The 57,457-nt window shown below is 62.8% G+C and carries 54 protein-coding genes and 1 pseudogene (2 of these 55 cut by a window edge); 26 read left to right on the plus strand and 29 right to left on the minus strand.

Features of this window, described 5'->3' with window-relative positions; genetic code table 11:
* Positions 1-573, minus strand: the 5' portion of a protein-coding gene (locus ACVZUB_RS07445; RefSeq protein ID WP_202426378.1) for an N-acetylglutamate synthase, CG3035 family. It extends 369 nt beyond the left edge of the window; the window shows 573 of its 942 coding nt (coding positions 1-573); the start codon lies at positions 571-573; its stop codon lies beyond the left edge, outside the window.
* 10 nt (positions 574-583) lie between these two features.
* Positions 584-1,183 (minus strand): peptide deformylase, encoded by a 600-nt coding sequence (locus tag ACVZUB_RS07450; RefSeq protein WP_003945053.1) that lies wholly within the window; start codon positions 1,181-1,183, stop codon positions 584-586.
* A gap of 244 nt (positions 1,184-1,427) precedes the next feature.
* On the opposite strand from ACVZUB_RS07450, the gene ACVZUB_RS07455 reads away from it, so the two are divergent.
* From ACVZUB_RS07455 to ACVZUB_RS07475, 5 genes are all read left to right on the plus strand, one after another.
* A complete protein-coding gene (locus ACVZUB_RS07455; protein WP_007730120.1) occupies positions 1,428-1,778 on the plus strand; it encodes a nucleoid-associated protein NapA in 351 nt (116 codons plus the stop codon).
* A gap of 53 nt (positions 1,779-1,831) precedes the next feature.
* Positions 1,832-2,422: a LytR C-terminal domain-containing protein gene (locus tag ACVZUB_RS07460; RefSeq protein WP_054827817.1), complete on the plus strand. Its 591-nt coding sequence runs from the start codon at positions 1,832-1,834 to the stop codon at positions 2,420-2,422.
* 95 nt (positions 2,423-2,517) lie between these two features.
* A complete protein-coding gene (gene sodC / locus ACVZUB_RS07465; protein ID WP_007730117.1) occupies positions 2,518-3,219 on the plus strand; it encodes a superoxide dismutase[Cu-Zn] in 702 nt (233 codons plus the stop codon).
* A gap of 90 nt (positions 3,220-3,309) precedes the next feature.
* Complete coding sequence (locus tag ACVZUB_RS07470) at positions 3,310-4,434, plus strand: glutamate--cysteine ligase (protein WP_003945034.1); 1,125 nt, start codon at positions 3,310-3,312, stop codon at positions 4,432-4,434.
* Positions 4,435-4,541: 107 nt separating this feature from the next.
* A complete protein-coding gene (locus tag ACVZUB_RS07475) occupies positions 4,542-5,909 on the plus strand; it encodes a phosphatase PAP2 family protein (protein WP_042926204.1) in 1,368 nt (455 codons plus the stop codon).
* Here the strand turns inward: ACVZUB_RS07475 and mnhG are convergent.
* Genes mnhG through ACVZUB_RS07505 form a run of 6 tightly spaced genes read right to left on the minus strand, consistent with a single transcriptional unit; the run spans position 5,875 to position 12,214 of the window.
* The gene (gene mnhG, locus ACVZUB_RS07480) at positions 5,875-6,219 is read right to left on the minus strand and encodes a monovalent cation/H(+) antiporter subunit G (RefSeq protein WP_003945045.1); all 345 of its coding nucleotides are present in this window, start codon (positions 6,217-6,219) and stop codon (positions 5,875-5,877) included. The two genes, ACVZUB_RS07475 and mnhG, sit on opposite strands and share 35 nt — an antisense overlap.
* The gene (locus ACVZUB_RS07485) at positions 6,216-6,485 is read right to left on the minus strand and encodes a monovalent cation/H+ antiporter complex subunit F (protein WP_003945061.1); all 270 of its coding nucleotides are present in this window, start codon (positions 6,483-6,485) and stop codon (positions 6,216-6,218) included. The genes mnhG and ACVZUB_RS07485 overlap by 4 nt, the downstream gene beginning before the upstream one ends.
* Positions 6,482-7,054, minus strand: coding sequence for a Na+/H+ antiporter subunit E (locus ACVZUB_RS07490; RefSeq protein WP_003945063.1), 573 nt, complete (start codon positions 7,052-7,054; stop codon positions 6,482-6,484). Before ACVZUB_RS07490 ends, ACVZUB_RS07485 begins: the two co-directional genes overlap by 4 nt.
* Entirely contained in the window at positions 7,051-8,751 is a 1,701-nt protein-coding gene (locus tag ACVZUB_RS07495; protein ID WP_003945059.1) for a Na+/H+ antiporter subunit D, read from the minus strand. Before ACVZUB_RS07495 ends, ACVZUB_RS07490 begins: the two co-directional genes overlap by 4 nt.
* Positions 8,748-9,380, minus strand: a complete 633-nt coding sequence (locus ACVZUB_RS07500) for a Na(+)/H(+) antiporter subunit C (protein ID WP_003945054.1) — start codon at positions 9,378-9,380, stop codon at positions 8,748-8,750. Before ACVZUB_RS07500 ends, ACVZUB_RS07495 begins: the two co-directional genes overlap by 4 nt.
* Positions 9,377-12,214, minus strand: coding sequence for a Na+/H+ antiporter subunit A (locus ACVZUB_RS07505; RefSeq protein WP_047268846.1), 2,838 nt, complete (start codon positions 12,212-12,214; stop codon positions 9,377-9,379). Before ACVZUB_RS07505 ends, ACVZUB_RS07500 begins: the two co-directional genes overlap by 4 nt.
* A gap of 190 nt (positions 12,215-12,404) precedes the next feature.
* On the opposite strand from ACVZUB_RS07505, the gene ACVZUB_RS07510 reads away from it, so the two are divergent.
* Positions 12,405-12,830 (plus strand): NUDIX hydrolase, encoded by a 426-nt coding sequence (locus tag ACVZUB_RS07510; protein WP_482628269.1) that lies wholly within the window; start codon positions 12,405-12,407, stop codon positions 12,828-12,830.
* Here the strand turns inward: ACVZUB_RS07510 and ACVZUB_RS07515 are convergent.
* The 3 genes from ACVZUB_RS07515 to ACVZUB_RS07525 all read right to left on the minus strand — a co-directional run bounded on the left by ACVZUB_RS07515 (position 12,787) and on the right by ACVZUB_RS07525 (position 16,306).
* The gene (locus ACVZUB_RS07515) at positions 12,787-14,166 is read right to left on the minus strand and encodes a hypothetical protein (protein ID WP_482628270.1); all 1,380 of its coding nucleotides are present in this window, start codon (positions 14,164-14,166) and stop codon (positions 12,787-12,789) included. The genes ACVZUB_RS07510 and ACVZUB_RS07515 overlap by 44 nt on opposite strands.
* A 67-nt stretch (positions 14,167-14,233) precedes the next feature.
* Positions 14,234-15,661: a hypothetical protein gene (locus tag ACVZUB_RS07520; protein ID WP_482628271.1), complete on the minus strand. Its 1,428-nt coding sequence runs from the start codon at positions 15,659-15,661 to the stop codon at positions 14,234-14,236.
* Positions 15,662-15,670: 9 nt separating this feature from the next.
* The gene (locus ACVZUB_RS07525) at positions 15,671-16,306 is read right to left on the minus strand and encodes a TetR/AcrR family transcriptional regulator (protein WP_042926208.1); all 636 of its coding nucleotides are present in this window, start codon (positions 16,304-16,306) and stop codon (positions 15,671-15,673) included.
* A gap of 128 nt (positions 16,307-16,434) precedes the next feature.
* On the opposite strand from ACVZUB_RS07525, the gene ACVZUB_RS07530 reads away from it, so the two are divergent.
* From ACVZUB_RS07530 to ACVZUB_RS07540, 3 genes are read left to right on the plus strand one after another with little or no spacing between them, the layout of a single operon-like run.
* Positions 16,435-17,703: a cytochrome P450 gene (locus ACVZUB_RS07530; protein WP_063314802.1), complete on the plus strand. Its 1,269-nt coding sequence runs from the start codon at positions 16,435-16,437 to the stop codon at positions 17,701-17,703.
* Positions 17,704-17,749: 46 nt separating this feature from the next.
* On the plus strand, positions 17,750-18,502 hold the full coding sequence (locus tag ACVZUB_RS07535) for an isocitrate lyase/PEP mutase family protein (protein ID WP_007730096.1): 753 nt from the start codon (positions 17,750-17,752) through the stop codon (positions 18,500-18,502).
* 2 nt (positions 18,503-18,504) lie between these two features.
* A complete protein-coding gene (locus tag ACVZUB_RS07540; protein WP_003945035.1) occupies positions 18,505-19,524 on the plus strand; it encodes a DUF2804 domain-containing protein in 1,020 nt (339 codons plus the stop codon).
* 88 nt (positions 19,525-19,612) lie between these two features.
* Here the strand turns inward: ACVZUB_RS07540 and ACVZUB_RS07545 are convergent, their stop codons facing one another.
* Positions 19,613-20,851 carry an HNH endonuclease signature motif containing protein gene (locus ACVZUB_RS07545; RefSeq protein ID WP_047268845.1) on the minus strand — a complete coding sequence of 413 codons (1,239 nt, stop codon included), beginning with the start codon at positions 20,849-20,851 and terminating at the stop codon, positions 19,613-19,615.
* 250 nt (positions 20,852-21,101) lie between these two features.
* On the opposite strand from ACVZUB_RS07545, the pseudogene ACVZUB_RS07550 reads away from it, so the two are divergent.
* Positions 21,102-21,935, plus strand: a pseudogene (locus tag ACVZUB_RS07550) (aminoglycoside phosphotransferase family protein).
* Positions 21,936-22,025: 90 nt separating this feature from the next.
* Here ACVZUB_RS07550 and ACVZUB_RS07555 read toward each other — a convergent pair.
* From ACVZUB_RS07555 to ACVZUB_RS07585, 7 genes are all read right to left on the minus strand, one after another.
* Positions 22,026-23,648: an amidohydrolase gene (locus ACVZUB_RS07555; protein WP_083058907.1), complete on the minus strand. Its 1,623-nt coding sequence runs from the start codon at positions 23,646-23,648 to the stop codon at positions 22,026-22,028.
* 9 nt (positions 23,649-23,657) lie between these two features.
* On the minus strand, positions 23,658-25,835 hold the full coding sequence (locus ACVZUB_RS07560; RefSeq protein ID WP_482628272.1) for an AAA family ATPase: 2,178 nt from the start codon (positions 25,833-25,835) through the stop codon (positions 23,658-23,660).
* A 21-nt stretch (positions 25,836-25,856) separates the two neighbouring features.
* On the minus strand, positions 25,857-26,687 hold the full coding sequence (locus ACVZUB_RS07565; protein WP_029254795.1) for a CDP-alcohol phosphatidyltransferase family protein: 831 nt from the start codon (positions 26,685-26,687) through the stop codon (positions 25,857-25,859).
* Between the two features lie 59 nt (positions 26,688-26,746).
* Positions 26,747-27,460, minus strand: coding sequence for a phosphatidylserine decarboxylase (locus ACVZUB_RS07570; RefSeq protein ID WP_003941540.1), 714 nt, complete (start codon positions 27,458-27,460; stop codon positions 26,747-26,749).
* A 72-nt stretch (positions 27,461-27,532) separates the two neighbouring features.
* Positions 27,533-28,552 (minus strand): DNA polymerase III subunit beta family protein, encoded by a 1,020-nt coding sequence (locus ACVZUB_RS07575; RefSeq protein WP_063314800.1) that lies wholly within the window; start codon positions 28,550-28,552, stop codon positions 27,533-27,535.
* Positions 28,542-28,994 (minus strand): hypothetical protein, encoded by a 453-nt coding sequence (locus tag ACVZUB_RS07580; RefSeq protein WP_007733713.1) that lies wholly within the window; start codon positions 28,992-28,994, stop codon positions 28,542-28,544. Before ACVZUB_RS07580 ends, ACVZUB_RS07575 begins: the two co-directional genes overlap by 11 nt.
* 34 nt (positions 28,995-29,028) lie before the next feature.
* Positions 29,029-29,499, minus strand: a complete 471-nt coding sequence (locus ACVZUB_RS07585; RefSeq protein WP_003941500.1) for an SRPBCC family protein — start codon at positions 29,497-29,499, stop codon at positions 29,029-29,031.
* Positions 29,500-29,688: 189 nt separating this feature from the next.
* On the opposite strand from ACVZUB_RS07585, the gene ACVZUB_RS07590 reads away from it, so the two are divergent.
* Complete coding sequence (locus ACVZUB_RS07590; RefSeq protein ID WP_021333985.1) at positions 29,689-31,080, plus strand: amino acid permease; 1,392 nt, start codon at positions 29,689-29,691, stop codon at positions 31,078-31,080.
* On the opposite strand, the gene ACVZUB_RS07595 is transcribed toward ACVZUB_RS07590, so the two are convergent.
* Positions 31,052-32,305, minus strand: coding sequence for an NAD(P)/FAD-dependent oxidoreductase (locus ACVZUB_RS07595; RefSeq protein ID WP_042926583.1), 1,254 nt, complete (start codon positions 32,303-32,305; stop codon positions 31,052-31,054). The two genes, ACVZUB_RS07590 and ACVZUB_RS07595, sit on opposite strands and share 29 nt — an antisense overlap.
* Before the next feature lie 156 nt (positions 32,306-32,461).
* Positions 32,462-33,607 (minus strand): PucR family transcriptional regulator, encoded by a 1,146-nt coding sequence (locus ACVZUB_RS07600; RefSeq protein WP_003941492.1) that lies wholly within the window; start codon positions 33,605-33,607, stop codon positions 32,462-32,464.
* A gap of 82 nt (positions 33,608-33,689) precedes the next feature.
* On the opposite strand from ACVZUB_RS07600, the gene ACVZUB_RS07605 reads away from it, so the two are divergent.
* From ACVZUB_RS07605 to groL, 3 genes are all read left to right on the plus strand, one after another.
* A complete protein-coding gene (locus tag ACVZUB_RS07605; protein WP_020906711.1) occupies positions 33,690-34,475 on the plus strand; it encodes an HAD-IIA family hydrolase in 786 nt (261 codons plus the stop codon).
* Positions 34,476-34,556: 81 nt separating this feature from the next.
* Complete coding sequence (locus ACVZUB_RS07610) at positions 34,557-35,114, plus strand: DUF6764 family protein (protein ID WP_019744475.1); 558 nt, start codon at positions 34,557-34,559, stop codon at positions 35,112-35,114.
* 273 nt (positions 35,115-35,387) lie between these two features.
* The gene (gene groL / locus ACVZUB_RS07615) at positions 35,388-37,013 is read left to right on the plus strand and encodes a chaperonin GroEL (RefSeq protein WP_003941476.1); all 1,626 of its coding nucleotides are present in this window, start codon (positions 35,388-35,390) and stop codon (positions 37,011-37,013) included.
* A 154-nt stretch (positions 37,014-37,167) separates the two neighbouring features.
* Here groL and ACVZUB_RS07620 read toward each other — a convergent pair whose 3' ends face one another.
* Positions 37,168-38,004, minus strand: coding sequence for a DUF559 domain-containing protein (locus tag ACVZUB_RS07620; protein ID WP_054781533.1), 837 nt, complete (start codon positions 38,002-38,004; stop codon positions 37,168-37,170).
* Positions 38,005-38,569: 565 nt separating this feature from the next.
* Between ACVZUB_RS07620 and ACVZUB_RS07625 the strand changes: the two genes are divergently transcribed.
* The 5 genes from ACVZUB_RS07625 to ACVZUB_RS07645 all read left to right on the plus strand — a co-directional run bounded on the left by ACVZUB_RS07625 (position 38,570) and on the right by ACVZUB_RS07645 (position 42,654).
* The gene (locus ACVZUB_RS07625; protein ID WP_153212751.1) at positions 38,570-38,713 is read left to right on the plus strand and encodes a hypothetical protein; all 144 of its coding nucleotides are present in this window, start codon (positions 38,570-38,572) and stop codon (positions 38,711-38,713) included.
* Positions 38,714-38,759: 46 nt separating this feature from the next.
* Positions 38,760-38,894 (plus strand): hypothetical protein, encoded by a 135-nt coding sequence (locus tag ACVZUB_RS07630; protein ID WP_257232983.1) that lies wholly within the window; start codon positions 38,760-38,762, stop codon positions 38,892-38,894.
* 55 nt (positions 38,895-38,949) lie between these two features.
* Positions 38,950-39,144 (plus strand): hypothetical protein, encoded by a 195-nt coding sequence (locus ACVZUB_RS07635; RefSeq protein WP_031331808.1) that lies wholly within the window; start codon positions 38,950-38,952, stop codon positions 39,142-39,144.
* A 467-nt stretch (positions 39,145-39,611) separates the two neighbouring features.
* Entirely contained in the window at positions 39,612-41,072 is a 1,461-nt protein-coding gene (locus ACVZUB_RS07640) for a wax ester/triacylglycerol synthase domain-containing protein (RefSeq protein WP_311094539.1), read from the plus strand.
* Positions 41,073-41,208: 136 nt separating this feature from the next.
* Complete coding sequence (locus ACVZUB_RS07645; protein WP_482628273.1) at positions 41,209-42,654, plus strand: wax ester/triacylglycerol synthase domain-containing protein; 1,446 nt, start codon at positions 41,209-41,211, stop codon at positions 42,652-42,654.
* A gap of 271 nt (positions 42,655-42,925) precedes the next feature.
* Here the strand turns inward: ACVZUB_RS07645 and ACVZUB_RS07650 are convergent, their stop codons facing one another.
* Entirely contained in the window at positions 42,926-43,129 is a 204-nt protein-coding gene (locus ACVZUB_RS07650; protein ID WP_003941534.1) for a PspC domain-containing protein, read from the minus strand.
* A gap of 145 nt (positions 43,130-43,274) precedes the next feature.
* Here ACVZUB_RS07650 and ppk2 point away from each other — a divergent pair, with 145 nt between their 5' ends.
* Positions 43,275-44,189 carry a polyphosphate kinase 2 gene (ppk2, locus tag ACVZUB_RS07655; protein WP_482628274.1) on the plus strand — a complete coding sequence of 305 codons (915 nt, stop codon included), beginning with the start codon at positions 43,275-43,277 and terminating at the stop codon, positions 44,187-44,189.
* A gap of 51 nt (positions 44,190-44,240) precedes the next feature.
* The gene (locus tag ACVZUB_RS07660; RefSeq protein ID WP_020906717.1) at positions 44,241-45,074 is read left to right on the plus strand and encodes an alpha/beta hydrolase family protein; all 834 of its coding nucleotides are present in this window, start codon (positions 44,241-44,243) and stop codon (positions 45,072-45,074) included.
* A 4-nt stretch (positions 45,075-45,078) separates the two neighbouring features.
* Here ACVZUB_RS07660 and ACVZUB_RS07665 read toward each other — a convergent pair whose 3' ends face one another.
* The 3 genes from ACVZUB_RS07665 to ACVZUB_RS07675 form a co-directional block, all read right to left on the minus strand.
* Positions 45,079-47,130, minus strand: coding sequence for a prolyl oligopeptidase family serine peptidase (locus tag ACVZUB_RS07665; protein ID WP_482628275.1), 2,052 nt, complete (start codon positions 47,128-47,130; stop codon positions 45,079-45,081).
* A gap of 84 nt (positions 47,131-47,214) precedes the next feature.
* On the minus strand, positions 47,215-48,231 hold the full coding sequence (locus tag ACVZUB_RS07670; RefSeq protein ID WP_003941485.1) for an alpha/beta hydrolase: 1,017 nt from the start codon (positions 48,229-48,231) through the stop codon (positions 47,215-47,217).
* A 255-nt stretch (positions 48,232-48,486) separates the two neighbouring features.
* Positions 48,487-49,536, minus strand: coding sequence for an alpha/beta hydrolase (locus ACVZUB_RS07675; protein WP_021343370.1), 1,050 nt, complete (start codon positions 49,534-49,536; stop codon positions 48,487-48,489).
* Between the two features lie 233 nt (positions 49,537-49,769).
* Between ACVZUB_RS07675 and ACVZUB_RS07680 the strand changes: the two genes are divergently transcribed.
* The 3 genes from ACVZUB_RS07680 (at position 49,770) to ACVZUB_RS07690 (ending at position 53,385) form a co-directional block, all read left to right on the plus strand.
* Entirely contained in the window at positions 49,770-50,756 is a 987-nt protein-coding gene (locus ACVZUB_RS07680; RefSeq protein WP_058038501.1) for a dipeptidase, read from the plus strand.
* Positions 50,757-50,805: 49 nt separating this feature from the next.
* Entirely contained in the window at positions 50,806-52,209 is a 1,404-nt protein-coding gene (gene lpdA, locus ACVZUB_RS07685; RefSeq protein WP_003941477.1) for a dihydrolipoyl dehydrogenase, read from the plus strand.
* A 183-nt stretch (positions 52,210-52,392) separates the two neighbouring features.
* Positions 52,393-53,385, plus strand: a complete 993-nt coding sequence (locus ACVZUB_RS07690; protein ID WP_063314797.1) for an iron-siderophore ABC transporter substrate-binding protein — start codon at positions 52,393-52,395, stop codon at positions 53,383-53,385.
* On the opposite strand, the gene ACVZUB_RS07695 is transcribed toward ACVZUB_RS07690, so the two are convergent.
* A complete protein-coding gene (locus ACVZUB_RS07695; RefSeq protein WP_007735410.1) occupies positions 53,361-53,810 on the minus strand; it encodes a winged helix-turn-helix transcriptional regulator in 450 nt (149 codons plus the stop codon). The two genes, ACVZUB_RS07690 and ACVZUB_RS07695, sit on opposite strands and share 25 nt — an antisense overlap.
* A gap of 118 nt (positions 53,811-53,928) precedes the next feature.
* Here ACVZUB_RS07695 and ACVZUB_RS07700 point away from each other — a divergent pair, with 118 nt between their 5' ends.
* Positions 53,929-54,780, plus strand: a complete 852-nt coding sequence (locus tag ACVZUB_RS07700) for an SDR family oxidoreductase (RefSeq protein WP_063314796.1) — start codon at positions 53,929-53,931, stop codon at positions 54,778-54,780.
* 51 nt (positions 54,781-54,831) lie between these two features.
* Here the strand turns inward: ACVZUB_RS07700 and ACVZUB_RS07705 are convergent, their stop codons facing one another.
* Entirely contained in the window at positions 54,832-56,433 is a 1,602-nt protein-coding gene (locus ACVZUB_RS07705; RefSeq protein WP_003941517.1) for an MFS transporter, read from the minus strand.
* 68 nt (positions 56,434-56,501) lie between these two features.
* On the opposite strand from ACVZUB_RS07705, the gene ACVZUB_RS07710 reads away from it, so the two are divergent.
* Positions 56,502-57,077, plus strand: coding sequence for a TetR family transcriptional regulator (locus tag ACVZUB_RS07710; RefSeq protein WP_063314795.1), 576 nt, complete (start codon positions 56,502-56,504; stop codon positions 57,075-57,077).
* 3 nt (positions 57,078-57,080) lie between these two features.
* Here ACVZUB_RS07710 and atzF read toward each other — a convergent pair whose 3' ends face one another.
* Positions 57,081-57,457, minus strand: the 3' end of a protein-coding gene (atzF, locus tag ACVZUB_RS07715; protein WP_063314794.1) for an allophanate hydrolase. 1,333 nt of this gene lie beyond the right edge of the window; the window shows 377 of its 1,710 coding nt (coding positions 1,334-1,710); the start codon falls outside the window, past its right edge — the gene reads right to left on this strand; its stop codon occupies positions 57,081-57,083.

The following is a 57,457-nucleotide window of genomic DNA, read 5'->3' on the forward strand; positions in this document are numbered from 1 at the left end:
CGACAGCCAGTTGTGGTCGGGGCGGTCGGCGAACGAGGTGACCGGAGGACCGAGCGGCAGCGTGACATTGCCCAGATCGGCGGCCATCACGATGGTTTCCTTCTCGCTGCTCCACCCGTCCGGAGCGGTGCCGAGTCGATCGGGGAGGAGCAGCAGGGTCGGCAGTCCGCGGTCACCGAACCACTGGCGTATCCGCTCGATGGTGCTCGCGTCGAAGCCGGCAACCGCCCCCGCACCACCGAGCGGCAAAGCCGAATTGGCGCGGCCGGTGACACCGTGACCGGCGCGCAGCAACCAACCGTCGATCCACGCCTGCTCGACCCCCGGCCACGCCGCCGCAGCAGCCGTTTCGAGGTTTCGAATCTCGCCGATGCGAATCGGGCGGGCCGAGAGACTCTTGAGCGCGATCACCTGATCGGCGGAGACCTGGACCAGCCGACCGTCGCCGGCGCGAACGGCGATGGGATCGGCGCCCTCGAGGATGCCGATGACGTCGGTCATGGGATGCGAATAGCCGGGTGGGAGCTTGTATCGCAAAACCACCCGGCTACCGATCGAAATGTTGCCGTTCAGAGCAGAATTCTCAGTCTTCGTAATCGTCGTCGTCGTGACCGAACGGATCGTCGACGGTCCCCGGCGTCCAGGTCAGACCGGGCTTGCCCCAACCGGAACGCTTGATGATCTTCTTGGCAGCGCGCGCGTTGCGGCCGATCAGTACGTCCGTGTAGAGGAAACCGTCGAGATGCCCGGTCTCGTGCTGGAGCATCCGTGCGAAGAATCCGGTGCCCTCGACCTCGATCGGGTTGCCGTCGGCGTCGGTGCCGGTGACCTTCGCCCAATCGGCGCGACCCGTCGGGAACTGCTCGCCGGGAACGGACAGGCAACCCTCGAAGTCTTCGTCCGGGTCGGGCATCGTCTGGGGGATTTCGGACGTCTCGAGTACCGGGTTCACGACGACGCCGCGTCGACGCTCGCTGCTGCGGTCGTCACCGGGGCAGTCGTAGACGAAGACTCGCAGTGGAACACCGACCTGATTGGCCGCCAGACCGACGCCGTTGGCAGCGTCCATCGTCTCGTACATGTCTGCGATCAGTTCGGCGATCTCGGCCGGGGACTGAGTGACCGGCTCTGTCGCCTTGTGCAGTACCGGGTCGCCGACGATTCGGATGGGGAGGATAGCCATGCGGACAAGGATAGTGCGGCGCGCCCGCGTAGTTATCACGGCCCGCACACTCGATCATGGTTCAATGGTTGCTGAAGAACAGCGATGTAATTCGTTGCTCGGTCGGAACGTGGGCCGCGGGGGAAATTGTGAGTTACCTTCGGGCCAGGGGACCGGGAAACTCACGGCCGCGAGAATTCGGTCGGAAAAAGAACACCGGGCATACGAGTCTCGCTGACGCCGAGCACAGCAGTCGAGGAGTGACATGGACGGCGCAACCGCGCGTAGTCGGAACCAGTCCGAAGGCACTGGCGCCGACGATTCGGTAGTAGATACAGCAGGCATGCACGAGGTCGGCGAAGACGGCCTCACCCGCCGGGAGCACGACATCCTCTCTTTCGAGCGTCAGTGGTGGAAGTACGCCGGTGCGAAGGAAGAAGCCATCAAGGAGTTGTTCGACATGTCGGCAACCCGCTACTACCAGGTTCTCAACGCCTTGGTCGATCGCCCCGAATCCTTGGCGGCTGATCCCATGCTGGTCAAGCGCCTGCGTCGTCTGCGTGCCAGCCGTCAGAAGGCCAGGGCCGCGCGTCGCCTCGGCTTCGAGGTCACCTGAATCACGCGTACATATGATCGGGCTGTCCACGCACTGGCGATAAGGTCGACATCGTGAGTACCCCGAAAGAGCAGCCGTCCGGACCTCCGCTTCGCGCAATCGCCATGGTGTTGATCGCGTTGGCGATCGTGTTCATCGGTCTCGGAGCAGCCTCACTGGGTGGATCGAGCGACGGTGGATCGGGCGACGAGAACACCGCAGCACAGCAGACCGAATCCTCGGCGTCTGCCACGACGAGCGCCCCCGCGCCTGCCACCACCAAGCCTGCAGCGACGACGCAACCCGCTTCGGGCGATACCACCACCACGTCGCGTCCCTCGGGAACTGCGACGACCACGACTTCCAGCTCCGCGAGCGGCGCCGACACGTCGAATGTCAGCGTTCGAGTTCTCAACAACAGCACCGTCTCCGGTCTGGCAGCAGGCACCGCCGAGGAATTGACGGCAGCAGGTTGGAACGTCGAGGAGACGGGTAACTACAGCGAGGGCACCGTCAGTACGACGACGGTGTATTACGGATCGTCCGCGGCGGAGAAGGCAGCGGCGCAGAAGATCGCGGCTGAACTCGGAGTCTCCGCAGAGCCTCGATTCGCCGGCATCGCGAACGCGTCACCTGGCGTGATCGTGATCGTGACCTCCAACTGACCGGTCGTGAAGGTGGAACTGACCCGTCGGTTCCAGCTACTACACGCGCCGTTATGATCAGAAGCACTTTCTCGCCACCTCAAAGGAGCGGTTCGATGGCCCCCAGCAGCACCCGGCGTATGTCCTGGCGCGTCGTTGCCCCTGTAGTCGCGATTGCCGCTTTCGGCTTGACCGCTTGCAGTAACAGCGAAGAGCCCAGCAGCGTCCCCGGCACGACTCCTCCGGTGTGGACCGGTGCAGCCGATCCCAGCGCGCACGAAAGCGCGGGCGGCCACGGTTCCGAGACGGCTCACGCCGGCGCTTCTGCCGAAACGGTCACCGCAACGCTGAACGGCACCGACGGCGCCAAGGTCGGAACGGTCACGTTCGCGCAGGAAGGTAGCGACGTCAAGGTCACCCTCGACGCCAAGGGCCTCACCCCCGGCTTCCACGGATTCCACGTCCACCAGGTCGCCAAGTGCGAGACCAATTCCGTTGCCCCCAGCGGCGGAGAGCCGGGTAACTTCCTCTCGGCAGGCGGACACTTCCAGGCCGAGGGTCACACGGGCCACCCGGCGAGCGGCGACCTCACTTCGGTTCAGGTCCTCGAAGACGGCACCGCCACACTGGTCACCACGACCGATGCATTCACCGTCGACGAACTGGTCGCAAACGGTGGAACATCCGTCATGATCCACGCCGGAGCGGACAACTTCGGCAACATCCCGACGCGTTACGCGCCGGCACCGGATCAGCAGACCCTCGACACCGGTGACGCCGGCGGACGCGTTGCTTGCGGTGTCATCACCAAGAGCTGACAAACTCACCTGAGTTTTGCATCACTTCCGGCGACTACCACGCAGTAGCCAGCACGGTGTTTTTACCGACACTGTGATTGGATTCTCTGCGTGGTAGTTCCATTTCCAGGTTCGCCGCGCCCGACGCTGGGCGTGGAGTGGGAGATCGCGCTGGTCGATCGCAAGACCAGAGATCTCTCCAACACAGCAGCCGAGGTGTTTTCGGCGGTCGAAGAGCTTGCCGGCTCCGAAACCCCGCACATCACCAAGGAACTACTGCGAAATACCGTCGAACTCGTCACGGGTATTCATTCGACGGTCGGCGAGGCGATGAGTGATCTCGACAGGTCACTGGATCTGCTTCGCCGCGCTGCGAATCCGCTCGGCGTCGACCTCATCAGCGCGGGCACGCACCCGTTCGCGCAATGGTCGACGCAGCTGGTCACCCGGACACCCGACTACGACGAACTCATCGAACGCACGCAGTGGTGGGGTCGGCAGATGCTGATCTGGGGCGTGCACGTTCATGTGGGTGTCTCGTCCGCGGATCGCGTTTTCCCCATCATCAACGCACTGCTGCAGCGCTATCCGCACCTGTTGGCGCTGTCGGCGTCCTCGCCGATGTGGGCCGGTGTGGACACCGGCTATGCGTCCAATCGCGCGTTGATGTTCCAGCAGCTCCCCACCGCGGGCCTTCCGTACCAGTTCGAGAACTGGGCCGAATACGAGTCGTTCATCGACGACCAGATGAAGACCGGTGTGATCACCAAGATCGGTGGCATGCACTGGGACATCCGTCCCGCGCCGAAGTGGGGAACCATCGAGGTCCGGGTGTTCGACGGCGTCTCGACACGCGCTGAACTGGGTGCTCTCGTTGCTCTGGTCCACTGCCTCATCGTCGATCTGGACCGCAGACTGAGTGCCGGTGAGACTCTGCCGAACATGCAGCCGTGGCACGTCAAGGAAAACAAGTGGCGCGCAGCGAGATACGGACTGGACGCCGAGATCATCCTCGACTCCGACGCAAACGAGTGCCTCGTCACTGACGATCTGGATCGCCTGCTCGACGACTTGGCGCCGATTGCGGTCTCACTCGGCTGCGCGGACGAGTTGGCGTCGGTGGCGGACATTCCCCGTCGCGGCGCGTCCTACCAGCGGCAACGTCGTGTCGCGGAAGCGACGGGCGGCGATCTGGTTGCGGTCGTCGACGCCTTGGTCGCAGAGTTGGGCACCTAGCAGGTTCACAGTGCGAAGGACTGTTTCGCGGACTGGAAATCCGGGCATACCAACCGTTTGTCCAGTGGGTGTCCATATTCAGTTCACACGCCGTTTACTATTGTCCGGTGTTGATAGACAGTTGGTCCCAACGAGGGGGCGCACCCGGACAGTCGGACCGTTCGTGGTCGAGTTCTCACCGACTCCTTCTGATCGGCACAGCAGCATTGACCGTGCTGGTCCTGGGCGTGCAGGCGTTCGCGTCGTACAAGGGCTATCTCGGTCCGGTGGAAAGCCTGTTCGGTGACTACTTCCTCGTTCCCCGCTCCGCGACCATGCCTTGGGTGGGCCTCGCTCTCGCGCTCGTCGGACTGAACAACAAAGAACGCATCTACGCGGTATCCGCGGCCGTCGTGATCGACGTGGTCGTCGGCGCGATCCGCTGGTTCTCGGGTGGACCGCTGACGATGGGCACCGGCGGCACCTGGGTGCTGACGGCCATCGCGGTGTACGCGGTGTGGAAGTTGTCCGGTGAGCGTCGACTCAGCGTTCTGCACGGCGTCGCTCTCGGCGCGTTGCTCATCATCGCGGCCAAGGTTGCCGAGACGTGGCTGGAGATCACCATTCTCGTCGGCACCGACGTGTGGGACGAGTACGTGTTCCTCGCCGACCAGGCTCTCGGGAATCCGTCGTGGGTGATGGGCCAGATCGTCGACGCCATGGGCCCCGTCGGTGCAGCAGCCCTCGACTGGATCTACGTCGAACTGCCGGTCGCGGTGATCGTGGTTGCTCTCTATCAAGTACGTAAGGGATGGCCGTCGCATCACCTGCTGCGCACGTTCCTGCTTATCGGGCTGATCGGCCCGATCTTCTACGTCCTGTTCCCGGTGGTCGGCCCGGTGTTCGCCTTCGGTCCGCGTGGGTTCGGATTCCAGATCGGTGACTACTGGCCGAACATCGTGCCCAACTTCGACTTCGCATCACCGTCGTCGCTGCCGTTCGACGACGCCGCACCGCGAAACTGCATGCCGAGCCTGCACACCGCGTGGGCAGTCGCGCTGTTCATCCACTCGCGCAGCGGACCGTGGTGGATTCGCAGCCTGGGATCGTTCTGGCTCGTTGCGACCCTGACCGCGACGCTCGGCTTCGGATTCCACTACGGCGTCGACCTCATTGCCGGTGCCGTCCTGTGCTTGACCCTCGATGCGGCGCTACGGGATCCGGAGCGCGGCTGGGGGTGGTTCCGAGTGCGTCTGTTGATCGGTGGCTCGGCACTCCTGGCGGGATTGTTGCTCTCGTACCGGTTCGCTGCGGTGCAGATGGCCGAGTACCCGGCGATCTTCGGGCCGCTGCTGATGGCTGTCCTGGTTCTCATGTCGGTGGCGTACTTCGCCACCTTCTTCGCCCGCCCCGGCACTGCTCTTGCGGTGTGGGGCGAGCGCGACGGCGAGTGGGATGCCGCTACAGCAGAGAGTCCGGGTCTTCCAGCTCGTTGATCTTCATGAGGTCGTCCTCTTCGCGCTGTTCGCGGTAGGCGACTCGGCCGACGCTGTGCGCGATCACGGGCGCCGTCAGCAGCGTGAAGATGCCCACCAGGACCAACATCCAGATGTCGACGCTCCCACGAAGCAGGAACACGGCGCCCATCAGGACCAAGATCAGTCCGACCACCTGAGGTTTCGTGGCCGCGTGCATACGACGCAGAGTGTCGGGGAAGCGAACGATTCCCACCGCGGCGGTCAGCGCGAGCAGCGCGCCGAGGAAGATGGAGATGGCCCCGATCGTGTCGAGGATGTTGCCGATCACTGGTCACTCACCCGGAAGCGCGCGACGGACACGGAACCGATGAAGCCGACCAGCGCCAGCGCGACGATCGCGGGAACGATGGTCGTGTCTTTGCTGTACGCGGCCCAGACCGCGAGTCCACACATCGAGACCGCGATGATCGTGTCCAGGGCGACGAGGCGGTCGAGTGAGCTCGGACCGTCGAGCAATCGGAACGTGGTCAGTACGGCGGCGATCAGCAGAATCACTCCGGAAATGATCAAGATCGTGGTGATGAACCCGTTCATGGTTGGTCCTCCTGCCGGGGTGCATCGAATTCGTAGTCGCGCTGGTGCCATGGGCTGGGTTGCCAGTCCGAATCACGTTCGAACGACGCGATGAACAACCGCTCGAGGTCCTCCACCGAGCGGTAGAACGCGCTGACGGCTTTCTGCGAGCCGACGTCGAGCACGTGGACGTAGACGATGCGTCGGTTCTGGTCGATCTCGAGAACCATCGTGCCGGGGATCAGGTTGAGAACGTCGATGCACAGCGTGAGAACCAGGTCGGACTTGATCCCGAGTTGGTACCGCAGAACTCCGGTGACCGGCGGCGGCGACGGACGGATCGCCAGCCACGCGACCTGGATACTCGACTGGATCGCGTAGTACACGATCATCCACAACAGACGCAGAATCGACAGCAGATGTACCCGACCCTCGACCGGTACGCGGGGGAGGGGAAGCAGGACCATGATGATCAGGCCGACGGCGAGTCCGCCGAAGATGTTGCCGAAACTGATGTTGCCCCACAACAGGATCCATACGACCATCAGCCACAGCAGGATCCCGACGCGGAGTACCTGTTCGCGTTTCATCGCGGAGCCTCCTCGGTATTCGGGACGTCGGTGTTCGGGGCCTCGGTATTCGGAACGGCTGCGGGGTCGTCTGCAGCGACGGGAGCTTCGTCGACCGGCACGGGCCGGTGGTTGCCGAGAACCGCGTCGATGTAGATGGACCGGTCCTGCAGATCCTTCGCCGCTCTGTCGCTGATGTCGATGATCCGGCCCGCGAACACCGTCAGTGCCAGACCGACGATGACAAGTCCGACCGTCGGAATCAGCATGAAGAGCGGAATCTTGCCGACATCCTCGCGGTCGACGAACGCGATGTCCTCTTCGGACTCGTCGATCAACGCTGACGGGCTGACGTCGGCGAGGTCACCTTCGGGCGCGTCGGCCCGGGCTCGCCAGAAAGCCTTGGTCCACACGCGGGCGACGGCGTAGAGCGTCAGCAAGCTGGTGATCGTGCCGCCGGCAACGAGGATCCAAGCCAACGCGCTGGCGTCGGCCGCACCGGCCTGAAGGAGCGCGACCTTGCCGATGAAGCCCGAGAACGGCGGGATACCACCGAGATTCAGCGCCGGGATCAGGAAGACGATCGCGAGGATCGGGCTGGCCGCCGCCAGACCGCCGAGACGGCGCAGCGACGACGACCCGGCTTGTCGTTCGATCAGACCCACGACGAGGAAGAGCGTCGTCTGCACGATGATGTGGTGGGCGACGTAGTAGATCGCGCCGGACAGCCCGGACGTCGTGGACAGTGCGATACCGAAGATCATGTAACCGATATGGCTGACCAGTGTGAACGAGAGCAGACGTTTGATGTCGCTCTGCGCGATGGCACCCATGATGCCGACCACCATCGTGAGCAGGCCGCACACCATCAGTACGTTGTCGAGTTCTCCTTGCGGGAACAGCAGTGAGTGTGCGCGGATGATCGCGTACACACCGACCTTGGTGAGCAACCCGGCGAAGACGGCGGTGATCGGTGCGGGCGCGGTCGGATACGAGTCCGGTAGCCACGCGGACAGCGGGAAAACCGCGGCCTTGATGCCGAACGCCACGAGCAGGACAGCGAAGATGGCGGTTCGTGTGCCCGGCGGAATGTTGTCGAAGCGCAGGGCCATGTCGGCCATGTTGAGGGTGCCGGTCGCCGCGTAGGCGAAGGCGATGCCCGCCAGGAAGATCAGCGAGGACACCATCGAGACCATCACGTACGAGACGCCGGCCCGGACGCGGTCGGCGCTGGCACCGAGCGTCAGGAGCACGAAACTCGCGGCGAGCAGAACCTCGAACCCGACGTAGAGGTTGAAGAGGTCACCGGCGAGGAACGCGTTGGAGATTCCGGCAGTCAATGCGAGATAGGTCGGCAGGAAGATCGAGACCGGCTGGGCCTCGCTGCCGTCGCGAATACCCTGACCGATCGCGTAGATCATGACGGCGAGCAACACCACCGACGAGACCACGAGCATCATCGCCGAGAGACGGTCGACCACGAGTGTGATGCCGATGGGGGAGTCCCAGCCGCCGACCTGAACGGCCGTCGTACCGTCGCGGTCGGCGAGGTAGAGCAGCAAGCCCGACACCGCGACGACGCCGACGAGCGCGATCAGTGTGATCACGCGCTGGAAACGAGGACGTCGGCCGACGACCAGCGTCGCAGCTGCGGCCAGCATCGGGATCAAGACGGGCAGGGGCGCAAGGGCTCCCATCAGGTTGTCCGAGATGGTCATGCGCCTCCACCTCCCTCGATCTTGGTCTGGCGAGCGTCTTTGCGCCGCTTCTCGGATTCCTTCTTACGAGCAAGGTCGGTGGCCCAGTCGGGTACCGGTTCGTCCTCGAAGTCGCCGTCGTGGAGGTCGTCGTAGCATTCGATGTCCTCGAGGTTGACCAGTTGTTCGAGGGGAATAGGGTTGCCGTCCTTGTCGAATGCGTCGCCGCCGATGCTCGGGGCACCGGTGACCGGGTCGTCGGAGCGGTCGTGGTCGGGAGCGTCGGCAGGCAGGCGACGCTTGAGAACCTTGGTGTCCTCGGGATCGTCCTCGACGGCGTCGGCGGTGTTGATCTTGTAAGACCGGTACGCCAGTGCCAGAACGAAGCCGGCGATACCCATCGTGATCACGATCGCCGTCAGGATCATGCCCTGGGCGAGCGGATCCGCTATCTCCTCGTGGACCGAATCTCGGCCGACGATGGGCGGATTCCCGTCCGATCCACCAACAGTGAGGATCAAGAGGTTGATGGCGTTGCCGAATAGAAGTAGACCGAGCAGCATCCGAGTGATGCTTCGTTCGATCAGCAGGTAGACACCGGCCGACGTGAGGACGCCGATCAGGATCAGCATTCCGATGTTTGCGCTCATGGTGCTTTCACCTCGATTTCTGCGTCGAGGCGGGCGCCGAGACTTCGGAGTACGTCCAGGACCAGGCCGACCACGATGAGGTAGACGCCCAGGTCGAAGAACAGTGCGGTGACCAGTTTGACGTGACCGATGAGCGGGAGTGTGAACTCGAAGACGGCGGACGAGAGCGCCGGGGCGCCGAGGAACAGCGACACCAGGGCGGTGCCCGCGGCCAGCGCCAAACCGAGGCCGAGAATCTTGCCCGCGTCGATGGGTACGGCTTCACCGAGTTCGTAGCGTCCGCCGGCGAGGTACCGAAGTACCAGCGCCAGGCCCGCCGTCAGGCCTCCGGCGAAACCGCCACCGGGGGCATTGTGACCGGAGAAGAAGAAGTAGATCGACAACACCATGATGGTCGGGAAGATCAACCTCGTGGTGACCTCGAGAACCAGCGAACGGTGTCGAGGATCGATGAGGTCTCCGCCGCGCAACCACGTCGTGTCCGAGTTGGCAGCTGCCTTGTCGACGATGACGGAGGGGGCGTCCGCGACGCGCGGCGCGATACCGAACCGGCGGTTGCGGAAGACGAGGCTGGCGACGCCAGTTGCCGCGACCAGCAGCACCGAGATCTCACCGAGGGTGTCCCATGCGCGGATGTCGACGAGTAGGACATTGACGACGTTCTTGCCGTTGCCCAGGTCGTAGGCCGCGTCGGGAAGCAGTTCGTAGATCGGACGAGTGTTTCGGGCATTGGTCGCGAAGGCCGCGATGGTGGTGACGGTGATACCGACGGCGATGGCGAGTGCGGCACGCGGCCACTTGAAGCCGATCGCCTTGCTCTCGTCGACTTCGGCGGGGAACTTCCGGAGAACGAGCACGAAGATCACCAGTGTCAGTGTCTCGACGAGGAACTGGGTCAGCGCGAGGTCGGGTGCGCCGTGCAGCGCGAACAACACGCCGCAGCCGTAGCCGGTGAGTCCGACGAGGATGACGCTGGCGAGTCGGTTGCGCATCAGCGTCGCGGCGATGGCGGCCGAGATCATCATCAGCGCGATAGTGAACTGGATGGGTGAATCCCACATCCGAAGGTCGACTCCGCCGCCATCGGTGTCGATGATCAGCAGGAACAGCGGCACAACGACCAGCGTCGCGAGAATCGTCGACTGTGTGCGAGGGAGCGAACCACGCTGAGTGGCACCGGTCAGGCGCATCGAGATGGTGTCCATGCCGCGCAGGGTCGCGTCGTAGATACGGTCGGCGTTGCCGAGCGGCGGGTGCTCGAAGTGCAGTCGGCTGATCTGACGCTGCGCGATGTAGAGCGCGATGCCGCCGGCGATGACGATGCAGGTGAGCAGCAGCGGAGTGTTGAATCCGTGCCACAGCGCGAGGTGGTAGTCGGCGTGCGGTCCGGGGGCCAGCGTGGTGGAGTACGGCGTCAGCAGCTTCTCGAGCTGGGGCGAGAGAATGCCGGCGGCCAGACCGAGAACAGCGAGCAGGCCTGGCGCGAACAGGAACAGCCAACCCGGCTTGTGCATCTTGCTCACGGCTGGGCTCGGCTTGCTCAGGGTCTTACGTCCGAAGGCGCCCCAGATGAAGCGGACGCTGTAGCCGACGGTGAGGATCGAGCCCAACACGATCACCGTGACGACGGCGATGGACGACCAGTGGCCGAGCGCGTTCGTTTCGAGCACCGATTCGAGTGCGGCTTCCTTGCCGACGAATCCGAGTAGCGGTGGCAGACCGGCCATGCTGGCGGCAGCGAGGCTCGCGATGATCGCGAGAGCGGGTGCCGCTTTACCCAGGTGAGCAAGTTTGCGCAGGTCACGGGTGCCGGTCGTGTGATCGATGATGCCAACGACCATGAAGAGTGCGGCCTTGAACATCGCGTGCGCCACGACCATCGTCATGCCGGCCAGGGCGGCGTCACGCGTGCCGATGCCGACCAGGACCATCATGAAGCCGAGTTGGCTGACCGTTCCGAAGGCGAGGACGAGTTTGAGGTCGTACGCGCGCATGGCTCGCCAACCGGCGAGGATCATCGACAGCAGACCCAAACTGATGATGGTGATGCGCCACGGCGGCGAATCGGCGTACCCGGGAGCCAGGCGCGCGACGAGGTAGATACCGGCCTTGACCATTGCAGCAGCGTGAAGATAACCGCTGACAGGGGTTGGCGCGGCCATTGCACCGGGAAGCCAGAAGTGCAGGGGCACGATTGCCGATTTGGAGAGCGCACCGATCAGGATCAGGACGATCGCGACGGACGGGAGCCACCCCGTCGGCGGGTTCGCGACCAGTTCGGACAGGTTGTAGCTGCCGCCGACCTGGCCGAGGATGATCATGCCGACCAACATCGCCAGACCACCCGCGGTGGTGACCAGCAGTGCCTGGGTCGCGGCGCGGCGGCTGGTGGCGCGTTCGGCGTAGTGACCCACGAGCAGGAACGACAGGACCGTCGTCAGTTCCCAGAACACGTAGAGAAGCAGCATGTTGTCGCTGGTCACTAGCCCGAACATGGCACCCGCGAAGGCGACCATCTCGGCGGCGAAGATACCGAGTCGAGGTTCGTCGTCGGTGAAGTAGCGGGCGCAGTAGACCAGGATGAGCGTGCCGACACCCAGGACGAGCACGGCCATGATGGCCGAGAGCGCGTCGAACCTGAAGTCGATGTCCATCGACAGCCCTGGAACCCAGGTGATGTGCAGCGTCTCGACGGTGCCCCATTTGTCGATGACCCAGCCGAGGCCGGCGAGGGGGACTATCGCGAGGGGGAAGAAGCCGTTTCGCCCTAACCTGCGCACCACAAGCGGAGCCAAGAGGGCGGCAACGGCATGGGCAAGCAAGATAGCGAGCAAAAGGCACTCCGTCGTGTTGTCAGCGGGCGGCGGGGTGTCCGAACAAAATCGAACCTATCGGATTAACGAGACAATTCACCTTGTCGGAGAGGTTGTCTTTGCGTACATATTACCGGGCGTGGCAGTTTCGATGTGCAGCGAGTCGATTCGGACATCATCGGCACTCGCTGATACACGTAGGTTGGACGACGTGAATTCGTCGACACCCACCACGGTCATCCGTACCGCTGCCCTTGCACACATTCGTGACCGCAAGCTGATCCAGACCCGCTCCGTGGGCAAGACGGCGTTCTACATGGCCGGCGGAAAGATCGACCCGGGGGAGACGCCCGAGCAGGCACTGCACCGCGAAATTCGGGAGGAACTCGACGTCGATCTGGTCGACGGGACGGTCACGTTCCTCGACGTCTTCGAGGCTCACGCTTTCGGACATTCCGCGGACACGGGCCTGCACATGAGTTGTTATCTGGCGGAGATGGCCGGAGACCCGCACCCGACCAGCGAGATCGCCGAGTTCCGCTACTTCACGCTCGCCGAGTACGCAGCGATGGACGAGGTGGCGCCCGGATCGCTCAAAGTGTTCCATCGCCTGGCGTCGATGGATCTGATCGACTGATCGGCGGAGGAACGGATCGATTGATCCGCCCCAATCGGAGACTCACGTAGGCGCAGACGGCCACGATGATCAGCGCCACGGCGTCGAGTATCAGAATGTCGGTCGAGATTTCGAACGGGCCGACCGTCGTGATGCCGTTGAAGGGCTTGTTCTCGTCGAGCGGCGTGTACGCCGTCCATCCGTAGTCGAACTGCGGATAGACGAGCAGGGCCAGCGCCGTCGGGCCGAAGATGACACCGAGTCCGACGAGTGCTCGCGACGCTCCGGTCCGCGGTGGCTCTCGGTACATCGCGCTGGCGATCGCGTATGTGACGACCGCAGCGGTGAAGGCGACAAGAAGATCGCTGATCGTGAGAACGTCACCGATCTTCGGCGACGGCGACGTGGCGTAGCTGACGATCCCGGCGACCGTGACCGTCAGGAGCAATCCGTAGCCGACGACTCGCGAGGGAGCGATCGCGCCGATCGCTGCCGCGGCGACGATGACGAGTCCGATCACGACGGCGGTGGAGGCGGGGGTTTTCGACAATTCCATGGCTTCGGTTGCGGGACGGTTCGCCGAGACCGCCGCCAGAGTTGCGACGGCAGCGGTACACATCAGCAGGATTCGACTGCCGTCGCCCAGCACCCGCGCGCAGATCACCGTGATCACCAGCGCGACGAGTAGTAGAGGCACCGCCGCCGTGACGGTGGTGATCTCGAACCACCAATTCGCAGCGACCCCGAAGAGAGTGAGCACCGCCGCGATAGTCACCGGTCGAACGGCCATCCGTTCCTTGGGGTGGTCCTTGTCGAAGTCGTGGAACCAGAACGCGGCGACGCAGGCGGCGGCCAAAGCGAGCGCGAGCAGTGTTGCCCCCAACACTGGTGGTTGAAACTGGTTGGTGTTGTCGGCGATGTAGTCCGCGTACCGCCGAGGAATAGCGTCTTCGTCGAGGAGTGAATCCGAGACATGCACGGCAACAATCGTTCCCGCGACGGAAGCGGCTCGGACCCGGGGAGCGGCAGCAACCGTGACCGCGCCGACAGCGACTCCCGCACCCACGGGTGAGAGTGCCTCGAAGTTGTGATCGTAGAGCCCGGGCAGTTCGAGTAGGAGTCCACCGAAGACCGTCATGGCCGCGGTCCGCAAGCGGCAGCGGGCCATCATCGCGGCTGTCCCGACCGCGACGACAGCCAGAACGCCGGCGCCGATCGTCGAGATCGACCAGAACCTGTCGCCCGTCGAAATCGACGTCGACTGGCTGTTCACGAACGGTGCCAAGGCGACGACGGTGACGACGAATGCCGTCACACCACTCAGCGCGACGAGCAGCGTCCTGCGGGCGATGGGCACTGCTCCAAAATAGTCAATCCGGTACCAGTTGCACCGCAATAGCAGGTCTCAGTCCGGTGACGGTGTGTCAGTCGACTGGCTCCGGTTCGATCCGAGATTCCGTGGTGTCGACGGGTGGATGGGACCGTCGGAGGATCGCTGCACCGCAGAAGCCGATGATCAAGGCGAAGAGGATTGCAGTGCCGACGGTCTGAGGGGTGACGTAGTCGATGGTGATGCCTATTCCGCGTCCGAATAGTCCTCCGTTGGCGCTGACGTGCGCCGGGATGGGAAGTTCCATCAATCGCTGAATGTCTGCCGCTGTCAACTCTGGCGGCGCGGTGAGCTGATCGGTGAGAATGGCGATCGACGAGAAGGTCATTGCGGCAAAGGGAATGGCGAGTCCGAGTGTGGCGTCGACCAGGCTGCCGGGAGCCAGGGCACCGAACAGCAATCCGGCGGCGAGACCCAGCGAGGCGATCTTCAGTGCGATTGACCAGACACCGTGCGCGGAGTCGAAGGGCAGTAGTTCTGACAGCGGTACCGCAACGAGGACGACGATGGGCACTAGGTTTGGCACCTGCTTGTGCAGCCTCAATCCGACGGCAACCGGCAGGGCCGCGAAAAGCACCAGTACCCAAGGGGACTTCAGGTCTCCCCAGTGGCCGGAACCCTTCGCGATGTCGACGAAGAGCGGGGCCGACGCAGCGGCCAGAGCGGTTGCGGCCCAGAGGAACTTGCCACCAGCACCGGAGGTGTCGCCGAGACGGTAGGCGGCGATCCATGTCAACGCGAGCGCAGCGCCTGCCGCCAAAACCATGACGATCCAGGCGGTCGCCTCGGACGCGTACTGCTGGCGATCGATCACGGCGCTGAGCACTCGATGCCCGATCGCCAGCGCGGCGATCACCACGAGCGCGATGCGGATTTCGCCCGCGTCGGGCTTGCGGATCCGGAAGCCGGATTGCGCGGTCACTGCACAGGCGATTGCTGCTGCGGCCGTGGCGCCGATCAACCACCACGACGGCTCACCTACCGAAGACGTACTCATCCGGCCCGTCCCGCCGGAGAACGTGCGAACCGCGAGGAAGGTGGCAAGCACGCCGAGGAGGGTGGCGTTCTTCGTGGCGGTGCGATCCCAACTGACGGCAACCACACAACCCAGAATCGCACCGGCTGCAACACTTTTGACGACGATCAAGGCGATCAGCAGGTCCAGTGACGCAACCTCGGGCACGACTGCCCGAATGATCGCGATGACGGCGACCCCGACGGTGATCGCGATCCAGGCTGCCCGACGGGAGCCGCGACGCTGTGAGAGTGCGCAGGCAAGCACGGCAACCACGGCGCCGAGCCCTACAGCGGTGGGTCCACTGCTGATCCAGCGATCTACTTCCGACGGGGAGGCCACGATGGCCCAGTCACGGAGAACGGGATTGGTCAGGGCCAGCGCCGCGAGTATCCCGGACAGGAGCGCAGCGACGGTGGTGAGGATCGCTCGAAGATCGAGTGGCATCGGGCCAACCTATCGCGGCGCCGCGACATCGGTCGTGGGCGGCGTGAGTGCCGGAAACCAGATGTCGGTGAGAACGTCTGCTGCGACGTCCGCACCCGCGGTGATCGCGCCCTGTTCCGCCCAGCGAATGAAGAAGCGCTCGACTTGTGTCAGCAGGAGTTCGACCCGGAGTTTCGCCTCGTCGTGTCGGCTCTGCGGCCAGCGTGCCAGGTACGACGGCATCGCGTTGGGCAGTGCGGAGATGCCTTCGCGGGCCAGTGTGCGGAACTCGGGTTCGAGGACCATGGCCTCGTCCCACGCCCGCATCATGTGGTGGTGATCGCGGCACCAGTCGAGAGCGCGGTTGATCCAGCCGGCGAATTCTTCGCGCGAACCGGAATCGAGTACGTGGTCGAGATCCTGGAATATGGCGAGGGTGCTGGATACTACGGTGTTCGAGCCGAGCGCCTTGAGGATGTCGATCTTCCCGGGAAAGTGCAGGTAGAAGGTGGCTCGGCTGCAACCGACCCGGCCGGCGATGTCCTCGACGGTGACAGCCGCGTATCCGCGTTCGGTGAAGAGCGCGCCGGCGGCATCCACGAGGTCTGCGCGGGTTCGCTGCTTCTGCTTCTCTCGCAGCGTCAGTCTGCCGGAGGTATCTGTCATTACCAGGATCCTAGTGCCGCGGGGGCTCTCACGGGTCAGTTGCACGAGACTCTCCGTCTTTCACTTGACAGTCCGTTAGTGAAAGCTACTCTGTGGTGTAGCGCACATTCGACCGATCAGAGGACGCCATGACCATCTCGGACACAACACGCACGCCTGACCTGCCGGCCGGATTCGACGTCACCGATCCTGCTGTCCTCGGGGAGCGGATCCCTTTCGAGGAATTCGCCGAACTGCGTCGCAACGCACCCGTGTGGTGGTGTGAGCAGCCGTCGACGGTCGGTGGATTCCAGGACGAGGGCTACTGGGTGGTCTCGCGTCACGCTGACGTCAAAGAGGTCAGCCAGCGCAGCGATGTGTTCTCGAGCTGGGAGAACACCGCGATCGCGCGTTTCGCCGACGACATGCCACGTGAGGCCGTCGAGATGCTCCGGCATCTTCTGCTCAACAAGGATGCACCGGAGCACACCAAGCTCCGCAAGCTGATTTCGAAGCTGTTCACGCCTCGCGCGATCAACGGCATGCGCGACGAATTGGATCGTCGTGCACGGAGCATCGTCGACACCGCTGTGAGCGAAGGCCCGGGCGACTTCGTGAAGCAGGTTGCCAGCGAGCTGCCGCTCCAGGCGATCGCGGATCTGATCGGTGTACCGCAGGACGATCGGGACAAGCTGTTCAAGTGGTCCAACGAGATGATGGGCTACGACGACCCGGAATACCAGGGTGATCCGGCAGTCGCGTCCACCGAGGTCCTCGGATACGCGTACCAAATGGCAGACGCACGTCGTACCTGCCCGGCAGACGACATCGTCACCACTCTGGTCCAGGCCGACATCGACGGCGACTCCTTGAGCCCGGAGGAGTTCGGGTTCTTCGTGCTCATCCTGGCGGTCGCAGGGAACGAGACCACCCGCAACGCCATCACGCACGGAATGATCGCGTTCCTGGACAACCCCGAGCAGTGGGAGCTGTACAAGAAGGAACGTCCCAAGACGACGGCCGACGAGATCGTCCGTTGGGCGACACCCGTCACCGCCTTCCAGCGCACCGCGCTCGAGGACACGGAATTGGCAGGAGTGTCGATCAAGAAGGGGCAGCGCGTGGTGATGCTGTACAGCTCCGCGAACTTCGACGAGGACGTGTTCGAGAACCCGATGACGTTCGACATCACTCGTAACCCCAATCCGCACTTGGGCTTCGGCGGAACGGGCGCGCACTTCTGCATCGGTGCCAACCTCGCTCGTATGGAGATCGACTTGATGTTCAACGCGATCGCCGACAACGTCCCGGACATCACCAAGATCGGTGATCCGCGCCGTCTGCGCTCGGGTTGGATCAACGGCATCAAGGAGTTCCAGGTCGATTACAAGAGCACAGGCTGCCCGGTCGCTCACTAGAGTCGGTAGGTGAGAGGTACACCCCACGATCTCGAGGAGCCACCGCATGACTTCGATCAACGACAAGGCAACTGCTCTACTGGCGTTGCACCAGCCAGGTAATCCGGTCATTCTCCCGACGGTGTGGGACGCGTGGTCGGCGAATCTTGCGGTGGCTGCCGGTTTTGCAGCCCTGACGGTAGGCAGTCATCCGGTTTCCGATTCCATCGGCAAGCCGGACAACGAGGGCATCACCTTCGACGAACTTCTGCACCGGATCAAGCAGATCACCGGTGCGGTCGACGCCCCGATCTCGGTGGACATCGAGGGTGGTTACGGGCTCGAGCCGGCAGTTCTCATCGACGGGTTGATCGATGCCGGCGCTGTCGGACTCAACATCGAGGACACCGTTCACAGTGAAGGCGGACGCTTGCGCGAGGCGCAGGAGCACGCCGACTTCGTGGGTGGGCTTCGTCAGGCCGCCGACGCAGCCGGAGTTCACGTTGTCGTCAACGCGCGCACCGACCTGTTCGTGAAGCAGGTCGGTGACGAGTCCGATCGCGTCGATCGCGCCATCGCACGCCTCAAGCTGGCGGCCGACGCCGGCGCCGACGTTCTCTACCCCGTCGGGCGCCATGACGACGCGACCCAGCGCCGCCTGACGTCCGAGCTCCCACTTCCGATCAATGCGATCGGAATCCCGGATCAGGACGACCCGGCAAGTTTCGGTCCGCTCGGAGTGGCACGTGTGAGCTTCGGTCCGTTCTTCCAGATGGCATTGGCCAACCGTGCGAACGAGATCTTGGGACGCTGGAAGTAAGAATGCAGACACTGATGTCGCCCGGCCCGCTTCTCGACGATGGCGGACATTTGGTCGAGACGGGTTGGGCCCCATCGGAGATTCGCAAGTATCGACGCTCTGCGATCACCGCTCCCAAGTTCCGGATCAAGGAGTGGGACTACTACTGCGTTCTCACTGCGGATTACGGCATCGCGCTGACCGTCGCCGACAACGGGTACATGGGCTTGCTCGGGGTCTCCTGGCTCGATTTCCGAACACCACACGAGATCACCGAAAACGTGATGCTGCCGTTCCCGATGGGAAGGCTCGGTCTGCCCGAAAGCGCCGACGACGGTGATGTGGTGGTGTCGAAAGGTAAAGCTCGCTTCGAGTTTCGCCATGTGGACGGTGGGCGCCACCTGATCGTCGACTACCCGGCTTTCGACGGTGGACGAGGTCTTCATGCCGACTTGTTCCTGGCGAGTCCTGCCGATGACCGGATGGTGATCGCCACACCGTTTCCGAAGGCGTCCCGTTCGTTTTACTACAACCAGAAGATCAACTGCCTGCCCGCTGCCGGGACCGTGCGAATCGGGAGCGACGACTTCACATTTCGCTCGGAAGACTCGTTCGGCGTTCTCGATTGGGGCAGGGGAGTCTGGACTTACGACAACACCTGGTACTGGGGTTCTGCATCCGGACTGGTGAACGGCGAGCGGTTCGGATTCAACATCGGTTACGGCTTCGGCGACACTACGGCGGCCAGCGAGAACATCGTGTTTGTCGGCGGCCGGGCACACAAACTGGACAGGATCGACTTCGGCATCCCGCAGGGAACGTACGACGGCGCTCCGTGGAACTTCTCGAGCAACGATGGTCGCTTCGAGATGACTTTCGAGCCGATCATCGACCGTGCCGCGACTTTCGACGTCGGGGTGCTGCGTTCGATTCAGCATCAGGTGTTCGGAAAGTTCTCCGGCACAGTGATCCTCGACGACGGTACCTCCGTGGTGGTTCGAGATCTCCTCGGATTTGCCGAGGAGGTTCGGAACCGCTGGTAGGCCGTACGTCTCCGCGAAGATGACGGAACGCAGCATGAGCACCGGGGCATGATCGTGCCCCGGTGCTCGCGTCTCGAGTTGTTTCACTTCAGGCGGCTGTTGGTGGGCTGTTCCCGCCGATCGGCCGCTGGAACGGATCGATCGACATCGGTGGATAGAACACCGATTTCCGATCCGGGCCGATCTCCACCCGCCACTCCGTGTGGTGCAGCGTCCGATGGTGATGACCGCACAACAAGATCAGATTGTCGAGATCTGTTGGGCCACCATCGTTCCAGTGAACAATATGATGAGCATCGCACCACCCCGACGGCGTTCCGCATCCCGGAAACGCACACCCACCATCACGAACCGCCAACGCCCGCCTCTGCGGCACCGTCGCTGTTCTCGCTTCCTTACCGCACTCGAGCGGAACACCATTCTCATCCAACAAAATCCGCGTCACGGTGCAGTCGCACGCCAACATCCGCGCGGTATCGATACTGATCGGACCTACCCAATCCGTCCACGCAAACCCGAGTTCATCGGTCGACGGCAGCAAGTCCTTCAACGCTTGCAGATCCGTCATGTCTTTCGCGCTGGCGGTGACCGTGATGTGCGGTTTCACCCCGCCCTCGATCGGGCCCAACCCCGCCCGCTCATACCGGCGCAACAACTCACAAAACCCGTCCGCACGCCGCAGCGCCGGGGTGCGGGTGTCTTTGACGCCGTCCTTCTCCGGTGTCGGAGCCGACAGGCTCGACAACAACGTGATCAACCGGGCCCCGTTCACAGCATCCAGTTCGCCCTTCACAGTTACTCTGCCGTACAGGCCTTTCGACGCGTAGAACTCGTTACGTTCGGAATCCTCGCCGACCGGAACGCCGTCCTCGCGTTTGCCGTACTGCTTCTCGATCCGCCGGATCGCCGCCCGCACCGCATCACAATCGGCGATGTTCTTCGACGCCAGGCCAAGCAGGATCCCGCGGGCCTTGTCCACATCCGCCAGGGTCATGTTCTTCGGTGGATGCTGACAAAACGACGCCACCTGACGGGCTTTCAACGCATCAACGTCACCGCGGTGAAACGCATCGCCCACCACGGGTTCGAGCATCAGCAACCGCGCCAACCCGACCAGCAGACTGCACTCACCGATCTCCAGATTCGTCGACCCGTGCAGCCATTGCGCGATCGCCCGAAAACCCTTCCCGCCGAGAACCTCCCGGGAAAACATCTCCACGATCAGCAGCACCATCCGCGACTGCAACTCGTGTCGGGCGCGCACCAGATCGAGAACCTCGCTCTTGAGGTCCTCGCTATCCAGTTGCCACGCTTCCCGACTGTCCATGCTAAAAGTCTAATCGAACAAAGTTTCGAACACAAGACTTGTATCTCGAAAACTGTTCCTATGCAATAATTTTCGACAATTCCGATTTTTGGGACTTTTCGGATGTTCATTCGATCTGCGGCAGTCACGGCGAAGGAGGTCTGGATGTGTCGCGGTCGGTGATGCTGCTCATGTCATGCAGATTCGGAAGTTGCACATGGAGGAACCAGACATCGATGTTGCGTTGGTGCGGCGATTGCTCTCGAGTCAGATGCCACAGTGGGCCAATCTGCCGTTGCGCTTGGTCGAGTCGATCGGCACCGACAACGTCATGATCCGAGTAGGCGATTCACTCGTAATCCGTATGCCCCGCACCCCAGGTGCGGCAGAGGGAATCACAAAGGAGCAACAGTTGGTGCCGCATCTGGCTCCACACCTGCCGGTCCCCGTGCCCGTTCCGGTAGGTGTGGGTGAGGCGGCCTTCGGATACCCGTGGCAATGGTCGGTGCACCCGTGGGTGCCAGGGCGAAACCCTGTGCCCGGCATGGTCGATGACCACCTGGCCATCCAACTCGCAGACTTCGTGAACAGTCTACGTCGGATCGACACACTCGGATTGCGCCCACAGGGATCGCTGCATTCCTACCGGGCCGATCCGATTGAGCGACGAGATTCAGCGACTCGAGCGAGTATTGCAGCGTGTGGCGACCTGCTGAACGGAGCGCTGACGGAGGCGGCGTGAGAAAAGGCGCGCCACGTCATCGACTACGCAGGCCCAGCGGTGTGGATGCACTCGGATCTGCACCCGGGAAACATCCTGGTGAGCGACCGCAGCCTTTCGGCCGTGATCGATTGGGGTGGACTCGCTCTCGGAGACCCGGCAATCGACTGCCTCATTGCATGGACTCTGCTGACGCCGAGCACTCGGCATACATTCCGGCTTCATGTTGACGTGGACGAGGGAACTTGGACGCGTGGCCGCGCATGGGCTCTGTCAATTGCATTGGTTGCCTTGCCGTACTACCGCGACACGAACGAGCAGATCACGGCCTGGGCGAAACATGCGATTGCTCAGGTCGTTGACGACATCCGCACCGGACCCTGAGACCACTTGCGCCGTCTCCGTTTTCGCAACAATCCTTGGAACTCGAGCAGAGAAGGTTATCGGCCTTTGTCCACGGCGTTCGGCGACCGATCAGCCGATCGCGCTCAGGTCTCCGTACACCGTCCGGCCCTCCAGGACGGTGGCGAGCACCGTGATGTCGGCCAGCTCGGCCGGCTCGACGTCGAGGGGATTTGCCGACAGCACAACCAAATCCGCGTAGGCACCGGGAAAGATGGACCCGATGTGATCTTCGCTGAACAGCTGCCACGCGGCGTTGACCGTGTGGGCGCGCACTGCGGCATCCACGGGGATCCGTTCCTGGGGTGCCACGACGCGGCCGCTGGGCGAAAGTCTGGTGACGGCGTCCTGCATATTCCGTAGCGGATTGGCGGGGGTGACGGGACCGTCGTTGTGGAAGGTGAACCGTTGCCCGGCGGCGAGTGCAGATCCTGCTGCGGCCCAGACGGATCCGTATTCGGGGCCGAACAGGTCATCCACCAGAACGTCACCCCAGTAGTGCAAGTGGTCGATGAAGATGCTGACCGTGACGCCCAGTTCCGCTGCGCGGGCGAACTGATCCGGACGCATCGCGCCGACATGTTCGAGGCGCAACCGGTGATCGGGCCGGGGGTGCTCCTTCAGAAGCTGCTCCCACGCGTCGAGAACCATGGTGATCGCGTCGTCGCCGTGGGCGTGGCACGCCATCTGCCACCCCTTGGCGAAGTAAGCGGAACTGATGTCGTGGATCTGTTCGCCGGTGTAGTTGGCATGCCCGTGCGTGCAGGCGATCCCGAGCGCACGGGTGGCTTCGGTATCGAGATACGGGAAACTGGTGGCGATGTTGCCGACCCACGGCGAACCGTCGGACCAGACCTTGATGCCGATCTGGCGCACCAGGTCGTTTCCGTCGCCCGGCGACGCCTCGGTAGTGCGTGCGTCGTTGGACATTTCGTAGAGCCGCAGGCGGGTGGTGAGCAGTCCGGCGTCGGCTATTGCGGCCAGGGCGGGCCGCATCTTGGGGTCGAACGACAATTCGGCGATGGTGGTGATTCCGGCGGCGTTCAGTCGGGCGCATTCGGCCGCCACCAGTGCGGGGAAGTCGTCACTGATAGTGACTGCGTGGCCCGCGACTGCGAACACCGCAGGCATTTCGTACGCGGCTCCGTCGAGTGCGCCCGTCGCGTCGTGGCCGTACGATCCGCCGATCGGATCGGGGGTATCGCGGGTGATGCCGGCCTGCACTGCTGCCGCCGTGTTGAAATACGCGACGTGTCCCGAGTTGTGCATGATCACGAGGGGGTACTCCGGCGCTACGGAGTCCAGCCAGTCGATGGTCGGGTCGGGTAGGCCCTTCTGCAGCAACGGGTCCCAACCGTTCAGAGAAGCGCCGGCAGCACCTCGCGAACGAACAGTGTCGACGACGGCAGCAACTACGGCGTCCGCCTCGGCGATCGTGACAGGCCGGATGTCGACGACGTCAGGCCCGAGCACGATGGCTTCTTCCAAAGGGTGACCGTGTGGCTCGATGAACCCCGGCAGAACAGTGGCACCTCCGACGTCGACGACGCGGGTATCCGGCCCCACCAGTTCCTCGACGTCCGTGCGCGCGCCGACGGCTGTGATCCGGCCGCCCGTCACGGCGAGCGCCTGGGCGCGTGGTGCTTCCTCGTGCATGGTCACGATGTCGCCGTACAGAACCAGATCAGCAGCCATGGTCAGTCCTTATCGGTTGTCCGCGTACGCCTGTAGGTGTGCCACCTGCTCGGGATCGAGTGAGGGACGTACCTTCTCACGGGCGGTTGCCACGTCCGCGGCCGTCACGTCGGCCGCGTCCATGCTCCGACGCATGGCGGCGAGTGCAGCCTCACGCAGGAGAGCCGAGCAGTCTGCTGCCGAGTATCCCTCGAGATCGACGGCCAGAATGTCCAAATCGACATCTTCGGCGAGCGGTACCGACTTGCCGGAAGCACGCAGAATCGCTTTGCGGGCCTCCGCATCCGGCGGCGGTACGAATACGAGACGTTCGAGTCTGCCGGGGCGCAGAAGAGCCGGGTCGATCAGATCCGGTCGGTTGGTGGCGCCCAACACCACGACGTCGCGTAGCGGTTCGACGCCGTCGAGTTCGGTCAGCAACGCGGCTACGACGCGATCCGACACCCCGGAGTCGGAACTTTGACCACGACGCGGGGCAAGGGCGTCGATTTCGTCGAGGAAGATCAACGAGGGCGCCGAATCGCGTGCGCGCTGGAACAACTCTCTTACGGCCTTTTCGGAGGCGCCGACCCACTTGTCCATCAGCTCTGCGCCTTTCACGGCATGAACGCTGAGGTGCCCCGAGCTGGCAAGGGCACGAACGAGATACGTCTTGCCGCAGCCAGGAGGGCCGTAGAGGAGCACGCCGCGGGGTGGGTCGACACCGAGGCGCGCGAAGGAGTCGGGGTGCTGCAGCGGCCACAACACCGCCTCGGTGAGCGCCTGTTTGGTTTCGACCATGTCGCCGACGTCGTCGAGGGTGACGCTGCCGATCGACAGTTCTTCGGTACTCGAACGAGACAGTGGCCGAATCACTTCGAGGGCACCGACAAGATCTTCCTGCGTGATCTCCGGAGAATCACCGGATTTGGAGGCCCGCGTCGCCGCTCGCAAGGCAGCTTCACGGCAGAGCGCCGCGAGGTCGGCGACCACGAATCCCGGTGCGCGCGAGGCGATGGCGTCGAGTTCGAGGGTTCCGGTGGGCACGCGGCGGAGCAGGAGTTCGAGCAATGCCTTGCGGGTTGCGCCGTCGGGCAGGGTAAGTGCGAGTTCTCGATCGCAGAGATCCTGTCCGCGAAGGCGCGCGTCGACGGTCTCCGGATGGGCGGAGGTCGCGACGAATGCCACGCCCGGGGTTGCGACGGCGCTGCGCAGTTGTTCGAGGATCAGTGCGGATACCGGTTCCGCGGTGGCCGGAAGCAGAGCGTCGATGTCACTGATCAGCAGTACGCCACCGCCGCGCACGGCAGCAACGGCGTCGACGATTCGCTGCAGGCGGGTATTCGCCTCGGTGGCACCGACTCCCGGGCCGTCGAGTTCGACAAGTTTGCGCGAGGACAGGACCGAGCGGGCCAACGTGGCTTTGCCCACGCCGGCGGGGCCCGTGATGAGGACGCCGAGGTGCGGGGAGGCGCCGAGCGTACGGAGCAGTTCTGGTTCGTCGAGTGCCAGGCCGAGCCACTCGGTCAGCTTGGCTGCCTGCGCTTGCGCGCCGACGAGGTGATCCAGCGGAACCGACGGTGCAGGCTCGATCGCGACGGCGGCCGGACTGGAAACAAGCGCACTCGGTGTCAGTGTGCCCGCCGAGCCGGAACCCCAGTTGACTGCCGAATTCGGCTGGACGCTGACCGGACCACCGGCAGGTTCGACGGCCGTGACGGTGAGCAGTTCGGATGTCCACGCGACGCCGAAGGTACGGGAAAGCGCTTGGGTGGCTTCGGAAGTGCTCGTACCCGGACCGAGATCGCGGCGGAGGAGCGAGACCGTGTCGCCGACGCTGACGACCTTGCCCAGAAGGGCTTGTCGCAGAACCGTCGAGCTGATCGAATTTGTCGCCATGGACGAGCCGGTGACGGAGACGGATCGCGCTCCGTACACCGTCACCGGACCGACCACGACGGATGAGTTCTCGGTCAGGCCGACGTTCGACATGGTGACGTCGTCGAGAAGGATCGTGCCTGCCGGGGTTCCGGTGGGCGCACGGCCCGCGACGGTCGCGGTGCCGCGGGCTCCCATGAGTGCGATGGCATCCCATTCGCGGATGCCCAACGCCGCCAACGCTTCGGGGTGCAAGCGCACTACCCCGCGGCGTAGGTCGGCGGCAGAGGTGTTGAGTCGAACGGTGAGGGCGAGTTCCGGCGAAGTCACCTCTCGAGAGTACGTCGTGGACTAGCGGGGTCGCCGCAATCCGAGACGAGCGGCCGAGCGGCGACCACCGACGTTGGGTTGGCGTCGGATCGCGCGGCGTTCGGAAGGCTTGATGTCCCAGGTTTCGGGACGTGCTGCCACCCACCGCTTCGAGTGCACGGCAAACGGGATGTGCACCAGGTAGATCGCGATGAGAACGATCAGCAGGATGTACGGGTAGGTGATGAGTGCGGCCGCAGCCAACGTCACCAGGACGAGCAGGCCGGCCGCCATGTGCGGCGGCACGGATACCGACTTCATCGCCAGCGTCGGGATGCGGCTGACGATCAGTGCAGCCGAGAAGAGCGTCCACACGATGACGACGAAGTGCGAAGACCACCAGCCGTCACCCCACTGAGCCGTCGCGGCCAGGGGAGTAAGGGCGATGAGTGCGCCGGCCGGAGCCGGAACGCCGACGAAGTACTCACGTGCGTACGCGGGGACGTCGTCGTCGTCGAGCAGAGTGTTGAAACGTGCGAGTCGCAACACGATGCTGACCGCGTAGATCAACGCGATGATCCAGCCGATGCTGGTGCCGTCCAGCAAGGTCACGTACAGGACCAGGGCCGGGGCGACGCCGAAGGAGATGGAGTCGGCCAGTGAGTCGAGTTCGGCGCCGATCTTGCTGGTGGCGTCGAGCAGTCGCGCGATGCGGCCGTCGAGTGAATCGAGGACGGCAGCTGCGCCGATCATCGCGAGCGAGGTACCGGGTTGTCCGTCGAGAGCGAATTTGACGGCGGACAGCCCGGCGCACAGCGCCAGGATGGTGATGACGGACGGCAGCAACCGCACCGCCTGGGTGCGTTTGGGCATCTTCGCGCCGGGTTGGGCTGCTCCCGGCTTCTTCACGGCTGACTTCATCTTCGGCGTCTTCACGGCAGTTGCGCGATAACTGTTTCAGCACCGATCGTGCGTTGTCCCGGCTCGACCAGGAGTGTGGTTCCGGCGGGGAAATAGGTGTCGACGCGTGAGCCGAAACGGATCAGTCCGTACGTGTCGCCGATCGGCAGGACGTCACCGACACCGGCGTAGCAGACGATGCGGCGTGCAAGCAGTCCCGCGATCTGGACAACCGCAACGTCGTGACCATCGGCGGTTTCGATCAGCATGCTGTTGCGCTCGTTGACCTCGCTGGCGTCGGCGAGATCTGCGGAGAGGAACTTGCCTGCCTGGTGAACGACCTCTTTGACCGTTCCACCGACAGGGCTGCGCTGGACATGCACGTCGAGAACCGACAGGAAGATGCTGACGCGCGGGCGCGGCTCGCTTCCGAGATTGAGCTCGGCGGGCGGAACGGCGTTGTCGACCAACGCCACCTCGCCGTCGGCGGGTGCGACGACGACGCCGATGCGGTTGGGCGGCACCCGGTGCGGGTGACGGAAGAACGTGGCGCATGCGGCGGCGGTGGTCAGACCGGCTCGGCGCACCCACTTACGGTTGCGGCCCAGAGCTGCAACTCCCAGCGGGGCCAGCACGAACGGCAGGCCGGCGGGATGAAGTGGCGGAATCGCATGGCGAACCAGATCGACGATATGTCCGATCCCGGTGGGTTGCGGGGTTCCGGGGGGTGTGGGTCGGCGTGCCACAGGCTCCTCTAACTACTCGGTAGGTCTTCTGCTGGTCGCACTGACAGTACGGGGCGGTAGAGCATCCATAGATTACGTGAACGCCTTCTCTCCTACAGGCTGTAGTGGCATCAAGTACGAGTAGTACCCGACACAGTCGCCGGTGCGTATCGCCAGCGGGAGCGTCGCACCGCTTACTCGGATCACCAGTTGCCGCCCCGGTTGGGCTGCGGCGGCGTCGCGCAGTCGCTGCCGGTCGACCAGTACTCGGAACTTCTCACGGGGATCTGTTCCGCCCGGATCCACCCGGGCACCACCGTCTTCGCCGACGCTGACGACGGCACTGTCCTCGGTGCCGTTGAGCAGGGCAGCAAGGTGGTCGCCGCTCAGTTCGACGGCGTTGTGGTGCTCGCGCAGGATTCGGTGATCAGGGAACTCTCCGTCCTCGATCAGGGGACTGGACACCTCACCTCCCGGATACGACGCAGTCACCGTGCGCGCGGAGAAAGTCAACGTCACGACGCCGGCGACGTCGCGTAACAATCGCGCGAAGGTGACGGGAACGACAGCGGACACCGTCAGAGCGGAGTGAACTTTCACCTCGGCGACCGCGAGCCGGAACTGATCAGTGGTGACAAACGCAGCGACGCCGTCGTGAATGTCGAGGTGGACGCCGCGAAGTATCGGGAACTCCGATTCCTCGTTCACTGCGAACAGCACGGCGTCGAGTGCGCGTCGTAGATCCCACGAGTCGATGTCCACGCCGCCGGAGGCAGGTAGCGAATCGATCAGCCGGTGAATTCGCCCCAGTTCGGCGCGGGCGTCGGCGAGACCGTCCTCGAGGTTGCGCAGATGGGCGTCGAGGCACGAATGGGGTTCCGGTCCGGTCAGGACGGCCATCATGTCGCGGATCGGAACACCGACGCGCCGCATACCGGCGATCACGCGTGCGTCGCGGAGTTGGTCGTCGGTGTACCAGCGGTAACCGGTGTGCGGATCGACGGAATGCGGGACGAGCACGCCTTCCTTGTCGTAGAACCGCAGCGCGCTGATCGGGAGCGCCGACGCCCTGGACATCTCGCCGATCGTCAAGAGGGCGGAACTAGTGGTCACGGATCAATTCTGCCCGCAGTCGCTCGATAGCGCCCCTGATCATCCGGCCGTAACCGTCGTCGGCGAGTGTGCCGACCGACGCCTCGGCCTTCGTCAGATGCTCGACGGCCTCGGCGTCGCGTCCGAGTTTGCGGTAGTCGGCAGCCAGGTTGAGGTGCAGCGATGGATAGAAACCGGCGACCTGCAGCGATGCGTGGTGTTCCTGGGCTCGCGCGTCGGTCAACGAATCTGCAGCGTCGAGGGCGCGCAGGTCCCAGCAGAGCTCTTGAGCCGGATCGTCTTGAACGTCGGCCATGTAGTGCGCGAGGGAGACGATGTGGAGCGCATCGGGGGCGGCGCTGATCTCTTCCCACACCTTCTCGAACGCAGAGCGAGCCCCGGCTCGATCGCCGGAGCTCGCCAATTCTTGTGCCTGCGCTATCTGTGTCATCACGGGATCCATGGAACGGATCCTGATGCCTCGACCAGGTCGAGGGTCAAGCAGAGGTGCGTGCAGCCGCCTCGGCCTCGCTCTTCACACGCTTCAAGGTGGCATTCATGCCTTCAACGAGCTCGACCTCGAAGTCGGCGTTTCCGCCCAGGACGGTCTTGACGAGGAACTGCGAGACCTTCGACGTTCCGGTGGGAGCCTCGCGACGCTCGGTCACTTTGGTGCCGGTAGCGGTCGGCTCGAGTTCGTAGGACCAGATCGTGCGGTTCTCCGCGATGCGGAACGCCACCGACTTGTTGGGCTCGAAGCGAACGACCTTCGACGACGTCGGCCAGACCAGCAGGCCCTTGCGGTTGACGTTGATCGTCTTGGCGCCCTCACGCACGGTCCCGCCGATTACCTTCATCACCTTGCACTGGGGGCTCCATTCGCCCATGCGCTGCAGGTCGGCGACGATTGCCCACACGTCCTGCGGTGATGCGTCGATGTCGATGCTTGCTTCGAGGGTGTTGGACACAGTCTCTCCAGTCGAGTTGATGCTACGTAAAGTTACAAACACTTTTGTCGATCGTAAGCGATCCGTCAATGGACCATGTGTGTCAGGTCACTGTACGGCCGTCCAACAGGGTCGTGCGGGAACACGCGCGGTGGTAGCGGACAATGGTTCGCGCACGTATGACGATCCATCCGACTGGAGTACCGAGAAGTGAACAGCGACGCCGCGACGCAGGATGGCCTCAAGCGAGGGCTGACAGCGCGCCATATCCGCTTCATCGCCCTCGGATCAGCCATCGGAACCGGACTGTTCTACGGCAGCGCCGAGGCCATCAAACGAGCCGGCCCGTCGGTGCTCCTGGCCTACCTGATCGGCGGTATCGCGGTCTACCTGGTGTTGCGAGCGCTCGGCGAGATGGCGGTCCGTAACCCGGTTTCCGGTTCGTTCAGCGAGTACGCGAACAAGCACCTCGGACCACTCGCCGGTTTCATGACCGGGTGGACGTACACGTTCGAGATGGTGATCGTGTGCCTCGCCGACGTCACCGCCTTCGGCCTGTACATGCAGTTCTGGTTCCCGGACGTACCGAGATGGATCTGGGTTCTGGCTGTCGTCTTCTTCATCGGCGCGATAAACCTGTTGAGCGTCAAGGTGTTCGGCGAACTGGAATTCTGGTTCACGCTCGTGAAGATCACCGCCATCATCGCGATGATCGCCGGCGGCATCGCGATCATCGTGTTCGGATTCGGCGTTCACGACACCGATGCCGGAATCAGCCACCTCTGGTCGGACGGCGGGTTCTTCGCGACGGGCTTCGGCGGATTCGTCGCGTGTTTCGCGATCGTCATGTTCGCGTTCGGTGGCACCGAGATCATCGGTATCACCGCGGGCGAAGCCGAGGATCCGGCGCAGACCATCAGGAAAGCCGTCAACACGGTCCCGGTGCGCATCATTCTCTTCTACATCTGCACCCTCGCCGTCATCATGGCGATCATTCCGTGGCAGACCATCAACTCCGACAACAGCCCGTTCGTCCAGATCTTCGAGAACCTCGGATTGGGAACGGCCGCATCGATCCTCAACATCGTCGTCATCACCGCAGCCCTGTCAGCCATCAACAGCGACGTTTTCGGTGCGGGTCGCATGATGTTCGGAATGTCGCATGCCGGCCAGGCCCCGCAGGTGATGAAGAGAGTCTCCGCCAACGGTGTTCCGTGGATGACCGTTGTCATCATGACCGTTGCCCTGTTGGTGGGAGTAGTGCTCAACTACCTGATCCCGGACCAGGTGTTCCTCGTCATCGCCTCGCTGGCGACCTTCGCCACCATTTTCGTCTGGATCATGATCCTGCTCTCGCAGTTCCGTTCCCGCGCTCAGATGAGTGCAGACGAAACAGCGGCACTGAAGTTTCCAGTGCCGCTGTGGCCGTACGGTCAGATCTTCGCGATCGTGTTCCTGGCTTTTGTCATCGTGTTGCTCGGCGTCATCGCCGATACCCGAGTTGCGCTGCTCGTCGGCGCCGGATGGCTGGTTCTGCTGACGGGCGCGTACTACAAGTGGGTGAAACCGGCTGTCAGCGCAGCGGATCGAAGTGACTCATGACGGTCGGCGTCTGAGCACCGGTCATCGAGTCGGCCACCATCTTTCCCGTCAACGGACCCAGAGCGATTCCCCACATCCCGTGGCCACCGGCGACGTGCACGCGCGGCGAGCGCGTGGCTCCGATCAACGGCAAGCCGTCGGTAGTGCACGGTCGTGATCCCACCCATTCCTCTTCCCTCGCAGTCCAGTCGATGCCGCTGAGCATCGGCTTGGCCGCATCGATGATCGCCTGCACGCGGCGCGGATCCAGCGGCGCGTCAGGGCTGCGGAATTCCATCATTCCGGCCACTCGGAAGCGATCGTGCAACGGAGTGCATGCGACGCGCTGGGTGGGGAAATACACAGGGTTCTTGGGGAGGTGCTCGGGCTTGACGCTGAAGCTGTATCCGCGTCCGGCCTGCACCAGTTTGCGCACACCGAACGGTGCTGCGAGCTTGTTCAAGCGGGCACCGCTCGAGATGACTACGGAGTCACCGTCGCGTGAATCACCGTGTGCACTGCGAACAGTGACTCCGCCGACCCGATCGTCGATCTGCGTGACGTCGAAACCGCTGACGATTTCTCCACCGCGTTCACGAACCGCGTCCGCCAACGAGTTCACGAACAACGGGGGATCGATGAAACGCTGATTGCGCAGGCGCAAACCGGCTTTCACACCCTGGCCGAGTGAAGGCTCGAGCGAATGAATCGCGTCGTAGTCGAGGAGGTCGAAGTCGACCTCGCCGCCCGCGGCCTCGACGTGATGGAACTCGTCCACCAAAGTCTGTCGGTCCTTCTCGGATGCAAACGCGGCGAGGAAAGGATCGGCCAGGCGGGTCAGCTCTTTGACGCCACCGTCGGCGAGTTCGTCATACGCGCCCAAGGCTGTTCGGTTGACCTCGGTGTAGACCGACATCGCTTCCTGCCACTTCGACGGCGTGCAGTGGCGCGCGAACCCGACCAGGAACCGAATCAGCTTCAGATCGGTGGTCAGTGGCACGTACACCGGGGACGACGGGCTGAGCATCGCGCGCAAGCCGTATTGGAGCACTGCGGGTTCGGGCAGCGGAAGCGTCAATGCGGGGGCAAGCCAACCGGCGTTGCCCCAGCTCGCGTCGGCTGCGACGCCGTCGCGATCGACGACGGTGACCTCGACTCCACGTTCCTGCAAGAACCAGGCCGTCGACAATCCGACAACGCCCGCACCGACCACGACCACACGATCGGGGCTCTGACGAGTTCCCATGACGCACTCCTTCTACAGACTCTGCTCGAACCGAGACGCCGGTCACATCCGGCTCTTCTCTCAAGCATGAATCGCGGGGGCGGCAAAAGGACTGGCCGTTCGGCCATCGTCGGAGCTACCTCGTTGTGGATTCGCACAACGCACCGCCGCGCCTGCTCAGCGAGCGAGTTTGAACTGCAGCATCAGAATCAAGCGGGTGTCGGCGTCGGTCAGGTCGACGCCGCACATCTCCTTGCCTCGACGCAGGCGGTTGCGGAGCGTGTTGGGGTGAACATGCAGTGCGGCAGAAGAATTCGCCACGTCACCGCCGTGCTCGAGAAAGGCCTTTGCCGTCGCGACCAGATCGCTGCCGTGCTGAGAGTCGTGACGTTCGAGGCTTCCGAGTGGTGTGGAGTCGCCGAGTCCGTCGATGATGTCGGCGACGTGCAGGGCGAGAACGGAGGCCAACGTGTCCCTCATTCCCGCGACGGTTCCGCCGGACCGGCCATGACGAAGCGCTCCGAGAACATGGTCGGTGTCCGAGCGCGAAAGATGTGATTCGCTTGCAGACTTCACTGTCCGACCGACGGCCACTGCCAGGAATTCGCGGCCACGGGCGCGGGTGAGGAAGTCGGCGGACAATCGGCGAGCGTTGGTCTCGTCGGTCGCGATGACAAGGTAGATGGTCTCGGACAGTTGAGCGGCAACGGCGTCGACGGCCAGAGTGTCGAGGTACAAGCTCAAGGACGCGACCAACCCCGCCGGCAGTGGTCCCGCAACGGTTCCGACGGCGACGACGGTGAGCGGGCCTGCCAACCGCAAGTCGTCTGCGGCGCGGAATGCGGGTTCGCCACCGCCGATCAGAGCTTGGACGCGCTGGGATTGGCGACGGCGTGTGCTGTCGACCCGGTCACGCTCCGAGGCGATTCTCTCGGCCACGACAGATACCGCGGATCGAAGTATCGATTCCTGTGTGGGCGTCGGTGTTCCGGCGAGTGCGACCCAGATCGAGCCGACGGGGTGATCGTTCTCGCGAACTGCGATGACCAGGCGCGGCGTGATCGCAGGGTCTTCGAGATCAACGTAGATTGGGTCGCTCTCTCGGTGGAGACGATCGAATACTCCTGCATCGGAGAGTAATTGGCGGAATCGGCTGGGTACCTGCCGGCCGAGGATCGTGCCGATGCGGGCTTCGTCCACGGCCTGCTCGCCGCCGGAGTACGCGAGGACAGTCGAGTTCTCGTCCTCGATCGTGACGGGAGCGCCGAGCAATTCGGCCAGAGAACCGGCAACGGAGAATAGGTCGTCGTCGCGCAGGTCCATGGGTGGGAGCCTACTGAGCGATCGACGGATTTCGGGTTCCGACGCCTCGGCAGGACCTCGATGGCGAATATAGGCTGGTGCAATGGCCGACATCGAAGGTGTTCTGTTCGATATCGACGGAGTCCTGCTCACGTCCTGGCAGCCGATCGAGGGAGCAGGGGAAGCCGTACGCGAAGTTCGGCGGCGGGGATTGGCCTGTGGGTTTCTGACCAACACCACTTCGCGCAGTTCGTCGCTCATCGCGCAGGGGTTGTGCGACGCCGGTATCGAGGTCGAGGCGAGCCAGATAGTTACTGCCGCCAGGCTCACAGGGGAGTACGTGCGGGCGACGTATCCGGACGCGCGGGCGTGGGTCCTCAATCACGGTGACGTGTCTGCCGATCTCGAGGGAATCGAATTCGACGACGCCGATCCTGAGGTCGTGATTCTCGGCGGTGCCGGCCCGGAGTTCACTCACGAGGCGCTGAGCCGAGTGCTCGAACTTCTGCTCGCCGGTGTGCCCGTCGTCGCGATGCACCGCGGGATGATGTGGGAGACCGTAGACGGCCTTCGGATCGACACCGGAACGTACTTGCCGGGCTTCGAGGAAGTGGCAGGTGTAAATATCGCCGCAGTGGGTAAACCGTCTCTCACGGGGTTCCTGACAGCCACGGAGCTGATGCATGTCGAACCTGAGGCGACGGTGATGGTCGGCGACGACCTGATCGGGGACGTCCTCTCCTCACAACGAGTCGGCTTGACCGGAGTTCTGGTGCGCACAGGCAAGTTTCGGCAAACAGTGCTCGATCTGTCGGTTCAGAAGCCTGATCATGTCATCGATTCGGTCGCGGATCTTCCGGCCCTTCTCGGGGTCGTCCTCGAGGCTTGACCAGGCGGGGGTGACGGACTTCACTCGAGCGGGTACTCTCGCGCCCGAATCCAATGAACTTGTTCCACGAAGGAGTTTTCTATGCCCTTGATCTCGTCAGTCTGGTTCCGTCGCTCATCCTCTCGAGTCAGCGGAATTTCCAGTAGTCGGTTGGGGGGCCGCCTGGCGAGAACAGGGGCTGTGATGACTGTAGGTATGGGGCTCGCCGCCGGGCTGGCGCTGACCGGTGCGGGAGCTGCTTCGGCAGCCCCCGTCACGTGTGTCTCGCCGCCGTCGGCCAATGACATCCAGGTCTCCGAGACCGCGAGCTGCGGCGCGCAGTCCGTCGGAGCCGGCCGTTCGCAGGCCGGTGCTGCCGAGAGCGGTACCGCTGTGAGCGTCGCCGCCGACAACGGCTACTCCAATTCATATGCAAACGGCTTCGGAACCGCGCTGGGGGCTTCTCGCGGTAACGGTCAGGCGCAGGCATTTGCGCTCGGCGGCGGTATCGCGCGGGCCGGGGCGGCTGACGGCAACGTCACCTTCGCCATCGCTGGTTACGGAGCGGGCGCTACGGCCGATGCCAACGGCGTCGACTGCGTCGGAGTGCTCTCGTTTGCGGTCAATTTGAGTAACGGACAGTTCTGCATCGCGGGCTGAGGCTCAACCTTGCACTCGGCACGCTCGAGTGCTAAAAATGCAGTTGGCACTCGCGAACCGTGAGTGCCAGGTCGAGGCAGTGAGACCGGGAACCATAGACACCCCCGGTCGTCCGTCGCGGGCACTGACTAGACCACAGGCGTAGATGGGTGACCAGGCAAATCGGTCGCCCGTGTAATGAGGTGACTGGTCAAACGGTCGCCTTGTGCCGATGAGGTGACCCGACGAGCGGTCACCTTGTGTGTCACCCCCTATCCGGAGGATCACTTCGCAATGGCAAAGATCATCGCGTTCGACGAAGAGGCACGTCGTGGCCTCGAGCGAGGCCTCAACGCCCTCGCCGACGCTGTCAAGGTGACGTTGGGCCCCAAGGGTCGCAACGTCGTTCTCGAAAAGAAGTGGGGCGCCCCCACGATCACCAACGATGGTGTTTCCATCGCCAAGGAGATCGAACTCGACGACCCGTACGAGAAGATCGGCGCCGAGCTCGTCAAGGAGGTCGCCAAGAAGACTGACGACGTCGCTGGCGACGGCACCACCACCGCTACCGTTCTCGCACAGGCTCTGGTCCGTGAAGGCCTGCGCAACGTCGCAGCCGGCGCGAACCCGCTCGGCCTCAAGCGCGGCATCGAGAAGGCTGTCGAGGCTGTCACAGCTCGCCTGCTCGAGACCGCCAAGGAGATCGACACCAAGGAGCAGATCGCTGCTACCGCCGGTATTTCCGCCGGCGACCCGTCCATCGGTGAGCTCATCGCCGAGGCTATGGACAAGGTCGGCAAGGAAGGCGTCATCACGGTCGAGGAGTCCAACACCTTCGGCCTGCAGCTCGAGCTCACCGAGGGCATGCGCTTCGACAAGGGCTACATCTCGGCGTACTTCGCCACCGATGCAGAGCGTCAGGAAGCCGTCCTCGAAGACGCGTACATCCTGCTCGTCAGCTCCAAGATCTCCACGGTCAAGGACCTGCTGCCCCTGCTGGAGAAGGTCATCCAGTCCGGCAAGCCGCTCCTGATCATCGCCGAGGACGTCGAGGGCGAAGCTCTCTCCACCCTCGTGGTCAACAAGATCCGTGGCACCTTCAAGTCTGTTGCCGTCAAGGCTCCCGGCTTCGGTGACCGTCGTAAGGCTCAGCTCGCCGACATCGCCATCCTCACCGGTGGCGAGGTCATCAGCGAAGAGGTCGGACTCTCCTTGGAGACCGCAGGCCTCGAGCTCCTCGGCCAGGCACGCAAGGTCGTCATCACCAAGGACGAGACCACCATCGTCGAGGGTGCCGGCGACGCCGACGCAATCGCCGGTCGTGTCAGCCAGATCCGCGCCGAGATCGAGAACAGCGACTCGGATTACGACCGTGAGAAGCTGCAGGAACGTCTGGCCAAGCTGGCCGGCGGCGTTGCAGTCATCAAGGCCGGCGCTGCTACCGAGGTCGAGCTCAAGGAGCGCAAGCACCGCATCGAAGATGCAGTGCGTAACGCAAAGGCAGCCGTCGAAGAGGGCATCGTCGCCGGCGGTGGCGTTGCACTTCTCCAGGCAGCTCCCGCACTGGACGACCTCAAGCTCGAAGGTGACGAGGCAACCGGCGCGAACATCGTTCGCGTTGCACTGTCCGCTCCGCTCAAGCAGATCGCATTCAACGCAGGCCTCGAGCCCGGCGTTGTTGCGGACAAGGTCTCCAACCTGCCCGCAGGTCACGGCCTCAACGCTGCGACCAACGAGTACGGCGACCTGCTCGCTGCAGGCATCAACGACCCGGTCAAGGTCACCCGCTCGGCACTGCAGAACGCAGCGTCCATCGCGGCTTTGTTCCTGACGACCGAAGCCGTTGTCGCTGACAAGCCCGAGAAGGCCGGAGCGCCTGCAGGCGATCCGACCGGCGGCATGGGCGGCATGGACTTCTGAGTCCATCTCCACCTAGCTCCTAGAGCCCGGCCCACCATTCGGTGGGCCGGGCTTTTGCTTGTGCGGAGGTATTTGCGGGCATTTTTGTCCACTACTGCGACGCGATCGCGGTTTCCCGTTGCGCGCTCGATGCTGTGTGCGTTTACGCCCGCGCTTACGCCCGGTTGTGTCGGCGTCTTCGGACCACTGTGATGATTTCGTCCGCCACAGCGTCGAGATGGGCCATCGCGGTGGCGGCGGAGTAACGCAACACCATCCATCCGTCGAGAACGAGTGCGTTCTGACGCCGTCGATCGTTGTTGAAAGTTGCGGGGTCGGTATGGAATTCGCGCCCGTCGATCTCCACGATCACCCGGGCTCGCGTGTCGACCAGATCGCCGAAGTAGGGTCCGACCCGAGCGTTGATCTCCAGGTGAACGTTGCGCGCAGTCAGTGCACGGGCGACTGCTCGCTCCGGTTCCGAACGAGTGAGCGGGCAACAGGTGCGGAGTTGTTCGCGTACGGCGGGGATCCCGTGCCTGCCGCGGCTCGCATCACACAGTTGGGCTATCGACTTCCACGGCACTCGGGTCGATACCGCCGCGTCGAAGAAGGCCTCGAGTGCGGGCCGTGGCAACGTGGTCGCGACGTCGATGAAGCACTGCTCGATCGGCACGATCGGTAAACCCATCCACTCATCCGACGAGACTCCTGTTCGTCGGTGAAGCCGTACCCACTGCGGACTGGCTGCTCGGACGCTGGGAGCCACGGTGGCCTCGACGAAGAGTGGTTCCTCCGGCAGGAGATCCCACAGCCAGGCTGCGCTGGTATGGCTGAGGACGGCCTCAGGCTTCCACAGTGTGACCGCGACGCAACGCTCGAAGTATCCAGGTTCTTCGGTGGAGTACACCGACGGCAGGATTCGATGGAGTCGCCCTGACCGCGTGGATCGGGAGATCGAACTGCGCGAAGTGCCCTGCTCGAGCAACTGGTTTCTTGTGACAACTTCCACGTATGCACTGTGGCGGCAAGAGCCTGACGACGCGGATTCAGAAGCCACTTTGTGGATGGCCGCGTGTGTGTGGACAACCTCATGGCGTAACAGGTGTATCGAGAAGGTGGGGAACGAGAAGCTTCATCTATCCGAATGTTGAAGGATGTTTGATATTTTCCGTCCCGATTGTTCGCCTCCGCTAACCTGTGAAGTGCGGATACGTCTAGTTCTTTTGGTGGATAATTCTGTCCTGAATACCCTCAAGTACTAAGCCTTTCGGACGACGTAAATTCCGATTGCTATTCCATTTTGCTCGATTTTCAGGCGTCTTGGACGCTAGACCTGCGAATATGGAACAGGTTTCAGATCCATCTGAAATTCTTGGGCAAAAAGCACCCAAACCGGATCCTATTGCACTACCTTGATGTCAGTCACAGCCGCGGAAAGTGGGCACCAGCCCCGGAGGATCTCGGCTTCATCGTTCGACTGGGATTCTTTAATTGCTGCTCGGACCGGTTCTTTGTGGGCTGCATCAAGCATTCCAATGTAAATGTTCCGTGAGTATTCGCGGCCAATCGAAAGCGTGGGATTCAATATGATCGTCATGTTCCTGCAGACAACGGCGGCATTGTTCACCGACCTGCTGGGTAACGTCTGGTCCGGTTCGCTCATGCCGGGAATCGACGGGGTCACCGGATCGTTGGTTTCGGCAATCGACCTCAGTTGACGGCACCTGCAAGTTCTTCTTCCAATGTTTTTGATGACAGGAGCGAATGATGGATCTGGGATCGATTGCGGACGTTCTCGAGGGCGAGGCCGGGGGGTTGATCAAAAACATTCTCGGGATGGCTTTGTTTACCCCGTTTATCGCCTCGGTTGACTTCGGCTGGTTCCCGAACGTCGACTGAGAAGTGAATTGCTTTAGCCAGTGAACGAAATCAATCTCAAGGAGTGTGAAATACGGTGGACACAGCTAGTTTGATAGGTGCGCTCGCAAGCGTTGACGTCGGATCCCTCGTGGATCCACTGTTCTACTTGGTCAAGGTCGTTGACGGAATCTTCGTGTCGATCACCGGAAGCCTCAACATGGGCGGTGCGCTCGGTGAGGCTGCGGCGGGCAGCGTCCAATCGGTCCTCGGCTCCGTAGCCGGCCTGTAAAAGGAGAAGGAGAAAAGATGTTCGATCTCTTCCTGGACTACCTGTCCAAGATCGTCGATTTCGGATCGGTCGATCTCGTGGGCACGTTTGTGAAGTATTTGAACGCGCTGTCGTCTTCCCCCACGCCATAGAAAGAACGGAATCGGTCATGCTGCAAACTTATTTAACCGGAATGATCACGTGGGTATCGAACATGCTTGGTCTCACTTCCACTGGAAGCAAGATCATCAAGGATCCTCCACAAAAGCCGTGATCACTCCAGCGACTGCATCATATTGTTCGGTTGTCCAGGACAGCATCGTAGCGGAGCAGTCAGGCGAACCTGCACAACCTGCACTTGCTTGAAACTTTGGTCCCCGTAGCCCTCTGGCTTCGGGGACCATCGGTTTTGCAATCACTGGCCTCATAGTCACAAGCTTTGCACTCAGGCGAATGTGCGGGCAACCAGCCGCGATACAAGGAGTTCAATGGGCGCGTCCAACACGTCAGGCGCAAGGATGGCGCAGCTGAACCCACGCGATGCCGAATTCATCTATCACGAGGGCGCTGGTCACCTGAACCATCTGATCGCTGTGTACTTCTTCGAGACATCGTTGCACCCAAGCGCGGAATTCACGGCAGAACAGGCAGTGGACTGGGTTACCGCACGCCTCGGATGTGATCGCATGTTCACTCAACGAGTCCAACGGACTCCGTTGGGACTGGACCATCCCTACTGGGTGACAGACCCTGACTTCGACGTCCGAAAGCACGTGTACGTCAACAAGATCAACGACACAGGATGGGCAGCGCTGCAAAAGCCGTTGAGCGCGTTGTTGACCACGAAGATGGACCTGCGCCGTCCGCCGTGGGAACTGCACTTCTTCGTAGGTTTGGAGGGACTTGAAGAATTGCCGGGCCGACTGACGGCGGTGGTGCTCAAGTCTCACCACAGTGCAGCTGACGGTATCGCCATCAGGACGTTGGGCGAGGCTATCTTTTCGGGCAAGGTGCAGCAGGCTGGGTCCGAACCGTCTGTGCCGTTTGTGCGAGCGAGGATATTCACCAAGTCGCTACTGGGGTTTCCCGGCCGAATATATCGCTTCGCAAGGCAGGTACCAGGCAACCGACGCGCTCAGAGAGATGCTGACGCTGCGAAGAAGGCAGGAGAATGGGTGGAGAGCCTCAACGAGAGGCCTGCAATTCGATTCAACGGCAAGGTGGGTGGAGCTGCCTCACTCGAACCGATGACAATGTCCGGGGAGCAGGTCCGTGAGATCAAGGATTCGGTGCCCGGTGCCACTGTCAACGACGTTCTACTCGCCGTTGTCGGAGGCGCTCTGACGCGCTACCTCACGGAAAAGGATGAAAGGCCAAGCGATTCCTTGATCGCGATGGTTCCTCGCTCGGTGCGTAAGGTCGAAGCGTGGGAGTCGGCGAATCAGTTGGTGGCTCTGCTGGTGGATATGCACACCCAGGTCGAGTCCCCATTGGAGAGGTTGGCGCTCATTTCGAGTTCGGCACGGTCGGAGAAGGCGCGCACGTCCCATCCCGCGGTCAGGCGTGCCGGGGCCGCAGTCGAGACCACGCCCGCGCCTTTGATGAGATTGATGGCGTATGCGCGCAAGCAGAACGATCACAGCCTCGATCGACCGCGTTACCAGCACACGATGGTGAGTAACATTCCACTCTCGGTCGAAGGGTTGACGCTTGCCGGCGCCCCGGGCGCGGCTGTGCTTGCAGTGCAAGCGCCCATCGACGGGGATGGGCTACGGCATTTCATGGTCGCCGCAGCAGGTGGGGGACTGACCCTCAACGTCATCGCGGATACCGCGACCATGCCCGATCTCCACCATTACATCGAACTACTGCGAGCAAGTTTCGATGACTTGGCAGCGGCAGCCTCAATGCAGACTGAGGATTCACCTGACCAAGAGGTTGCCTCCTGATCGATCGGAATCACAGGCACCTTTTCCGATTGCTGGATCCGGTGATACCCAACGATTCCGAGCAGAACCCAGAGGATCGGCATGTCAGCTCGCTACAATTCGGACATTCGTTCAGCGTCGGAATTGAGGGGCATGCATGATCTTTCGGAACTCGTTGCCAGCCGCGGTATCTCAGATGGGGCCGCGAGACGCGGAGTTCGTCTACAACGAGTCCGGCGGACATCTGAGCCACATGGTCTGCGCCTACTTCTTCGACACGACGGGCCATCCGCTCGCAGAGATGACGCACGACGACGCGGTTCGGTGGATCACCGAAAGATTCGGATACTGGCCACTGTTCACGAGTCGACTCCAGCGAGTTCCGCTGGATCTGGACTATCCCTATTGGGTCCCGGCCGATTTCGACGTCGGTGATCACGTGCACGTCCATCGTGCCCCGGTTGCCGGGTGGGCGCCGGTTCGTGAATTGCTCGGGCGCTCGCTCGGTGAGCCGATGGACTTGTCCCGGCCGCCCTGGGAGTTGCACGTCATGACCGGAGTGCACGGGATCGACGAGCTACCGGGCAATCTGACGCTGATCATGCTCAAGACCCACCACGGGGCCGGTGACGGTCTGGCGATCCGCGATCTGACCAACCTTCTGTTCTCCGGTCCGCCGAAGCCGGAGACGAAGCGTGCCGGTTCGGGGCTTTCGTCGCTGAATTTGATCGGGCGCACGGTCGTGGGTTTGCCCGGCCAGGCGATCCGTTTCGGCCGGGGTCTGTCCGTGACAAAGGTTGCGGGCGAGACGGTTCGGGAGGCGGAAGAGGCCGGAGAGCTGCCTACGTACTCGGCCGACCGCCTGCCGACCCGATTCAACGGCATGCTGGGCGGAGACATCACGATCGATTTCCTGACGCTGGACGGCGCAGACATCAAAGCGATCCGAGCGGCCGTTCCGGACGTGACGGTCAACGACATCTTCCTGACCGTCGTCGCCGGCGCTCTCGACGCATACCTGTCGGAGAAGGGCGAGAAATCAGGCAGTGGGTTGGCGGCGATGGTTCCCCGATCGATGCGGCAGATCGCCGAATGGGAATCGGCCAACCAACTGGCGCTGTTGACGGTCGATCTGCACACGGACGTCGAAGATCCGGTCGAGCGGCTGACACGAATCAGGGATTCGGCGCTGATGGCAAAGGGGCGGAGTTTGCACCCAGCCGTCCGTCGATACGGCACACGCATCGAAACGTCGCCCGCGGCTCTGCTCAGACTCACCGGTCTCTCGCGTCGGATCAACAAGCTTGACCCTTCGCACAAGGTCATTCAGAACACGACGATCAGCAATGTCCCGGTATCGGTCGACGGCAATGTCTTCGAAGGTGCGCCGGCGGTGGCAGTTCTCGGCGGGCAGGCGCCGGTCGACGGAGACATTCTGCGCCACTTCCTCATTGCTGCGCGTGGAGGTTCTCTGACGCTCAATGTCATCGTCTCGCGAGAGACGATGCCAGATATCGAGCACTACATCGAATTATTGCGGGTGGGGTTCACGGCGCTTCTGCAGGCAGTTTCCGACCAAAATCGTGAGTTGGTCGAACGATAATCTCTCGACACCTCAGCTTTACGCCGCCTGTCGTTCCCTGAGTTTTCTGATCGGCGTCATTTGCTCGTCCCAAGTGAACCACTGAACATCTTGGTTGGGCAGCGTCAGTGGCCTGGCCGTCAAGGGTCTCGAGGCCCTCGCTGCGCTCAGCGGTGGAGAGTTGAAGGCCGTCAAGTAGATTGTCGATTTCGGGGCCTGCTCGTGTTGGCGCGTAGGCCCCGAAATACCTTTTGTCGGCGCGTAATTCTCGCCATGCCAAGTGCCGGAATTCTCAACCTAACGGCATGAGCATCCAGGCGGCGAGATATACCAAAGCCGCGGTTCCACCCGTGCAAATAGCGGCGATAACCGCGAGTAGACGGACAAGATTGACGTCGGCGCCGAAGTAATCTGCAATTCCGCCGCACACTCCGGCGAACATTTTCTTGTCGTTGGAACGGGTGAAGGGGCGAGGTGTGTTGCTTTCGAATGTCATGCTTCAATTCTGAAGCGAGATGGCGCCGCGCACCATCGGGGACGACCCCCATTTGCACCCTGATCTTTTGAGTCCGCCGTGTCATACCCCGGTAGTTCATCCCAGCTTCACCGAACGGTTGCTGCGGGAGACTAACTTGTCGGCGGTGACCGATTTAGCAGAACGCCGACCGTTCCTCAGCGCCTTCGCGGATCTTTCGACCGCCGTCGATCTGGCCGACACCGCCGCCTTCACCGTCGACGACAATGACGACGACGATCCGGTGCTGCTGACGTCGCCGGACGGTTTCGAGGTCGACACTTGGCGGGAGGGCTACCCGTACGAGGCACGGATGCCTCGGGACGAGTACGAAATGTCCAAGCGTCTGCTGCAGATCGAACTCCTCAAGCTGCAGAACTGGTCGAAGGAAACCGGCGCACGGCACGCCATCGTGTTCGAAGGACGCGACGCTGCCGGCAAGGGCGGAACGATCAAACGATTCATGGAGCACCTCAATCCTCGCGGCGCTCGCGTCGTGGCGCTGGAGAAGCCGTCGGCCCGCGAGTCGACGCAGTGGTACTTCCAGCGCTACGTGCAGCACCTTCCGGCTGCCGGGGAACTGGTGATGTTCGATCGGTCTTGGTACAACCGGGCCGGGGTCGAGCGGGTCATGGGCTTCTGCACCGACGAGGCGCACGAGCGTTTTCTGCGCCAGGTGCCGTTGTTCGAGCAGATGCTCGTCGACGACGGCATCAGCTTGATCAAGTTCTGGTTCTCGGTTTCCCCGCTGGAGCAGCGCACGCGGTTCGCGATCAGACAGGTCGATCCCGTGCGGCAGTGGAAGCTTTCGCCGATGGACATCGCTTCTCTGGACAAGTGGGATGCGTACACGGCGGCGAAGGAAGAGATGATCCGGTTCACCGATACCGACACCGCTCCGTGGACCGTCATCAAGAGCAATGACAAGAAACGCGCACGGATAAACGCGATGCGTCACGTGCTCAGTCAGTTCGATTACGACAACAAGGATTACGAGATCGTGGGTACTCCGGATCCGCTGATCGTGGGAAGCCTCGAATAGTCGGCGCGTGGGCTCTGCCCATCCGCGGCGTGGGTGGTTAGTGTGAGTTGAATGGAGACCGTACCGATCCAACTCCCCGACGGCACCGTGACCCCGATCCGTCTGTTTCCCGGACCGAACGACGACGCACCCGTGGTGGTGATGTTGCCCGGGCTCGGAGTTCCCGCCGGGTTCTACGATCCGGTGGCGCAGGCCCTGGTCGAAGCCGGCTTCAATGCGGCCATCGGTGAACTGCGTGGCCAAGGTGACAGCAAACCGCGCCCGAGCGCGTCGAGTGTTTTCGGATATCAGGAACTGGTCTCGATCGATTGTCCGGCGACGTTCGAGGTGGTGCGTGAGCGGTTTCCGGCCAGCACACCATTTCTGATGGGGCACAGCATGGGCGGCCAGATCGGGGTCATGTACGCGTCGAGGATTCGGGGCCGGCTCGGCGGACTGATCCTGGTTGCCTCCGGATCGCCGTATCACCGCGGATTCCCCGGAATCCGTGCGCCCGGACTCTATCTGGGTTCGTCCGCGATGTCGGTGACAGCCAACATCGCCGGCTTCTGGCCTGGAGACCGGGTCAACGTCGGCGGCTTCGGTCGACAGTCGAAAGTACTGATCACCGATTGGGCCCGGTTCGCCAGGACCGGTCGCATGGAACCCGTCGGTGCGGATATCGACTACGAGGAGCGGATCGCTCGCCTGACCTTGCCGGTTCTGTCGATCACGATCGAAGGGGACGATCTCGCTCCACGCCGGTCGGCAAAGAACCTGGTGGACAAGCTCTCCGGGGCCCAAGTGACGATGACGCACATCGACGAACCACTCGGTCACAACGGTTGGATACGCAATCCCACCGCTGTGAGCGAGCGCGTCGTCGCGTGGTTGCGCGACCGCTGAAAGATCAGGCGAGTTTCTGCCAGAGGAACTCGTAGGTCAGCGCAGTCTTGAAGGCCAGCTGAGCATTGTCCGCGGCGCCGCCGTGGCCACCCTCGATGTTCTCGAAATACAGCACCGGCTTGCCCAGCTCTTCCAGCCGTGCGGCCATCTTGCGGGCATGCGCGGGGTGGACGCGGTCGTCGCGGGTGGACGTCGCGATCAGGATCGGTGGGTACGACGCGGCGGCGTCGATGTTCTGATACGGCGAGTACTCCGAGATGAATGCCCACTCCTCCGGGACATCGGGGTCACCGTATTCGGCCATCCACGAAGCGCCGGCCAGCAGGAGATGGAATCGGCGCATGTCCAGCAGCGGGACCTGACAGACGATGGCGCCGAAGAGCTCGGGGTACTTGGTCAGCATGATGCCCATCAGCAGGCCGCCGTTGCTACCGCCCTGAGCTGCCAGAAGATCCGGGGTCGTGATTCCGCGATCGACGAGGTCTCTCGCGACGGCAGCGAAGTCTTCGTGCACCTTGTGGCGCCCGGCCTTGAGAACCTGTGTGTGCCAACCGGGTCCGTACTCGCCGCCACCACGAATGTTCGCAACCACATAGGTTCCGCCCTGCGTCAGCCAGGCACGGCCCAGAGAACCGCTGTACGACGGTGTCAGCGAGATCTCGAATCCGCCGTACCCGTAGAGCAGGGTAGGGCCGGGCTCGCTACGCGGACTGCGCACCACGAAGTACGGAACTTGGGTGCCGTCGGCAGAGGTGGCGAAGAACTGCTCCGTGGTGATGCCCTCGGCGTCGAAGAACGCGGGAGCCTGCTTGAGGGCAGTGGGTTCGGTTTCGCCGATCACGCCGTGCAAAAGAGTTGCAGGGGAGGTGTATCCACTCGAATTGACGAAGTACTCGTTGCTGACATCAGGGTCGGTGTCGAGAATTTCGATACTGGTCAGTTCTGGAAGCCCTTCGAAAGGTCGATCCTCCCAGCCGTTTTCGCCCGGCGTCAGGATTCGCAGCGTCGTGCGCACGTCGGTCAGGACCACCAGAATCAGATGATCGCGTGTCCAGGTGTAGTGCTCGAGCGAGGAATGTGCGTCGGGTTCGAAGATCGATGTCAGTGCTCGTGAGCCGGCAAGGAAATCGTCGTAACGGATGGCAAGCAGTGCGCCGGTCGGATATTCGGTGTCCTCGACGGCCCACACGGACTTGGTGCGGATCAACAACCACTCGTGGTGAATCGAGATCCCGGCGTCCTCGGGGACGTCCACGAGCACCAGTTCACCGTCGGGGCGAACTTCGAAATGCTGAGAGTTGTAGAAATCGACCGAGCGAGTGACGAAGTCCCGTTCGAACCCGGGCGTCGGATCGTGCGAAGCCGAGATGGCCACGTCCGTGGCCTGGCCCTCGTAGACGGTCTCGGCGCTGGAGAGGGGAGTGCCGCGCTTCCACCGCTGGGCCAGACGGGGATATCCGGAATCGGTGAGCGACCCTGGTCCGATATCCGTTCCGACGTAGACGGTATCGATGTCGATCCAGTCGATGTCGGTCTTGGCCTCGGGAAGGTAGAAGCCGGGATTCTCGCCCTCGGGAGCGAGGAACTCGCGCTTGTCGATGTCGAACTCGCGAACGACCGCCGCGTCTGCCCCGCCGCGGGAGAGGCTGATCAATGCACGGTTGCGGTGTGGCCGTAGAAGTTGCGTGCCCTTCCAGACCCAGTTCTCGCCCTCGGCCTCGGCCAGGGCGTCGAGGTCGACCAGGACGTCCCATTCCGGGTCGTCGGTGACGTACTGATCGAACGTCGTGCGTCGCCACAATCCGCGAACGTGGGTGCTGTCGCGCCAGAAGTTGTAGAGGAACTCACCTCGACGGCGGACGTAGGGGATTCGCGCGTCGGTATCGAGGATCTCGCGCACGTCGCGCTGTAGTCGATCGAAGCGCTCGTTGTCGGTGAGCTGCTCCTCGGTCACGGCATTGTGCTGACGGACCCAATCGAGTGCAGACTCACCGGTCACGTCTTCGAGCCAGAGGTAGGGGTCGTCGCCGGTGGTGGGCTGCTGATCGGAAGTCATACGTCCATTCTTACTGCTCGCTCCCGACAGCACTCGACCCCGCTCCCGAAACACTGGAGCGGGGTCGAGTGAGAACGAATCGGGTCAGACGCCCAGGGAGTGAGCGAGCATCGGCCAGGAGTTGTGGAGATCGTCCTGCCAGTAGCCCCACGAGTGGGTGCCGGTCGGCTTGAAGTCGAAGGTGGCCGGGATCTTCAGATCGCTCAGGCGGTAGGCGAGGTTGTGGGTGCAGTAGTTGACCGCTGCCTCGATGACGCCGCCGACGATCGCCTGGTTGGCGAGCGCACCGACCTGACCGTTGATCGCGGGATTGGCGAGAGTGTCGTGTGGGCCGGGGAGTCCGGAGCCGGTGGAGACGTAGAGTTCGGTGCCGCGGAGCTTCTCGGCGTTGAGGACCGGATCGTTGTCCTTCCAGCCCTGACCGTCGAGCGGGCCCCACATGTTGGTGATGTCAGCTCCGCCGCGGGTACCTGTGACAAGTTCGATCGCACTCTGACCGACGGGGGTGCTGGTCTCAGCGCATCCGCTGTACGCCCCGACGCCCTTGTAGAGGCCGGGAGCCGCGATGGCGAGGTTGAGGACCGAGGTCGCGGTCATGGAGATCGCGGAGATCGACTGGACCTTGTTGGTGTTGAACTCGGCGTCGATGACGGGCGGGAGTTCCTTGGTCAGGAACGTCTGCCACTTCTGGCGACCGAGAACCGGATCGTCGTTCACCCAGTCGGTGTAATAGCTGAACGCGCCTTCGAGTGGAGTGACGACGTTGACGTTCTTGTCCTGGAAGAAGTTCATGACGTCGGTCTTGCGTTGCCAGGTCGCCGAGTCTTCGCCGCCGCCTGCACCGTTGAGCAGGTAGAGCGTCGGGCGGGGTTCGCTGCCATCTGCGGGGAGGATGACCTCGAGCGGGATGTTGCGATCCATCGCCGGGGAGAAAACCGAGATGGTGACCTTGCGGTCGCCGGTCTTGGTGTTGCTCACGACGTGCGATCCGGACGTGTCACCGCCCGCAGAAGCTGTCGCCGGACTGATCAGCATCGGCAGCACCGTGGCCACTGCGAGAGCTGCGATCACACTGCCACGCTTGAAAATTCGAGCACGCATACGTTCGGATCCTCCACCTGAATGTCTTCGGATCCGGAACGGATCGAAGTGCCTGTGAGCCCTTACTGGAACAGGTTCACTTTTTGTTATGTGTCAGTAAAGCAGAGCGGGCGCAGAAAGTGACGCGATTCGATTGCCTGACAATTGAATTGGCCCCGGAATTAACCCCCGAATTAACCCCCGAATCGGCCCAGACAAGCACTCGACCCCGCTCCCGGAAGTGCAGGGAGCGGGGTCGAGTCGGAACGATTTCGGTCAGATGCCCATCGAACGAGCGAGCATCGGCCAGGAGTTGTGGAGATCGTCTTCCCAGTAGCCCCACGAGTGGGTGCCGGTCGGCTTGAAGTCGAAGGTGGCCGGGATCTTGAGATCGTTGAGGCGGTAGGCGAGGTTGTGGGTGCAGTAGTTGACTGCTGCCTCGATGACGCCGCCGACGATCACCTGGTTGGCGAGTGTGCCGACCTGTCCGTTGATCGCCTCGTTGTTCAGGGTGTCGTGCGGGCCGGGGAGTCCGGAGCCGGTGGAGATGAAGAGCTCGGTGCCGCGGAGCTTCTCGGCGTTGACGACGGGGTCGTTGTCGATCCAGCCCTGGCCGTCGAGGGGGCCCCACATGTTGGTCACGTCAGCGTCGCCGCGCATGCCCACAACCAGTTCGATGGAGGACTGGCCGACCGGTGTGCTGGTCTCGGCGCATCCGCTGTATGCACCGACGCCCTTGTAGAGGCCCGGAGCTGCGATGGCGAGGTTGAGGACCGAGGTCGCGGTCATCGAGATCGCGGAGATCGACTGGACGCCGTTGGTGTTGAACTCGGCGTCGATGACGGGCGGGAGTTCCTGGGTCAGGAACGTCTGCCACTTCTGACGGCCGAGGGACGGGTCGTCGTTCACCCAGTCGGTGTAGTAGCTGAATGCACCTTCGAGCGGGGTGACGACGTTGACGTTCTTGTCAGCGAAGAACTCGTTGACGTCGGTCTGACGCTGCCACGTCGCCCGGTCTTCGCCGCCGCCTGCACCGTTGAGCAGGTAGAGGGTCGGGCGGGGTTCGCTGCCGTCTGCCGGGAGGATGACTTCGAGCGGAATGTCGCGTCCCATGGAAGGTGAGTACACCTTGATGGTGGCGATGCGCCCGTTGTCCGTGCGGCTCGAGAGCTTGGAACCCGTTGTGTTTGCCTTGGCAACAGTTGCCGTGGTGGTCGACGGATCTCCGCCTGCGGACGACACTGCAGGGCTGATCAGCATCGGCAGCACGGATACTGCGGCTACAGCGGCGACCAGACGGCCACGCTTGAAAGTGCGAGCACGCATACGTTCAGAAACCTCCACCTAAAATTCCTTCGAATCCGCCCAGGAGTGAACGGTCCTTTGTTGCTGTTCCCGTACGGGAATTCATGCTGGGTACATGCTCTGTCGATAGGTACAGGGCGTGTGAGTCTTGTAAGTTCTACCGCATCGGTGCGTTATCCGCCAGTGAACCAGAGATTTGCTGAACGTACGACCAGTTTCAGGTGAATTTCCCTGATCATCGACGGGATTAGTGAGTGAACCGGACATATCCACTATGGGAACAACATTGTTGCCTACCTCTGCAGTCGAACGCGTCTGTCGAAGATCTTCTCCGATATCAGCGCCCAGCGGGGAGTTACGTTTCGGTGAACGTCGGTTACTCGCCGCAGACTCGCGCGGACTCGACGGCAATCGCCAAGAGTTTCGCGTGGCAGGCGCGGGTCGAGTTCCCGGAGATCACCCCTGTCTTCACCGTCGACGGCGTCGTCGAGATTCAGGAGTCCGGCGGAATCGCCCTGGCCTTCGACCTGGAGGACTCGAATCCGCTGGAGGGAGACCTGGCCAACGTCTCGTACTTCTACGACCTCGGAGTCCGCTCGATGTTGCCGACGTATAACTACATGAACGCTGCCGGCTGCGGCTGCTTGGACCTGGCGGACACGGGGTTGAGTGGATACGGCCGTGACCTGGTTGCCGAGATGAATCGCGTCGGAATGACGGTCGACGGCTCACATTGTTCTGTACAGACGGGGTTGGACATCTCAGCTATCACCCAGCGAGCAATGATCTACAGCCACTCGAACCTCCGAAGGTTGTGGGAGCATCCGCGCAACATCACCGACGATCAGGCCAGAGCGTGTGCGGAGACCGGCGGCGTCGTCGGGATCAACGGCGTGGGCATATTCCTCGGCGTCAACGGACCGGATGACGACCAGGCTCGGCTGTCCGCGATGGCCGACCACATCGAAGAGGCTGTGGGACTCGTCGGCATCGATCATGTCGGGATCGGCTCCGACTTCTCATTCGACGCCGACGACTTCCGCGAAGAGATCGAGCAGAACCCGTCGTCGTTCTCCGAGGCGTACACCGCGTGGGGGCCACTGCAGTGGACTCCTCCGGAGGAGGTGCTGACACTTGATCAGGTATTGCGTGAGCGGGGCTTCGACGAGCCGTCGATCGAGGCCGTGTACGGCGGAAATTTCGCCCGAGTTGCCCGAGAAGTGTGGGCTACCGACGGGTAATACGACCATCTGGGGACAGCGAAACGATGCAGGACTACCCTGGTGAATCGTGACCTCACACTATGACGTCGTTGTCCTCGGAGCCGGCCCCGGTGGGTACGTCGCTGCTATCCGCGCGGCACAACTGGGCCTGAGCACCGCCATCATCGAGCAGAAGTACTGGGGCGGTGTATGCCTGAATGTCGGCTGCATTCCGTCCAAGGCGCTTCTCCGTAACGCCGAACTCGCGCACATCTTCACGAAAGAAGCGAAGACGTTCGGCATGTCCGGAGACGTGTCCTTCGATTTCGGCTCCGCTTTCGATCGCAGCCGCAAGGTCGCGGACGGGCGAGTCAAGGGCATTCACTTCTTGATGAAGAAGAACAAGATCCCGGAGTACGACGGCAAGGGCACGTTCGTCGACGCCAACACCATCAGCGTGGAGCTGAGCAAGGGTGGCACCGAGACGATCACGTTCGACAACGCGATCATCGCGACGGGTTCGTACACCAAGCTGCTGCCCGGCACCTCGCTGAGCGAGAACGTCGTGACCTACGAAGAGCAGATCCTCACCCGTGACCTTCCGGGTTCGATCCTGATCGTCGGTGCCGGCGCGATCGGCATGGAGTTCGGTTACGTCCTCAAGAACTACGGCGTCGACGTCACGATCGTCGAGTTCCTCGATCGGGCACTGCCCAACGAGGACGCCGACGTCTCGAAGGAAATCGCCAAGCAGTACAAGAAGCTCGGCGTCACCATCAAGACCGGTGCCGCTGTGCAGTCCATCAGCGACGACGGCAGCAAGGTCACCGTCTCGATCAAGGACAACAAGTCCGGCGAGATCGAGACCGTGGTCGTCGACAAGGTTCTGCAGTCCGTCGGCTTCGCACCGCGTGTGGAGGGCTTCGGTCTCGAGAACACCGGTGTCGCGTTGACCGATCGCGGCGCCATCGCGATCGACGACTACATGCGCACCAACGTCCCGCACATCTTCGCCATCGGTGACGTCACCGCCAAGCTGCAGCTCGCGCACGTCGCAGAAGCTCAGGCTGTCGTCGCTGCCGAGACCATCGGCGGCGCGGAGACGCAGACACTCGGTGACTACCGGATGATGCCGCGTGCGACGTTCTGCCAGCCGCAGGTCGCCTCGTTCGGTTTGACCGAGGAGCAGGCCAAGGCCGAGGGCTACGACGTCAAGGTCGCGAACTTCCCGTTCGCTGCCAACGGCAAGGCACACGGTCTCGGTGACCCGACCGGTTTCGTCAAGCTGATCGCCGACAAGAAGTACGGCGAACTGCTCGGCGGGCACCTCATCGGACCGGACGTTTCGGAACTGCTGCCCGAGCTGACCTTGGCCCAGAAGTGGGACCTCACGGTCAACGAGTTGGCACGCAACGTCCACACCCACCCCACGCTCAGTGAGGCACTGCAGGAAGCGATCCACGGCCTCGCCGGCCACATGATCAACTTCTGACGGCAGGGCCTTCGGCCCCGTGCGCCTTTTCGGTAGTTCGCACTACCGGAAAGGCACACGGGGTTTTTCGTCTTTTGTGTCGAGTTGTGTTGCGAAACCGCCATCTGAGGCCTTCGAGTCGGGGTGTAGGCGCGCAACGCATTAGCGTCCCGAGTCGACCATTCGGCTTTCGAAGGACCACTCATGAAAACTCGTTCCGTACTGCTCGCGGCTTGCGTCGCGCTGACGCTCTCCGCCTGTGGAACCTCAGGTGACTCCGGATCGGACGCCGAAGCTTCGGGTGCCGCCGAGGCGGGGGCGTTCCCCGTGACCGTCGACCACGCCTATGGTTCGACGACGATCGACGCGGAGCCTATGCGCATCGTGACCATCGGATGGAGTGGCCAGGATGCGGTGATCGCACTGAACAAGGTTCCGGTCGCCATGGAGAGCTTCTCCGGCGCCGGCATCGAGAACAACATCCTGCCCTGGGACGCTTCGCGTCTGAACGGTGCCAAGCCTGTTCTCATGACGACCAATCCCGATATCCCGTTCGAGCAGATCCTCGGGCTCGATCCCGACGTGATCCTCGCCGTCTACTCCGGCATCGACGAGGGCGAGTACAAGCGTCTCAGTGACATCGCGCCGACCGTCGCGTTCCCCGACCAGCCGTGGGATACGGCGTGGGACAAGCAGATGAGCATGATCGGTGCAGCGCTCGGACAGCCGGAGCAGGCCCAGACGCTGATCGACGAGACCGGGGCGTACTTCGAGAAGCAGGCCGCTGATCACCCACAGTTCCAGGGCAAAACCGCAACGTATGCAATGCGCACCGACGAGGGCCTGATCGTCTTCTGCGGCACCGACCCGCGGATCCGTCTTCTCGGCCAGCTCGGGGTGAAGACCTCGCCCGGTGTCGACGCAGTGTGCACTTCCGGCGACAGTTCGGTGTCCGTGGGCATGGAATCCATCGACACACTCGACGCCGACGTCTTCATTCTCGTCGACGCCGACGGCACCAACCTGGACAAGCTGATGTCCTTCGGTCCGTTCGCGAACATGACCTCGGTGTCGAACGGCCGTCTGGTTCGTCTGGTCGGAATGGACTACGCGATGGCTACGTCCGCTCCGACGGTGCTGAGCGTTCCCTACGCATTCGACGAGTTCATCGCTCAGCTTTCGGACAAGTTGAGCTGATTCCGAGCGTCGTACGACGCTTGTGACGCAACGATTTTCGGAACCTGCGACTCGAGTAGTTCGATCAGGGCCGTGATCTTTGCGGCGACGTCGGCGCCGAGTTCGGTCAGGCTGTATTCCACTTTGGGCGGGATGGTTTCGAGTACCTCACGGTGCACGAGGCCATCCCGCTCGAGTGTTTGCAGGGTCTGCGAGAGCATGCGCTCGCTGACTCCGTCGACGCGTCGGCGCAGGGCACTGAACCGGTACGGGCCCTCGTTCAATGCCGCCAGCGCGAGTGCTCCCCAGCGTCCGGTTGCATTCTGCAATGCCGCCCGAGAGTTGCACCCGCGAGCGAAGACGTCAGCCTCGAGCGTTGGGTCCACGACGTCGGCATTCGGATCAGGGGTCTGGGCAGCACGTGAAGGTGAGTCGGTGCTGGTCATGAACCCAGGCTACTACTGCACGATCCCATAGCGCTAACTCGACGTGTTGCACTTACGAAAAATAAGTGCATGATGGTTGCAGAACGCATTTACGCTTCAACCTGGATCGGGAGTTCGCATGAGCATTGCAGTCACCGGCGCAACCGGAAACCTCGGACAACTGGTAGTCGAGTCGTTGATCGAGCGGGGAACCGCCGCGTCCGACATCGTCGCAGTGGTCCGCAATCCACAGAAGGCGGAAAGCCTCGCCGCCCGCGGAGTAGTTGTACGCCAAGCGGACTACGCCGATGCCTCGGCGTTGGAAACCGCACTGGCGGGCGTCGACAAGCTGGTTCTGATCTCGGGAAGTGAAGTGGGGTCACGGCTCGCGCAACACGCCAACATCATCGACGCGGCGAAGGCTGCCGGCGTCGGATTCATCGCCTACACGAGCATCTTGAATGCTCAGGACACGCCGATGAAGCTTGCTGCCGAGCACAAGGCGACCGAGGACGTGCTCATTCGGAGCGGTATTCCGTTCGCGCTGTTGCGCAACGGTTGGTACTGGGAGAACTTCACCAACGACCTGGCCGGTGTGATCGAACGCGGCGCACTGGTCGGTGCGGGAGCGGAAGGCAAGATCGCGGCTGCGGCGCGTGCGGATTACGCCGACGCCGCAGCAGTAGTCGCGACCACCGATGGCCACGAAGGTGCAGTGTACGAGTTGGGCGGTGACGAGAGGCTCACCTATGCCGAATTGGCCGCAAAGATCAGCGAATTCGCCGGCAAGCCCGTCGCGTACCAGTTCGTGGACGCGGAGGCATACGAAGGCATTCTCGAGAGCGTCGGACTGCCTGCACCGGTTGCGCAGATCCTCGCCGATTCCGATGCTGCAATTGCCAAGGGGGCGTTGGACACCGAGTCTGGCGACCTGCAGAAGTTGATCGGCCGCAGCAGCACTCCGGTGGCTGAGGTGTTGAAGAAGGCCTGACCTGCTGTGCGCCTTTATTAACCGCGGGCGGTTAATAAAGGCGCACAGGGGTTACCCCATGTGGACTGCACCTTCGGCGGGCAGATCACCCTTCTTGGCGCGGACCAGAACCAGCACTACCGGTGCGATGATCGCCAACAGGATTGCCGCCCAACCGAATGCGGCCGAGTATCCGGATACCTCGGCGCCGAAGAAGTAGTCCGTCATCGAGGCGACGAAGTCCTGCACCGGCTGGGGGAGTAGCGCCAATTGGTCACCAGTCGGGATGGTCGCGTTCGACATGTCGACAGGAATGCCTTCCGGCGGGATCGGCGCCGCGTTGTCGGCGGTGAAGGCCGACTTTGCCGAAGCGTAGATCGTGGTGAACAGTGCGGTTCCGAGTGCGCCGCCGATCTGCAGGGTGGCGTTGACCAGGGCACTGGCAGCGCCGGCGTCGTGGTCGGGGACACCGATCAGTGCGAGGTTCTGCATCGGCACCATCAGCAGACCCAGTCCGAAGCCGAAGATCGCGAGGCCGGGGAACACGTGCGTCCAGTAGGAGCTGTGTACCTCGATCTGGGTCAGCATGAGCAGTCCTACTGCTGCCACCAGCGGGCCGGCGACCATGAGCGGCTTGGGGCCGATCTTGGTGGACAACTGCGCTGCGATGGTCGACGCCAAGACGATGAAGAACGCCATCGGCAGCGATCCGACGCCGGCCATGACCGGGCTGAATCCGAGCACGATCTGCAGGTAGAACGTCAGGTACAACGTGCCGCCGAGCAGGGCGGCGCCCACCAGCATGGAGCCGATCAGAGCAGCGCCGCGATCGCGATGCCACGGAACGCTCAGCGGTAGAAGCGGATTCTTGCTGCGGCTCTCGACGACCACGAAGATCGCGAGGAAGACCAGACCCAGTGCGATGAACAGCAAAGTGTCCGCCTGACCCCAGCCGTGCTCGGCGCGTGTGAATCCGTAGACCAGTGAGCCGAGCCCCAGGGCGATGAGGACAGCGCCGGGAAGGTCGTAGCTCGTGTCGCCGTGCGCTTTGGTTTCCTTGACGATCGGGACGGCTGCAGCGATGGCGATCAGCGCGATCGGGATGTTGACGAGCAGGCACCAACGCCAGTCGACGTACTGCGTCAGCACTCCACCGAGGAGCAGGCCGATGGCAGCGCCACCGCCGGAGATCGCGCCGTAGACGGCAAAAGCCTTGGCGCGCTCCTTCTCTCCGATGAAGGTGGTGGTGAGCATCGACAGCGCAGCGGGCGCGAGCAATGCTGCGAAGACGCCCTGGCCGGCGCGAGCGATGAACAGTTCGATACCGCTCTGCGCGATGCCGCCGATGCCGGAGGCAACCGCGAAGCCCGCCATGCCGACGATGAAGGAGCGCTTGCGGCCCCAGTAGTCGGCGATACGTCCGCCGAGGAGCAGCAGCGCACCGAACGCCAAGGCGTACGACGTGACCACCCACGCGCGGTCAAGGTCGCTGATGCCCAGTTCCTCCTGGGCTGCCGGTAGGGCGATGGAGACGATGGTGCCGTCGAGCACCACCATGAGTTGAGCGAACGCGACGATGCAGAGCACCAGCCAGCGACGTTGATGATTCGGATTCTCGGAGACAGCCGGGATCGGTGGCAGAGTGCCGCCGTCGACGTGGGACGTGGTGGTCATTGGAAAAAGGTATTCCAGCCTTCTCGGGTGAGTCAAACGAAATAGTTCGTTCGGTTACCATCATCACTATGGCTCCCACTGACGTGACCGCGACGAAACAGCGAATCCTCGACGCTGCGCAAGAAGAATTCGGCACCTACGGGCTTGCCGGTGCGCGCATCGATCGGATTGCGAAGAACGGAAACGCCAGTAAGGAGCGCCTCTACGCCTATTTCGGTGACAAGGTCGCGTTGTTCCACGCGGTGCTCGACGTCGACTTCGAGCAGGCGATGGAATCCGTCGAGTTCACCGGTGAAGACATGCCCGCGCATGCTGTCGAACTGTTCGACGCAATGCTCGGCAAACCACAGATTCAACGGATGATGATCTGGGGTCAATTGCAGGGTGAGGCACCACGGATGAAGAAGTTGGCCGAGGAACATTCCAGCTGGGTTCCGCGAATGGCCACGATCCGCAAGGCTCAAGAAGACGGCCTCATCTCGAAGCACTGGGACCCCCAGGACCTGATCACGATGCTGTTCGGCCTCGTGTTCGGCTGGGTGGTGGCCCCCGGTGTGGCCGACAACCAGAACGTCGACGCCGACGAGATCGCGCGCCGCCGTGAAGTGGTGCGCGAGGCCGTCACTCGACTCTGCAAGCCGTGACTGTCAGCGAGAGAGGTACGCGGCCCAACCGCCGTAGTCGGTGATGTCAGCTGCGCCGTTTACGGCGTCATGAGTGCAGCTGAAACCGACTGTCGTTCTGCCGTCGGATAACTCGACGCTGGTGAGCGCCATCGGTGCAGGCAAGGCGGCGAGGAACGTTCCCAGCCCGGCCGGTGAGATTCGGAAGATCTCGCCGACGACCGGTGCGCCGAGTCCAGGGCCACGGCGTACCAGGCCGGGCTTCGGTGGCGTCGTGTCGAGAGCGAAGAGCCGGTAGGCATCCGAGGTCGTGACGGTTTCGACGTACCGCGCGCCGAGGTCGACCAACTGTGTGTTGAGGGGTTGCCCGCGCAGGTGAGCGCCGAATACTGCGAGGTCGA

This window comes from Rhodococcus sp. OS5, from assembly GCF_056837585.1.

Excerpts from the sequence above, each read along its gene's own strand:
- ACVZUB_RS07450 (WP_003945053.1), bottom strand. The coding sequence starts at position 1,183 with ATGGCTATCCTCCCCATCCGAATCGTCGGCGACCCGGTACTGCACAAG.
- ACVZUB_RS07455 (WP_007730120.1), top strand. The coding sequence starts at position 1,428 with ATGGACGGCGCAACCGCGCGTAGTCGGAACCAGTCCGAAGGCACTGGC.
- sodC (WP_007730117.1), top strand. The coding sequence starts at position 2,518 with ATGGCCCCCAGCAGCACCCGGCGTATGTCCTGGCGCGTCGTTGCCCCT.
- ACVZUB_RS07485 (WP_003945061.1), bottom strand. The coding sequence starts at position 6,485 with ATGAACGGGTTCATCACCACGATCTTGATCATTTCCGGAGTGATTCTG.
- ACVZUB_RS07490 (WP_003945063.1), bottom strand. The coding sequence starts at position 7,054 with ATGAAACGCGAACAGGTACTCCGCGTCGGGATCCTGCTGTGGCTGATG.
- ACVZUB_RS07495 (WP_003945059.1), bottom strand. The coding sequence starts at position 8,751 with ATGACCATCTCGGACAACCTGATGGGAGCCCTTGCGCCCCTGCCCGTC.
- ACVZUB_RS07500 (WP_003945054.1), bottom strand. The coding sequence starts at position 9,380 with ATGAGCGCAAACATCGGAATGCTGATCCTGATCGGCGTCCTCACGTCG.
- ACVZUB_RS07520 (WP_482628271.1), bottom strand. The coding sequence starts at position 15,661 with ATGCCACTCGATCTTCGAGCGATCCTCACCACCGTCGCTGCGCTCCTG.
- ACVZUB_RS07525 (WP_042926208.1), bottom strand. The coding sequence starts at position 16,306 with ATGACAGATACCTCCGGCAGACTGACGCTGCGAGAGAAGCAGAAGCAG.
- ACVZUB_RS07530 (WP_063314802.1), top strand. The coding sequence starts at position 16,435 with ATGACCATCTCGGACACAACACGCACGCCTGACCTGCCGGCCGGATTC.
- ACVZUB_RS07535 (WP_007730096.1), top strand. The coding sequence starts at position 17,750 with ATGACTTCGATCAACGACAAGGCAACTGCTCTACTGGCGTTGCACCAG.
- ACVZUB_RS07540 (WP_003945035.1), top strand. The coding sequence starts at position 18,505 with ATGCAGACACTGATGTCGCCCGGCCCGCTTCTCGACGATGGCGGACAT.
- ACVZUB_RS07545 (WP_047268845.1), bottom strand. The coding sequence starts at position 20,851 with ATGGACAGTCGGGAAGCGTGGCAACTGGATAGCGAGGACCTCAAGAGC.
- ACVZUB_RS07555 (WP_083058907.1), bottom strand. The coding sequence starts at position 23,648 with ATGGCTGCTGATCTGGTTCTGTACGGCGACATCGTGACCATGCACGAG.
- ACVZUB_RS07565 (WP_029254795.1), bottom strand. The coding sequence starts at position 26,687 with ATGCCCAAACGCACCCAGGCGGTGCGGTTGCTGCCGTCCGTCATCACC.
- ACVZUB_RS07580 (WP_007733713.1), bottom strand. The coding sequence starts at position 28,994 with ATGGATCCCGTGATGACACAGATAGCGCAGGCACAAGAATTGGCGAGC.
- ACVZUB_RS07595 (WP_042926583.1), bottom strand. The coding sequence starts at position 32,305 with ATGGGAACTCGTCAGAGCCCCGATCGTGTGGTCGTGGTCGGTGCGGGC.
- ACVZUB_RS07600 (WP_003941492.1), bottom strand. The coding sequence starts at position 33,607 with ATGGACCTGCGCGACGACGACCTATTCTCCGTTGCCGGTTCTCTGGCC.
- ACVZUB_RS07605 (WP_020906711.1), top strand. The coding sequence starts at position 33,690 with ATGGCCGACATCGAAGGTGTTCTGTTCGATATCGACGGAGTCCTGCTC.
- ACVZUB_RS07610 (WP_019744475.1), top strand. The coding sequence starts at position 34,557 with ATGCCCTTGATCTCGTCAGTCTGGTTCCGTCGCTCATCCTCTCGAGTC.
- groL (WP_003941476.1), top strand. The coding sequence starts at position 35,388 with ATGGCAAAGATCATCGCGTTCGACGAAGAGGCACGTCGTGGCCTCGAG.
- ACVZUB_RS07630 (WP_257232983.1), top strand. The coding sequence starts at position 38,760 with ATGATGGATCTGGGATCGATTGCGGACGTTCTCGAGGGCGAGGCCGGG.
- ACVZUB_RS07640 (WP_311094539.1), top strand. The coding sequence starts at position 39,612 with ATGGGCGCGTCCAACACGTCAGGCGCAAGGATGGCGCAGCTGAACCCA.
- ACVZUB_RS07645 (WP_482628273.1), top strand. The coding sequence starts at position 41,209 with ATGATCTTTCGGAACTCGTTGCCAGCCGCGGTATCTCAGATGGGGCCG.
- ACVZUB_RS07650 (WP_003941534.1), bottom strand. The coding sequence starts at position 43,129 with ATGACATTCGAAAGCAACACACCTCGCCCCTTCACCCGTTCCAACGAC.
- ACVZUB_RS07660 (WP_020906717.1), top strand. The coding sequence starts at position 44,241 with ATGGAGACCGTACCGATCCAACTCCCCGACGGCACCGTGACCCCGATC.
- ACVZUB_RS07665 (WP_482628275.1), bottom strand. The coding sequence starts at position 47,130 with ATGACTTCCGATCAGCAGCCCACCACCGGCGACGACCCCTACCTCTGG.
- ACVZUB_RS07670 (WP_003941485.1), bottom strand. The coding sequence starts at position 48,231 with ATGCGTGCTCGAATTTTCAAGCGTGGCAGTGTGATCGCAGCTCTCGCA.
- ACVZUB_RS07675 (WP_021343370.1), bottom strand. The coding sequence starts at position 49,536 with ATGCGTGCTCGCACTTTCAAGCGTGGCCGTCTGGTCGCCGCTGTAGCC.
- ACVZUB_RS07690 (WP_063314797.1), top strand. The coding sequence starts at position 52,393 with ATGAAAACTCGTTCCGTACTGCTCGCGGCTTGCGTCGCGCTGACGCTC.
- ACVZUB_RS07695 (WP_007735410.1), bottom strand. The coding sequence starts at position 53,810 with ATGACCAGCACCGACTCACCTTCACGTGCTGCCCAGACCCCTGATCCG.
- ACVZUB_RS07700 (WP_063314796.1), top strand. The coding sequence starts at position 53,929 with ATGAGCATTGCAGTCACCGGCGCAACCGGAAACCTCGGACAACTGGTA.
- ACVZUB_RS07705 (WP_003941517.1), bottom strand. The coding sequence starts at position 56,433 with ATGACCACCACGTCCCACGTCGACGGCGGCACTCTGCCACCGATCCCG.
- ACVZUB_RS07710 (WP_063314795.1), top strand. The coding sequence starts at position 56,502 with ATGGCTCCCACTGACGTGACCGCGACGAAACAGCGAATCCTCGACGCT.